Source organism: Streptomyces griseoviridis (genome assembly GCF_005222485.1).
GTDB lineage: Bacteria > Actinomycetota > Actinomycetes > Streptomycetales > Streptomycetaceae > Streptomyces > Streptomyces hintoniae.
Genome location: NZ_CP029078.1, coordinates 7,417,817 through 7,475,487 on the forward strand (window position 1 = coordinate 7,417,817; position 57,671 = coordinate 7,475,487).

The following is a 57,671-nucleotide window of genomic DNA, read 5'->3' on the forward strand; positions in this document are numbered from 1 at the left end:
TGTCCTGCGTCCGCATCAGCAGCGCCGCCTCCACGAGCGACGCGTCCGGGCGGACGGCGACCACCCCCGCCGTCATGACCTGCCTGACGAAATCCGCCATCACCGTCGTCCCTCCAGTAGTCGGGGCAGACGACCGCGTACCCGAGGACGGCGGACCGAACCGGAGCCCGCTCGATGGGACGCGGCCGAAAGCCGACCGAAGCAGGCCGGTTGCCGGTGTTTGTGGCGGGAAGCCCGGGGCAGGCGGACGGTCAGTGCTTCGGACAGGAGGCACGTCCGTGGGACCGGCGTGAGCCGTCACGGTCGCGCCTGTCCTGGCGCCTCCACACTCCCACGGTGCCCGTCCAACCCAGGTCATCATCAAGGGAGTTGCGAAGCATCATGCCTACTGGAGTCAGCCCGAAGCGCCATTCGCACCACGACGCGCCCGACACCGCGGACGCCTTCCTGAAGCTCGCGGGACTGCCCGCGGGACATGAACGCGACACCCTGCGCGCGGAGATCGTCGAGGCCTGGCTGCCCATGGCCGACCGCCTCGCGGGCCGCTTCCGCAGCCGCGGCGAGAGCTTCGACGACCTGCGCCAGGTCGCCGCCCTCGGCCTCGTCAAGGCCGTCGACCGCTACGACCCGGCGCTTGGCAACGCCTTCGAGAGCTACGCCGTGCCGACCGTCACCGGCGAGATCAAGCGGCACTTCCGCGACCACATGTGGACGTTGCACGTGCCGCGCCGGGTGCAGGACCTGCGCAACCGGGTGCGGATCGCGCACCAGGACCTCTCTCAGACCATCGCGGGACGGCGCCCCACCGTCGCGGAGATCGCCGAGCGGGCCGGCATGAGCGAGGAGGACGCGAAGGCCGGCCTTGAGGCCCTGGAGAGCTTCAGCGCGCTCTCCCTCGACGCGGAGATGCCCGGCAGCGACGACGGCTACTCCCTCAGCGACGCCCTCGGCTTCGCCGACCCCGCCCTCGACACCGTCGTCGACCGCGAATCGGTCGCGCCCCGGCTCGCTGCGCTGCCCGAGCGCGAGCGGACCATCCTCTACATGCGCTTCTTCGCCGACATGACCCAGAGCCGGATCGCCGAACAGCTCGGCATCTCCCAGATGCACGTCTCCCGCCTGATCAACCGCAGCTGCACCAGGGTCCGCAACCAGGTGCTCCGCGAGGCCGCCTGACTCAGGGCACGGGGGCAGCCCGGTACACGGGGGACCGGGCACTGGAACAGGAGCGGGAACGGGGGAACCGGGGGTCCAAGGGGCCGAGGTCCGGGGGCCGGAGAGGTTCGGGGTCGGCGGGGGTCAGCGAGTAGGGGGCGGTTCAGGGGCCGGGGGTGGTTCGGGGAGCCGGGGGCGTTCGAGGTCACCCGGTCGGCGGTGCGTGTCCCGCGAATGGTGTCCGGCCGCGCGCGCCGGGCCGTCCGGCGGGCTGTGATGGCAGCGGGGCCACGGTCCGCGCCCCCGCCGTCCGCCGAAGGAGCCCGCCCCATGCGCCGCACCGCCCGCGTTCTCGCCTCCGCCGCGCTGGCAGGCGCCGCGTTCTGCGCGGCCTCGCAGGCCGCCTTCGCGGGACCGGCCGCGGAGGTCAGCCCGCACACCGTCGCACCGGGCGGCAACGTCACCGTCTCGGTCACCTGCGAACCCGGCGGCCCGCCCGCGCCCGCCACCCTCGACGCCACCTCCCAGGGCTTCGACGAGCGCACCGTCCGGCTCCAACGGGCCCCGGGCAAGGACGACAAGGGCGCACCGGCCGTCTACCGCGGCACCGCCCGCGTCAAGAGCGCCGACGCCTTCGAGGGCGGCGGCCCCGACCCCGTCACCCGCGACTCCGCCTGGAGCGTCGACGGCACCTGCCCGGGGGCACCGGGCCGTCCGGGCAAGCCGTGGAGCACCACCTTCAGCGTGGACCGGGGTGACGCCAAGCCCTGCGCCGACCCGCGGGGCGAGTCCTGCGAGGGCCGGCCCGACCACGGCGGCGGCAAGCCGTGCCCCGGACCCCGGGGCGAGCACTGCGAGGGCCGCCCCGACCACGAGGCGGGCAAGCCCTGCCTCGGACCCCCCGGCGACTCCTGCGGGATCGGCCAGGGACACGACGGCGGCAGGCCCTGCGCCGGGACGTGGGGCGAGCGCTGCGAGGGCGGCCCCGACCACGAGGGCGGCAGGCCGTGCGCCGAACCCCGCGGCGAGCACTGCGAGGGCGACGCCGTCCACCACGGTGTGCAGGCCGGTACGGGCGGCACGTTCACCGACTCGGTGCCCGCGCTGGCCGCCGGCGGAGTCCTGATCGCGGGCGCGTTCGGCGCCGCCGCCCACCGGCTGCTGCGACGGAACGGCTCCGTCGGCCACTGACCCGCCCCGCGCCCCCGCCGACGGGTGCGCCCACCGGCCGCCCGGCGAGCGGGACTCCAGGACACCCGGGCACGCTGGAGACCGAAGGTTCCCGTACGTCACACGTGCCCCGTGGGGCGTACCGGACGGACAACCGGGGCAGACGGGCCGACGGCGCCCGGCAGCCGGCCGGCGGTCCGCGGGCCGGCTCACAGGACGCCGGTGGCGGCGGTGGCACCAGGAACGCGCGGAGGCACATATGCGGCGGACGGACCCCTCGGGGCACGGACCCGTACGGTTCGGGCCCGGCGGCGCGGGCGACGGGCTCCCCGTCCTCGACGCGCTGCGGGACGTCGTCGCGCGCGCCGCCGGCGCCGGCGACGAGCAACCGGTCGGCGGCGGCGCCGCGATACGCGAGGCGGCCTGCGGCTACTGGACGCGGCGCGGGCTGCCCGCCGACGCCGACCGGGTCGCCGCCGCCCCCGGAGCCCCCGCGCTGCTCCTCGCCCTGACCGCCGCGCTCGGCGGCGACGTCCTGGTGCCAAGACCCTGCGCGGCCTGGTGGGCGCCGTACGCGCGACTGCTGGGCCGGCCGGTGTTCCACGTCGCGACCCCCGCCGAGTGCGGGGGCGTTCCCGACCCGTACGCCCTCCTGGAGACCGTCCGCCGGATACGCGCCGAGGGCGGCGACCCGAAGCTGCTCGTACTGTCCGTCGCCGACGACCCCACCGGCACCGTCGCACCCCCCGAACTCCTGCACGCGTGCGTGGAGGCAGCCGCCGCCGAGGGACTCCACCTGGTCAGCGACGAGACCTGGCGGGACACCCTGTTCCCGCCCCGGGACACCGTGCCGCTCAGCCCCGCCGAGATGCTTCCCGACCGGGTCACCGTCGTCACCGACCTGTCCGGCGCGCTGCTGCCGGCCGGCTGGCCCGCCGCCGTCGCCCGGTTCGAGCGGGGGGAAGGCGGCGCCCGCCTGCACGCGCGCGTGCTCGACGTGCTCACCGCGCTCGGCGCCCGCGTCGCCACACCGGTCGCCGCGGCCGCCGGATACGCCCTCGCCGAACCCGGGCCCGTCACCGACCGCGTCGCCGCCGCCACCGCCCTGCACGCGCGCGTGGCCACCGCCCTGCACACCACCGTCGTCGCCGCCGGTGCCGTGGCCCGCCCGCCGCGCGCGGGGCGCCACCTCTACGCCGACCTGGACCCGCTGCGGCCCGCGCTCACCGCCCACGGCGTCGGCGACGCCCAGGAGTTGGAGGACTTCCTCACCGCCAGGCTCGGCAGCCCGGTACCCGGCGGCCACCGCTTCGGCGACGGAGTCGGCGCCCTGCGCGTCCGGCTGTCCACCCGGCCGCTGCTCGGCGCGACGGACGCGGAGCGCACGGAATGTCTCACCTCACCCACGCCGCTGGAACTGCCGCACGTGCAACGCGCGTTGACGCGGGTGAAGTCGGTCTTCGAAGACCTTCGTGACGACGCTCAGCGACGGGAGCACACGCGATGACGCACCAGTCCGAGTCGACCAGCACCACGACGAGCACCGACCCCGACACCCACCCGGGTGCCGATCCGGGCACCGACACCGGTACCCGCGCGACCACCGCCACCAGCCGAACCGTCGGGACGGCGACCGCCAGCCCGGGGTCCGAGGTGCTCGCGCCCCCTTTCCCGCCGCTCGCCGAACCCCGCCCGCTGGGCGAACGGAGATACTGGCCACGGGCGTTCCACGACCGGCTCACCGCCCCGCTGCCCGGCCTCAAGGCAATGGCCAGGTTCGCCCGCGAGGGCGCCGTCAGGCCAGGACGCGAGGGCCTCGCCGACGTCCCGCTGATCCCATTCGAGCCCGGACCGCTGCCCCGCGTGGACAGCGACACGATCGCCGTCTCCTGGGCCGGGCACGCCAGTTGGGTGATCCGCGTCGGCGGCCTGACCGTCCTCACCGACCCGGTCTGGTCCCGCCGCATCCTCGGCACGCCCACCCGGGTCACCCCGGTCGGCGTCGCCTGGAGCGCGCTGCCGCGCGTCGACGCGGTCGTCATCAGCCACAACCACTACGACCACCTGGACGCCCCCACCCTGCGCCGACTCCCTCGCGACACACCGGTGTTCGCACCGGCAGGGCTCGCCTCCTGGTTCCGGCGCCGCCACTTCACCTCGGTCACCGAGCTCGACTGGTGGGAGGGGGCCGAACTACGCGGCGTCCGCTTCGACTTCGTCCCCGCCCACCACTGGTCCAAGCGCAGCCTCGTCGACACCTGCCGCACCCTGTGGGGCGGTTGGGTGCTCACCGCCGCCGACGGACAGCGCGTCTACTTCGCCGGGGACACCGGCTACGGCCACTGGTTCGAGCGGATCGGCCGCCGCTACCCGGGCATCGACCTCGCCCTGCTGCCCATCGGCGCCTACGACCCGCGCTGGTGGCTCAGCGACGTGCACTGCGACCCCGAGGAGGCGGTGCGCGCCACCCAGGACCTCGGGGCCCGCCGGATGGCGCCGATGCACTGGGGCACCTTCGTGCTCTCCGCCGAACCGGTCCTGGAACCCCTCACCCGGGTCCGCGCCGCCTGGACCCGCGCGGGCCTGCCCCGCGAGGACCTCTGGGACCTGCCGGTGGGCGGCTCCCGGGTACTGGACCGGACGGACTAGCGGACGCACCGGAAGGGGCGGGAAGGGGAAGGGATGCGAGGCGAGGCGAGGGGACGGGAAGACCGGCCCGCCGAGCCTTGCCGAGCCCCCTCCGAGCCCCGTCAGGCGTCGATGGCCCCGTCGAGTCCCGACAGGCCCCGGCCACCCGTCCCGCGCTACGCGGGGCGGGTCCCCCTGGCCCGGCGCCACACCAGCGGAGCCGCGCTGACCAGCACGGTCAGCGCGACCGCCGCGACCACGCCCTCCCACGGCTCGGGGAACAGCGAACCGCCCAGCACCCCGATCAGCTGGTACGTCGCCGCCCAGGCCAGACAGGCCGGCAGATTGCCGCGGGCGAAGCGCCGCAGCGGCCACTCGGCCAGCAGACAGGCCAGCATCACCGGTATCCGCCCGGCCGGCACCAGCCGGGACAGCACCAGGACCGTCACCCCGTGATCGGCGAGCTTGCCCTGCGCCTGCGCCAGCCGCTCCTCGGGCGCCCGCGACCTGATCGCCTCCAGCCACCGCGAGCCGCCCCGCGAGCGCAGCCCGCGCCGGCCCAGCCAGTACAGGGCCGCGTCACCGAGGAACGCGGCGAGCGACGCCGTCACGAACACCAGCGCCATCGCGAACGGCGCCGTCTGATGGAACGCCACCACCGCCGCCGAACTGACCAGCGCGCCGGTGGGTATCACCGGCAGCAGCGCGCCGACCAGCACCAGCAGGAACAGCGTCGGATAGCCGATCGCCTGCTGCGCCGACTCCGTCGACGTCGACGTGACGGCCAGAGCTATCACCGGGTGGCCTCCGGCCGGACGCTCTCGCCGTGCCCCAGCCGGTGCACCGCCACACCGGGCGCACTGCGGGCCGCGAGGCGCACGAACTCCTCGCCCGGCGCGTGGAACTCATGGGGGCGCACGGCGTCCATCCCGATCGGCCAGTACGTGCCGTAGTGCACCGGTACCGCGCTGGCGGGCGCGAGCCGCGCCAGCGCCTCGGCGGCCCGGCCGGCGTCCAGATGCCCCTCCCCGAGGTACGGCCCCCACCCCCCGACCGGCAGCAACGCCGTGTCGACGGGCCCGACTTCGTCCGGCATCGCGTCGAAGAGACCGGTGTCGCCCGCGAAGTACGTGCGCCCCTCGCCCTCCACGACATACCCGAGCGCGGGGGAGCGGTGCGGCCCGACCGGCAGCCGCCGGCCGTCGTGCCGCGCCGACACCACCCGGACGGCCAGGTCACCGACCCGCACCAGATCGCCTGGCGCCACCTCGGTCAGCGTGAGCCGGGTCAGCCTGCGCAGCCCGGGGACCGTCCGGGACGCACCGCGCGGCACCAGCAGCCGGGTACCGGGCGCGAGCCGTTCGAGTGACGGAACGTGCAGGTGGTCGGCGTGCAGATGGGAGACGAGCGCCAGGTCGGCACGCCAGGCGTCCGGGGGTGGCACGGCCCCGCGCCGACGGCGCAGATGCGCGAGCCGGCGGGCGAACAGCGGATCGGTGAGGACGCGTACGCCGGAGTCCTCCACCGTGCACGTGGCGTGACCCCACCAGGTGATCTCCACCGGCACCTCTTTGCCTCCTTCGTGCGACTCCCCCGAAGCGTACGGGCAGGAGTAGGGTCGGCGGCGAAACCCGGAGGTGAGGGGGCGCCATGGGACCGTTGCGGATCACGGCCATCGCGAGTCTGACGCCGCTCGAAGAACTGGACGCGGACCCCTTTCTGGTGGACTCCCGCAGCCAGCACGCGATGTGCGCCCGCTGGGCGGCCGAGCGCGGCCACCGGGTCAGCAGGGAACTGCTGGTGTCAGGACTCCGCGCCGACCACTGCGTCCTGTGGGACGGCGTCCGGGCCGGCGTCGACCTCTTCGTGGCGCCCAGCCACCGGGTGCTGGAGAGCGCCCTGTCGTCGGTCGAGGAGTTCACCGCCGAGTGCGCCAGGCGCGGCGTCCGCGTCGAGACCGTCGGCAGCGCCGAACCCGCGTACGACGCCCAGATGAAGGCCCGCGTCCACCGCAGACTCTCCATGCCGACCGCCGGGTACGACGGCCGTTAGCTCCCCCTCCACCACCGCCCAGGGGCCCTGTCGGTGCCGTGTGGCAGGGTTGAGGCGGGTCCGTCGAGGTGACGGACCGGGACGTGAGGTGGGCGGGCGTGGGCGGCGGGCGTTGGCGGCGGGTCGTCAGTCAGGTGGGGCGGAGCGTCACCGTGTGGGCGGCCTCCACGGTCACCATGCTGGTGCTCGCGGGGCTCCTGCCCGACTTCAGCATCCAGTCGCCCGACGGCGACAGCGCCACCCGCATCGCGGTCACCGCCGCGCTCGGCGCCGGCGCGTTCGGCCTGCTCTCCGCCCTGGTCTGGCCGCTGCTCGTGCGGATGCTGCTGCTGGTGCCCGCCCTCGTCCTCGGCCTGCTGGTCTTCTTCCTCAACGGCGCGCTGCTGCTGCTCGCGCTGCGCCTGAACCCGGCCTCGCGCGGCGGCGCCGCCCCGGAGACGGCCGTCGTGGTCGCCGCCGTGATGTCCGCCGTCGCCTCCGCCACCGGCGGCGCGCTCGCCGTCCGCGACGACGACGCCTACCGGCGCCGCCTCTACCGCCTCGCCGACCGCCGAAGACGCCGTCACCCGCCCTCCCCGCTCGTCCCCGGCACCGTCTTCCTGCAACTCGACGGCGTCGGCCACGACGTGCTGCTCGCCGCCGCGGACCGGGGCGTCATGCCCACCGTGGCCCGGCTCCTCGCCGACGGCACCCACCGGCTCACCCCGTGGCGCACCGACTGGTCAAGCCAGACCGGCGCCAGCCAGCTCGGCATCCTGCACGGCAGCAACGACGACATCCCCGCCTTCCGCTGGTACGAGAAGGACACCCGCGAGGTGATGGTCTGCAACCGTCCCACCAGCGCCGCCGAACTCCAGCGCAGGGCCGTCGAGCGGACCGGCGACGGCGGCCTCCTCACCCGGGACGGCGCGAGCCGCGGCAACCTCTTCGGCGGCGGCGCCGACGAACAGGCCCTGGTGCTGTCCATCGCCGCCCGCCGCCGCGGCCGCAGCACCCGCTCCCGGGCCGGCTACTTCGCCTACTTCTCCGACCCGGCCAACGCCGTGCGCACCGCGCTGTCCTTCTTCGCCGAGATCGCCCGCGAGATCGCCCAGTCCACCCGCGCCCGCGCCCGCAAGCAGCGCCCGCGGGTCGGCAGGGGCGGCCTCTACCCCGTCGTGCGCGCCTTCGCGACCGTCGTCGAACGCGATGTCGTCGTGGCCGCCGTCATGGGCGACATGCTCGGCGGACGCACCGCCGTCTACGCCGACCTCGTCGCCTACGACGAGGTCGCCCACCACTCCGGACCGCACAGCGCCGACGCCGAGAAGGTCCTCGCCCGCCTCGACCGCTCGCTCGCGCTCATCGAGAAGGTCGCCGAGCACGCCCCGCGCCCGTACCGGATCGTGCTGCTCTCCGACCACGGCCAGAGCCCGGGGGAGACGTTCAGGGCCCGCTACGGCCTCGGCCTCGCCGACCTGGTGCGGGCGGGCTGCGGACTGCCGGTGCCGCGCCGGGCCCGCCGCACCCGCAGCGGCACCGAGGCCCGCGCCGCCGTGCGCGCCGCGCTGCGCAGGCCGGTGGAGGAGGGCGTCGAGGAGCACCGGCACGGCGGCCGCCGCTCCGAGCCGATCGTGCTGGCCTCGGGCAACCTCGGCCTGGTCTCCTTCCCCGACGTGCCGCACCGCATGACCAAGGAGGAGATCGACGCCCGCCACCCCGCCCTCCTCACCACGCTCGCCCACCACCCCGGCATCGGCTTCCTGCTGGTGCGCAGCGAGAGGCACGGCGGGGTCGTCCTCGGCGCGCACGGCGCCGAGATCCCGCTCGACCGGCTCGACGAGGACCCCGGACCGCTCGCCGCGTTCGGACCAGGCGCCGCCGACGCCGTCCGCCGCACCCACTCCTTCCCGCACACCGCCGACATCATGGTCAACTCCTTCCACGACCCGGACGAGGGCGAGGTCCTCGCCTTCGAGGAGCAGATCGGCTCGCACGGCGGCCTCGGCGGCGCCCAGGGCCGCCCCTTCCTGCTCTCCCCGCTCGACCTGTCCGCGCCCGTCGAGGACGGGCGGGAACTGGTCGGCGCCGAGCGGGTGCACCAGGTACTGCGCCGCTGGCTGCGCGAGTCGGACGGGCCGCAGGTGCCGCTGACGGTGGGGCGGGAGGAGCAGGAGCGCAGGGTGGCCTGAGACAGGGCGCCGCCGAGTGTGATCGGATGGGTTCCGTACTCGCAGGCAACAGCCTTGATCCGAAAGGATTTACCGTGGCCACCACGCGCTCCGCACACACCGTCTGGGAAGGCGACCTCCTCAGGGGGAACGGCGTCGTCACCTTCGACTCGTCCGGTATCGGCGGGCAGCCGGTGTCGTGGCCCTCGCGCGCCGAGCAGGCGAACGGCAAGACCAGCCCCGAGGAGCTGATCGCCGCCGCCCACTCAAGCTGCTTCTCGATGGCCCTCTCGCACGGCCTGGCCGGCGCGGGCACCCCGCCCACCAGGCTCGTCACCTCGGCGGACGTCACCTTCCAGCCCGGTGAGGGCATCACCGGCATCCACCTGACGGTCGAGGGCACCGTCCCCGGCATCGACGCCGAGGCGTTCGCCGCCGCCGCTGCCGACGCCAAGGCGAACTGCCCGGTCAGCCAGGCCCTCGCCGGCACCACCATCACCCTGTCGGCCCAGCTCACCTGAGGTCACCACCGCTCAACCCTCGGTGCCGCGCCCGGTCCCCGGTGCGCGGCATCGCCGTTCGCGGGTACCCGGCACGCTGAACCGTCCAGCCACGTCCTGTGCTGGATCGACGAGAGTGCCCGGCGGAAGGGGACAGCCATGTCACGCGCGGTCGGGATCGACCTCGGCACCACGAACTCCGTGGTCGCCGTGTTGGAGGGCGGCGACCCCACGGTCGTCGCCAACGCGGAGGGCGCCAGGACCACCCCGTCCGTGGTGGCCTTCGCGAAGAACGGTGAGGTGCTGGTCGGCGAGGTCGCCAAACGGCAGGCCGTGACGAACGTCGACCGCACCGCACGTTCCATGAAGCGGCACATGGGGGACGCCGGCTGGCGCTTCCCAGAGGAGGGCTCCGTCGACGGGACCCGCTACCGGGCGCAGGAGCTGTCCGCGCGCGTCCTGCAGAAACTGAAGCGGGACGCCGAGGCGTACCTCGGCGAGGACGTCACCGACGCCGTGATCACCGTGCCCGCCTACTTCGACGACTCCCAGCGGCAGGCCACCAAGGAGGCCGGTGAGGTCGCCGGCCTCAAGGTGCTGCGGATCATCAACGAGCCGACGGCCGCCGCACTCGCCTACGGCCTCGACCGCGGCGAGGAGCAGACGGTGCTCGTCTTCGACCTCGGCGGCGGCACCTTCGACGTGTCCCTCCTCGACATCGGCGACGGCGTCATCGAGGTCAAGGCCACCAACGGCGACACCCGCCTCGGCGGCGACGACTGGGACCAGCGGATCGTGGACTGGCTGGTCAAGACGTTCAAGGGGCAGTACGGCATCGACCTCGGCGCCGACCGGATGGCGGTGCAACGGCTGCGCGAGGGCGCCGAGAAGGCCAAGATCGAGCTGTCCAGCTCCACCGAGACGACGATCAACCTGCCGTACATCACCGCGTCCGCCGAAGGCCCCCTGCACCTCGACGAGAAGCTGACCAGGGCGCAGTTCCAGGAGCTGACCGCCGATCTCCTCGACCGCTGCACGGCACCGTTCCACCAGGCGGTCAAGGACGCGGGCGTGCCGCTCTCCGCGATCGACCACGTCATCCTGGTCGGCGGCTCCACCCGGATGCCCGCCGTCACCGAACTGGTCAAGGAACTCACCGGCAAGGACCCGCACAAGGGCGTCAACCCCGACGAGGTGGTGGCCGTCGGCGCGGCCCTCCAGGCCGGTGTCATCCGCGGCGACGTCAAGGACGTGCTGCTGCTCGACGTCACCCCGCTCTCCCTCGGCATCGAGACCAAGGGCGGCATCATGACGAAGCTGATCGAGCGCAACACCACGATCCCCACCCGGCGTTCGGAGATCTTCACCACCGCCGCCGACAACCAGCCCTCGGTCGGCATCCAGGTCTACCAGGGCGAACGCGAGATCGCCGCCTACAACAAGAAGCTCGGTGTCTTCGACCTCACCGGGCTGCCGCCCGCCCCGCGCGGCATCCCGCAGATCGAGGTCGCGTTCGACATCGACGCCAACGGGATCATGCACGTCTCCGCGAAGGACCTCGCCACCGGGCGCGAGCAGAAGATGACGGTGACCGGCGGCTCCGCCCTGCCCAAGGACGACATCGACCGCATGATGCGGGAGGCCGACCAGTACGCCGACGACGACCGCAGGCGCCGGGAGTCCGCCGAGACCCGCAACCAGGCCGAGCAACTCGTCTACCAGACCGAGAAGTTCGTCCAGGACAACGAGGACCGGGTCCCGGCCGACACCAGGGCGGAGGTCCAGGGCGCGGTCGACGAGGTCAAGACGCTTCTCGGCCAGACCGACACCGACACCGGCACGCTCCGCACGGCCGTCGACAGGCTCGCCGCCGTCAGCCAGCGGATGGGCCAGGCGATGTACGCCCAGACCCCGGGCGCCCCGGGCGGCGAGGAGGCCGGGGAACGGACGGCACCGCCCGCGGCGGACGACGACGAGGTCGTCGAGGCGGAGATCGTGGACGACGAACGCGACGGCGGCAAGGGCGGCACCGCGACCTGACCAGCCCGCCGAGACCGCCCCCTGACCCGCCCGGTTGACCCGCCCGCCGGGCCCTACTCCCGTGCTCCCGGCGACCGCCGGGGACCGGGGGGCCCTTCCTCGCTTGGAGGGCGGAGGGGGCCGACGGGGCCGGTGGGGCCGGTCGGGCCGACGGGCAGCGCCGCGCACACCGCGTCCAGCACGGACGCGTACGGGGTGCCGAACGCGGTGAGCCGGGCCCGCAGCCGCTCCAGGCCCGCGCGATGGTCGGTGAGCAGCCCGGTCTCACCGGTGCGGGCCGCCAACTCCAGTACAGCGGGCAGGAAGTCGGGCGGCTCCGCACCGGCGAACTCCAGCCCGTGCGCCCGATAGCGCGCCGCGTAGCGCGTCAGCGAAGGACCGTCCGTGCCGTCTGGGTCGTCCGTGCCGTCTGGGTCGTGCGTGGCGTCCGGCACCTCGTCGGTCCGCCACCGGCTCAGATACAGACTGTGCCGGGAGTCGAAGACCCGCGCGTAGTGCGCCGCCAGCTCCGCGGCCGGGGTGAGCGCCGCGTGGTCGGCGAACTCCCGCAACTGCGGCGCCGCCTCCCGCAGCAGCGGCAGCCTGGCCCGCAGATCGTCGTCGGGGCGGGTCAGACAGAGCGCGGCGGCCTGGTACAGCACGGCGTCCGACGGCATCAGCCCTCCTCGGGGTCGTCCGGCGCCCGGCGCCCGCCCGCTCTGTGTGTCCCGCTCACCCGCGCTCCCTCGCTCGGCCCGGCCCGGCCCGTGCCTCGACGCTAGGGCCGGGCCGGGGAGCGCACCTGTTCACGGCACCCGTACGGGTCAGGGCTTGCGGGCCACCCCCGCGTACACCGGCACCACGCCCTCCGCCTGCGCGGCCACGTCCTCCGGCTCGGGACGCCAGCCCGAGACCGGGATCACCCCGGGTCCCAGCAGGTCGAGGCCGGTGAAGAAGCGGTAGAACTCGGGCAGCGGGCGGGGATGGAAGGGGGTGCCGCCGCGCCGGAACAGCTCGGTCGCCCTGGCGATGGCCTCGGGGTTCAGGTCGGGGGTGACCTGGGAGAGGATCAGGAAGCTGCCCGGCGCGAGCGTCGACACGTACCGCGCGACCAGGCCGTGCGCGTCGTCGGTGTCGTCGTCCAGATAGTGGGTGAGCGCGACCAGGGACAGCGCGATCGGGCGGTCGAAGTCGAGGGACTCGGCGGCCAGCCGCAGGATGGTGTCCGGGTCGCGGACGTCGGCGTGCACGTAGTCGGTACCGCCCTCGGGGGTGCTCTGCAGGAGCGCCTCCGCGTGCCGCAGCACGATCGGGTCGTTGTCGACGTACACCACCCGGCACTCCGCCGCCGCGGTCTGCGCCACCTGGTGCAGGTTCGGCTCGGTCGGGATGCCGGTGCCGATGTCGAGGAACTGGCGGACGCCGGCCTCGGCGGCGGTCCGCACGGCGCGCCGCATGAACCGGCGGTTGGCGCGTGCCCCGCGCACCGCCGTGGGGTCGGCGGCCAGGATGCGGCGGGCCAGCTCCTCGTCGACCGGGTAGTTGTCCTTGCCGCCCAGCCACCAGTCGTAGACCCTGGCCGGGTGCGGGCGCCTGGTGTCGATGGGGGCGGGCCCCGCCGGGGCGGTGTCGGGTGCGGTCATGCGCTGACGTCTCCTCGGTGCTCGAACAGATGCCGACAGATGCCGATCGGAGGTCTTCGGAGGTCTTCGGAGGTCTTCGGAGGTCTTCGGATGTCTTCGGGAGCCGAGGGGGCCCGGTCTCAGAAGTTCTCGCGGTACTCGCGCAGGATCTTCCGGGTGCGCTGGGCCGAGGCGGCCCGAGCCGTCATGTGGTCGAGCACCTCCAGGTGCGCGGAGACCTCGTCCCGCGAGTCGAGGTAGAGGGCGCCGGTCAGGTACTCGGTGAACACCATGTCGGGCAGTTCGGGCTCGGCGAACCGGAACAGGGTGAACGGCGCGTACGTGCCCGGGTGCGGGCCGTCCGCGAACTCGGCGACCTGGATCGTTATCCGGTCCCGCTCGGCCAGGTCGAGCAGCTTGTCCAACTGGTCGCGCATCACCTCGCCGCGGATGCTCACCGGCCGCTTCAGCACCGTCTCGTCCATGATCACCCACAGGTGGGGCGGGTCCGCGCGGTCCAGCAGCCGCTGCCGGGTCATGCGCAGCGTCACATGGCGTTCCAGGGCCTCGGCGCCGGTCTGGCCGACCGTGCCGGTCTCCATCACGGCGCGCGCGTACTCCTCGGTCTGGAGCAGTCCCGGCACGAAGTGCGGCTCGTAGGAGCGGATGATCCGGGCGGCGCCCTCCAGGCTGACGTACAGGCTGAACCAGTCAGGCAGCACGTCGTGGAACCGCTGCCACCAGCCCGGCTGGTTCGCGTCCTCGGCCAGCGCGACGAAGTCGGCCGCCTCGTCGTCGGGGACGCCGTACGTGGTCAGCAGCACCTGCACGTACGGGATCTTCAGCGCGACCTCGGCCATCTCCATCCGCCGTACGGTCGCCGGAGCCACCCGCAGGACCTTGGCCGCCTCCTCACGCTTGAGGCCGGCCGCCTCCCGCAGCTCCTGAAGCCGCTTGCCGAGCACCACCTGCCCAACGGTGGGCGCGGGACGCCGCTCACTCACGTCACGCCTCCCCTACGCGCCGAAGTATGCGCGAAGCAGTGTGTCATGTTCCGCCGCCGGTCTCACCGTGGCCCCGGTGAGGCGAACGCCACGTCCGCGCGCGCATCCGCCCCGATCCCGGTCACCACGGCAGTCCCTGGAGGAAGGCGGCGGTCTCCCGGTCGGCGGGCAGCAGCGTCTCGACGGCGAGTTCGGCGACCGTCACGTCCATCGGGGTGTTGAAGGTCGAGATCGACGACACGAACGACAGCACCCGGCCCGCGTGCTCGATCCGCATCGGCAGCGCGAACCGCGCCGCGGGCGACGGCGGTTCGGGCGCGGGACCGGCCGGCTCGGACGGGGGAGCGGGGTAGGCGCGGACCTCGTCGTACAGCGCGCGCAGCGGCTCGGAGCGGGACAGCGCGATCTGGCGGCGCATCTGGTCGAGGAGATGCCCGCGCCACTCGTCGAGGTTGCGGATGCGCGGCGCGAGGCCCTCCGGGTGCAGGGTCAACCGCATGGTGTTCAGAGGCGGTTGGAGGAGGTGCTCGGCAACTCCGGTGAGCAGCGCGGCGATGGCCCCGTTGGCGGCGACCACGTCGTAGGAGGCGTCGACCACCAGCGCCGGGTAGGGCTCGTAGCACCGGATCAACCGCTCCAGCCCGTCGCGCAGCGCGCCGAGCGCCGGGTCGTCGAGCGGGGTCTGCGGGTAGCGCGGGGCGTAACCGGCGGCGAGGAGAAGGGCGTTGCGCTCACGGACCGGCACGTCGAGGTGGTCGGCGAGCCGCAGCACCATCTCCGCGCTCGGCCGGGAGCGGCCCGTCTCGACGAAGCTGATGTGCCGCGCGGACGACTCCGCGCGCAGCGCCAACTCCAGCTGGCTGACCCGCCGAAGCCGCCGCCAGCCCCGCAGCAGCGGCCCCACACCCGGCCCCGGTTCCGACGGCACGACGGCGAGGGGAGCGGGGGAGGCGTCTTTCGGCACGACTGCGGTCATGGGCTCGACGGTAACGGACGGGCCTGCGAGGGGAACGGGTGCGGCCGTTCGGCGTGACGGCGCGGGGTGGCGACCCGTTCCGCGTGACCGCGTGACCGCGTGACCGCGTGACCGCGTGACCGCGTGACCGCGTGACCGCGTGACCGCGTGACCGCGTGATCGCGTGATCGCGAGCAGCGGGCGCGGCCGTTCGGCGGTGCGCGGGATGTGGCAGGGGGCCCGGCCGTGCCCCGGGCGGTCTGGGCCGGGTGTCTGCTCCTGTGGCACGCTGGGAGGAGGCACCCCGTCGCTCGGGAAGGAGCGAGGCTCATGCCCCTCAAGGCCCTGTCGCGGCAGGAGGTCGACGCCCGGCTGGCCGAGCTGCCCGGCTGGTCCGTCGAAGGGGACCGGCTGACCCGCGCCTACGACCTGGGCAGCCACCTCGCGGCGGCCGCGCTGGTCGGCGACATCGCCCGCGTCCAGGACGAGCTTGACCACCACTCCGACCTCACCCTCGGCTACCGGACCGTCACCCTCGCGGTGAACACGCACAGCGCGGGCGACGCCGTCACCGAGGCGGACATCGCGCTCGCCCGCCGCGTGGAGGCGCTCGCGTCCGGCCACGGGGCGACGTGACCGGGTGCTCGACTACGACGAGGAAGCCATCGCGTACGACACCCTCCGGGGTGGTGAACCCCGGGCCTCCGCCGCCGCCGACGCCGTGCTGAGCCTGGTCCCCGAGCGGGCCGGGCGCCTCCTCGACGTGGCGTGCGGCACCGGCATCGTCACCCGGCGGCTCGCCGCGGCCAGGCCCGCGCTGCGGGTGACCGGCGTGGACCTGACGGACGGCATGGCCCGCAGGGCGGCCGCCCGGCTGCCCGGCGCCGTCGTCCGCGGCGACAGCAGGGCGCTGCCCTTTCCCGACGCCGTCTTCGACGCGGTCACCAGCGTCTGGCTGCTGCACCTGCTCGCGGGGCCCGCCGAGATGTCGGCGGTGATCGCCGAGTGCGCCCGGGTGCTGCGGCCCGGCGGGGTGTACGTCACCACCGTCGACAAGGCCGCCTCGCACGACGTCGGCAGCGACATCGACGCCGTCCTCGCGTCCCGGCCGCGCAGGCCGGCCACGGACGCGGCGGCGCTCGTCGAGGAGCACGCGCTCGCCCATCTGCTCCAGCCGGCCGGGCAGACGCGTTTCACCGGCCGAGGACAGGGCCGCAGCCCCCGCCGCACGGTCGCCGACCTGCGGCGCGGCTGGTTCACCACGCTCCCGCCCGGCGACCCGGCGGCGGAGCCGTTCGCGGCCCGGCTCGCCGCCCTCCCCGACCAGGAACGGCCGCGCCCCGACCCGGAGTTCATTCTGCGGGCGTTCCGGAAGCAGCCCCGGACCGAGCGGCGGCCCTGACCCCGGCGCGCCCCCGGGACCGTCGCCGCGACGTGGCTGGAAATCGCGGCAACGCACCCGGCCACGGCGGCGACCGAGAGGCGGAATCCGTCCGTCCTCTCTGGAGGTCCGTCCCGTGCAGCACCCGCATCCGCACGCGTACCCGCACGCCCGTCCGCCCCGCAGGCGCCGCGCCGCCCTGTCCGCCCTGACCGCGGCGACGGCCCTGGTGGCCGCCGGGCTCACCGCCCTCGGCACCGGCACCGCCGAGGCCGCCACCGCACGGCAGGTCGAGGCCCTCGACCGGGGTGTCGTCAGCGTCCACACCGACAGCGGCAACCTGATCAGCTGGCGCTGGCTCGGCACCGACCCCGACGCCGTCTCCTTCAACGTCTACCGGGCCGGCACGAAGGTCAACGCGACCCCGATCACCGGCTCGACCAACTACTTCCACTCCGGAGCGCCCAACTCGGCCGACTACACGGTCCGCGCCGTCGTGGGCGGCGTCGAACAGGGCGACTCCGTACACGCGATCCAGTTCCGCACCGGCTACAAGGACGTGCCGATCAGCCCGCCGGCCGGCGGCACCACGCCCGACGGGGTGGCCTACACCTACGAGGCGAACGACGCCTCGGTGGGCGACCTCGACGGGGACGGCCAACTGGAGTTCGTCCTCAAGTGGCAGCCCACCAACGCCAAGGACAACTCCCAGTCCGGCTACACCGGCAACACCGTCGTCGACGGCGTCAAGCTCGACGGCACCCGGCTCTGGCGGATCGACCTGGGCCGCAACATCCGCTCGGGCGCCCACTACACGCAGTTCCAGGTGTACGACTACGACGGCGACGGCAAGGCCGAGGTCGCCATGAAGACCGCCGACGCGAGCGTCGACGGCACCGGCGCGGTGATCGGCAACGCCTCCGCCGACTACCGCAACTCCAGCGGCTACGTGCTGTCCGGACCCGAGTACCTGACCATGTTCAACGGGCAGACGGGCAAGGCGATGGGCACCGTCGACTACGTCCCCGCGCGCGGCACGGTGTCGTCGTGGGGCGACTCCTACGGCAACCGCGTGGACCGCTTCCTGGCCGGCACCGCCTACCTCGACGGCGCCCGCCCGTCGCTCGTCATGGCGCGCGGCTACTACACCAGGACCGTCATCGCGGCCTGGGACTGGCGCGGCGGCGCCTTCACCCGCCGCTGGACCTTCGACACCAACTCCTCGACCAACACCGGCAAGGGGTACGACGGCCAGGGCAACCACCAACTGGCCGTCGCGGACGTCGACGCCGACGGCAAGGACGAGATCGTGTACGGCGCGATGGCCGTCGACGACAACGGCAACGCGCTGTGGACCACCAAGAACGGCCACGGCGACGCGATGCACGTCGGCGACCTCGACCCGGCACGGGCCGGGCTCGAGGTGTTCAAGGTCGACGAGGACAGCTCCAAGCCCGCGTCCTACCTGGCCGACGCCCGCACCGGCGCGGTCGTCTGGTCCACGCCCGCCAATGGCGACAACGGCCGGGGCGTCGCCGGGGACATCTGGGCGGGCAGCGCCGGCGCCGAGTCGTGGTCGTCGGCCGACAGCGGGGTCCGCAACCCCAAGGGCACGGTGGTCGCCTCCCGCAAGCCGTCCAGCACCAACTTCCTCTCCTGGTGGGACGGTGACACCGTCCGCGAACTCCTGGACGCCACCCACATCGACAAGTACGGCACCTCGGCCGACACCCGGCTGCTGACCGGCTCGGGCGTCCACTCCAACAACGGCACCAAGGCGACGCCGTCGCTCTCCGGGGACATCCTCGGCGACTGGCGCGAGGAGGTCGTCTGGCCGACGACCGACAACACGGCCCTGCGGATCTACTCCACGCCGTACGAGACCGGCACCCGCATCACCACGCTCCTGCACGACACGACCTACCGCACGGCCCTGGCGTGGCAGAACACCGCCTACAACCAGCCGCCGCACCCGAGTTTCTTCATCGGGGACGGGATGGCCACCGCCCCGCGGCCCACGGTGTACACGCCGTAGCACCCGCGCGGACGACGAGGGCGCGTACCGGACTCCGGTACGCGCCCTCCCCGTTCAGCCGACCGCGCAGGTCTGGCCGCCGAGTGTGAACGACGCCGGTCTCGCGTTGGTGCCCGACCAACTGCCCGTGAACCCGAAGGCCACCGAGGAGCCCGCGGCCACGTTCGCGTTCCACGCCACGTTCTTCGCCGTCACCGCCGTGCCCGACTGGGTGAAGTCGGCGTTCCACAGGCTGCTGATCCGCTGGCCGTTCGTGAAGGACCAGCCGAGCGACCACGAACTCCACGCCGAGGTACCGGTGTTGGAGAGCTGCACATCGGCCTGGAAGCCGTCCGCCCACTGGTTGGTGATCTTGTAGGTCACCGCGCAGGCGCCGGTCGGCGTCGGGTCGGTGCCTCCGCCGCCGTCGCCCCCGCCGCCTCCGCCGCCGGTGTCCGACGTGTCGCCGTAGACCACGCCCCGGCCGTTGGTCGACACGTACACCCGGCCGTAGACCCGCGGGTCCCCGGTGATCGCGCCGCCGGTCCACCCCCACTGGTGGGCGTCGTCGTTGATCCGGGTCCAGGTCGCGCCCTTGTCGGTGGACCGGAAGATGCCCCGGACCCCGCCGATCTTCGCGCTGGTGAACAGCGTCTGGTAGGAGGCGCCGGTGGCCGCCTTGCCGAAGCCGATGGTGTCGGCCTGCTCGACGCCCGACAGCTTGGTGAAGCTCGCGCCGCCGTCGGTCGAGTGCCAGAGGCCGTACGCGCCGTCGCTCGCCCCGCCGGCCAGCCAGACGTCGCCCTTGGTGCCGGGCAGCGCCTTGAAGCGCACGCTGTCCCCGGCGGGCAGCCCGGTCGCGGCGGAGGCGGTGAAGGTCGCGCCGCCGTCCGAACTGACGTAGAACTTGCCCGACTTGAAGCCGTAGAAGGTCTTCGCGTCGACCCGGTCGGCCTCCACGACCGCGCCCGCCGGAATACCGGAGGACGCCGACCAGGAGGAGCCGAAGCCGGTCGTGTACTGCACCCCGGTGCCGGCCGGGCTCCAGACGAACCGGCCGCCGTCCGCCGCGGCGGCCACCGTGCCGCCGCCGCTGACGCCCGAAGGGTCGCTGCCCGCGAACCAGTTGGCGCCGTTGTCCGTCGAGAAGGCGATGTGCGGACCGGAGTCGAGGTCACCGGTCCGCACGACGGTGCTGGGGTTGGACTCGGCGAAGTCCAGGCTGGTCGTCGAGGTGAAGGTGGGGGAGGTGAACATCATCGAGGGGACCTTGGTGAGGTCCGTGTGCCGGAAGCCGCCGATGTCCCCGAGGGCGCTGAGCAGTGGGGCGCCGGACGGCGGCGACGCCAGGTCGTTGACCGCCGTCTCCTCCAGGCCCTGCACCATCGGCTTCACCGTGAAGGTGCCCCCGCTGTCCCACTTGGTGAGGTTCTCGGTGCCGTACAGCGTGGCGCCCGTGCCGTACATCATGCGGTCCGAGTTGAACGGGTCGATCTCCAGGGACTCCGTCATCCACCCCAGTTTCGGGGTCTGTTCGGGCGGCTGCGGGTTCGCGCCGAAGGTCAGCCACGGGGACGACGACACGTCCATCGTGTAGCGGTTGGACCGGTTCGGGTACGACGTGTAGTCCCACGCCTTCGTCCAGGTGGAACCGCTGTCCGTGGAGCGGAAGATCTGGGTCTCCGGCCACCAGGAGCTGTACGCCGTCGCCATCACCGTGCCCGGATGCTGCCGGTCCACGGTCAGGCCGCTGAAGCCGTAGTAGGTGTCCGCCTCCGCGACCGGGCTGATGTTCGTCCAGCTCCCGCTCGCCGTCGCGTACCGCCAGACCTGGCCCTTGCCGCCGTCGTACGGGCCGCCCTTGTCGCTGTAGGCGAGGTACAGGTAGCCGTTTTTCGCGTCGAGGACGCCCTTGTGGGCGAGGTATCCGGTGGGCTGTCCCGCCACCCGGCTCCAGGTCGCGCCCGCGTCCGTCGAGCGGTACACGGAGTTCGCGGTGTCGGCGACCCCGACGTACACCGTCCTCGTGGCGTTGCCCGAGGTGCCGGTGGACTCGTCGAAGGTGACCCAGACGATGCCCTGGTTGTCGGAGGCGTAGCCGCTGGTGTCGCTCGGATCCTGCACGTAGGTACCGACGTTGGGGAAGTTCGTCACCTGCGACCAGGTGACCCCGGAGTCCGTCGAACGCCACAGGCCCTTGCCGCTGGGCGCCCCCAGGTACAGCACGCTGTCCTTGTTCGGGTCGACGGCCAGCCGCTCGCCCATGCCCCGGCCCGGCATGTTGCCGCCCAGCTTGAACGGCAGGTCCGTCTTCTGCCAGCTCGCGCCCCGGTTCGAGGAGCGCAGCACGGCCCCGTTGGTGGGGTCCCAGCTGTTGGTGTACGTGCCGACCGCCGCGTACACCTTGTCGGGCGCCACCGGGTCGGAGGCCAGACTCACCACCCCGGTGTGCCCCCAGTCGGCCCACCCCACCGAGTCGAGCAGCGGCGTCCAGGTCTTCGTCGCCTCCTGCCACCGGTAGGCGCCGCCGATGTCGGTGCGCGCGTAGGCGAGGTTCTTCTCCGTGCGGTTGAAGACGATCCCGGGGACGAATCCGCCCCCGTCGATCCGGGCGTTCTTCCAGGTGTACGTGTCGGCCGCGAGCGCCGTGGGGGCGGGGCTCTCGGCCGCGAGCGCGGGCGGGGTACCGGCCAGCAGACCGGCCGCGAGCGCCAGCACCGCCGTGAGAATGCGGGTTCTTCGCACGGTACGGGTCCTTCCTCGTTCGAGGGGGGAAACGCGATGCCGGGCGGCCCCCAGTGCGGGTGGGGACCGCCCGGCGGATGGCCCCGTCGTCCGGTGACGGGGCCGCGCACGCGGAGCTTTCGAGCGGGCCACGGGGACCGCGGGCACGGTCCCCGTGACGCGCCCGGCGGGGTTTATTCGAGAAGCTCCGCGTACGAGCCCATGGCCAGGGCGATGTCCGCCTGGGCCCAGAAGCGGTGGTACGTGAAGACGGGCGCCGCTCCGCCCGCGAGGTAACTCTGGATCTTCGACCAGGCCGGGTCGTTCTTGTAGAAGGAGCGGAGCGAGGAGAACGTCGACGACGAGTTGATCGCCTCGCCGTTCGGCATGGTGCCGGTCCAGCCGCTCGGGACGTACACGCTGTCGTTGAAGCGGCTGTAGTCGGTGCGGGTCTCCGGGACAGCGATGCCGAGGCTGTCCTGGTCGTGGTTCCACATGCCGTCGAGCAGCGCCTTGGCGGTCGTCTTCGCCTGTGCGTTGCCGGACTTGGCCGCGTAGTAGGTCAGGGTCTTGGCGTACGCGGCGGCCACCCCGACGTCGTCGGTGTAGTCGGCGACGGTCACGTGCAGCCCGCTGTTGGCGCCGGGGCTCGACGCGTTCCAGGTGTCGGGCTGGCCCGACCACTGGAGGGTGGAGGGGATCCTGAAGGTGCCGTCCGGGTTGATCGTGGTCTTGGACAGCGCCCAGGAGACCCACTTGTCGAGCACCGTCTTGGCGGCGGCGTTCCCGGTCTGCTGGTAGTACTCGGCGACCCGCTCCATCGACCACGCCTGGAAGCCGAACCACTGGTTGGACGGCGGGTCGTGGTAGACGGGCTGCTGGTCGTAGTACATGCCGTAGAACGTCGACGTCCCGGCCGGCGGGGTCGCGTAGCGGCCCGCCCAGCTGTTGGTCGCGCCGCCGGCGATGGCGCCCTCGTTCGACTGGAGCCAGCGGTAGAACTCCAGTTGGCGGGTCAGCGAGGTGCCCCAGTCGGCCGCGCCCGTCGTCGACTTGGGCTTGAGGTCGGCGTACGAGCTGAGGGCGTAGGCGGCCAGCGGGTTCTGGTAGCCGCCGTGCACATGGCTGGAGCCGATCCGCCAGGCCCAGCCCGCGCTGGTGTCGGTCGCGCCGCCCCAGGCGTAGTACCAGGACAGCAGATAGTCCGAGGCGTCCTTGCCGGTGCCGGCCGGGCAGGTCGTCGGACCGACGCAATTGCCTATCTTCTTGAAGTACTTGTCGTACATCGCGTAGCGCAGGTAGTCGCCCATCTTCGCGGCCTTGCCGACGGTCGCGGAGACGTCGCTCCCCTTGCCCTGGGCCTTCGCCCACACGTCCGCCCAGTAGGCGGCCTGCACCGCGCGGGCGTCGGCGTCCGGCGCGTTGGTGTACTTCCACTGCTTGGCGTACGACGAGTCGCCCGTGAACAGGTCCAAGTACCCGTTCTTGCCGCCGTACTTGAAGGAGTCACAGGTCGGCTGCGGCACCGTCTCCCACACCGACTCCTGCGCGCCGCGCTGGAAGGTGTTGATGTACGAGGGTCCGGTGGCGGTGGGTCCGGCCTCGCACTTGCCGGGCTCGTCGCCGTAGCCGTAGGTGTTGTCGACGTCCTGGAGCCAGTGCATCCCGTAGATGTCGTCCGTGCCGTACGCCGACTTCAGCTCGCCCGCGATCGGGTCGGTGCCGACCGAGACCGACGGGTCGAGCTTGGCCGGGTACTCGTTCGGGGTGTCGAGCTCGGGCGCGTAGGTGGCCGGTTTCGACGCGGTGTAGAAGGAGTTCGTCGGCTGGTCGGCGTGGGTGGGGATCATGTACTTCTCCATCAGGCCCCACGCCCCGTTGAACTTGCTCCAGTCGCCGGTGACCTTGCCGTACATGGCCTGGAGCCACAGCAGGTAGCTGTACGCCTCCGACGTCGTCTCATGGCCCTGGTCGGGCGCCTCGACGATCAGCGTCTCCACCGAGTGGTAGGGGATGCCCTCGGGTGAGAAGTAGCCGTTCGCCGGGTTGGTGATCTTGCCGTACAGGTCGAGGAACCGGGCGTCGTACGTCTTCGACGCGGCCAGCTCGGTGACCGTGACCGCGGCCGCCGAGTAGCCGGTCGCCGTCGCCGTGAAGGTGGCGGTGCCGGTGCCCGCGGCGTCGGCCGTGACCGTCACGTTCTGCGGGGTGCTCCAGTTCGCCGGGGTGAAGGTGAGCGAGCCGCCGCCGGTCACGGAGAGGCCCGTGTTGCCGGCCGTGCGGGCGGTGCTCACCGTGACGTTGGCGCTCGGCTGCGAGGACAGCGTCAGCCCGAAGGTGCCCGTCTTCCCCTGCTGGACGCCGAGTTGGGTCGGTGAGGCGACCAGCGCGGGCCCGGAGGCCACGGTGATGCCGACCGGCGTGGAGGAGGCGGACGCGCCCAGGCTGTCGTACGCCTTCGCCACCAGAGAATGACTGCCCACGGTCAAGCCAGTGGCGGAGAACGTGTAGGGCGAGGTGGTGTCGGTGCCGAGCAGCGTCGTGTCGTCGTAGAACTCGACCTTGCTGATGGTGGCGTTGTCGGCCGCTGCCGCGGTGGCCGCGAGCGGGACCGCCTGGCCCTGCGAGTAGGTCGCGCCGGCCGTCGGGCTGGTCAGCACCGTCAGCGGCGGCTGGTGGGCGCCCGCGCAGGTGGTGCCGTTGACCGCGAACGAGGCCGGCGCGGCGTTGCTGCCGCTGTAGGTGAACTGCGCACCCGTCGAGACGGCGGCGCCGGCCGCGACCGTCGCGTTGTAGGAGGCGTTCTGCACGGTGACCGACTGGCCGGACTGGGACCAGGTCCCGTTCCAGCCGCTGGTCAGCTTCTGGTTGCCCGCGTAGGAGTACGTGAGCGTCCAGCCGTTGATGGCGTCGGTGCCGCGGTTGGTGAGCGTCAGATCCGCGGTGAAACCGGAGCCCCAGTCGTTCGTCTTGTAGTCGACGCTGCACTGAAGTGCCGCCGCCTGCGCGGGAGTCGTACCGGTGCCGAGCATGGTGAGGGGAAGGGCCAGAGCGGCGACGACTGCTGTCCACAGTCGCCGGCGGGTGCGGCGTCTCCTGCTGGGGTGCATGTGCTGGTTCCTCCTTGCGGCTCCGAAAGGGGGGTGGGGGTCGAGCAGCAACAAGCCTTGAACCAGTGGGAGCGCTCCCATAGTGAAGACGGGGCCCGAAGCGGTCAAGGTGCTTGAAGAGTCGAAAAGATTCGACGGGTTCCGTTGAGCAAAAGTCAGCACCTCCCCTGTCCTTTGCCGTCACTTGGCGCTAACTTCATGGAACCAGTGGGAGCGGTTCCATCAGTCGACGCGTCCGTCACGACGCGCCTGAGCTGCAAGGAGTCGCTCATGCGACACCCCCCGCGTTCAGTACTTTTAGCCGTCGGGGCGGCCGTGGGCCTGGTGGCCACCGCGGTCGTCCCGGCGGTCACGGCGCAGGGAGCCACCCCCGCGTGCACGGTGGAGTACTCCGTCACCAGCCAGTGGGACACCGGCTTCCAGGGCGCCGTGAGGATCACGAACAACAGCGCGGCCGTCAGCAGTTGGAGACTCTCCTTCGACTTCGCCGGCGGTCAGAAGGTCAGTCAGGGCTGGAACGCGACCTGGTCCCAGTCCGGCACGGCGGTCACCGCGGCCAGTGAGAGCTGGAACGGCTCACTGGGCACCGGGGCGAGCGTCAGCGCCGGGTTCCTCGCCACCTCCTCGGGGAGCAACGCGGTACCGGCCGCCTTCAAGCTCAACGGCACCACCTGCAACGTCGACACGGACCCGACGACCCCGCCGACCGACCCGACGACACCCCCGACCGACCCGGGGACGGCGCCCGCCCTGCACGTGTCAGGCAACAGAATCGTGGACGCGGGCGGAGCCGACCGGCGGCTGCTCGGCGTGAACCGCTCCGGCGGCGAGTTCATGTGCGTGCAGGGGTACGGCATCTGGGACGGCCCGGTGGACGACGCGGCCGTCAAGGCGATCGCCGACTGGAAGGTCAACACCGTCCGGATCCCGCTCAACGAGGAGTGCTGGCTGGGCCTTTCCAACATCAAGCCGGAGTACGCCGGCGCCAACTACATCAACGCGGTCAAGGCCCTGGTGGCCCGCGTCGAGGCGCACGGCATGACGCCGGTCGTCGAACTGCACTGGACCTACGGCCAGTACACCGGCAACTCGGCGGGCTGCTCCGACGTGCACGCCACCTGCCAGAAGCCGATGCCCGACCGGCAGTACGCGCCGTCCTTCTGGACGTCGGTCGCCAACACCTTCAAAGCCGACCAGGCCGTCGCCTTCGACCTGTTCAACGAGCCCTACCCGGACCGCGCGACCAGCACGACCGCCCAGGCGTGGCAGTGCTGGCTAGACGGCGGCACCTGCCCCGGCATCTCCTACCCGGTGGCCGGCATGCAGGAGCTGGTGAACGCGGTGCGCGGCACCGGCGCCAAGAACCTCGTCCTGGCCGGCGGCCTCGCCTACTCCAACGACCTCAGCCAGTGGCTGGCCCACAAGCCCACCGACCCGACCGGCAATCTCGCCGCCGCGTTCCACGTGTACAACTTCAACACCTGCGCGAGCGCAAGCTGTTGGACCAGCACGCTGGCCCCGGTCGCGGCCCAGGTGCCGCTGGTGGCCGGTGAGATCGGTGAGAACACCTGCACGCACGCCTTCGTCGACCAGGTCATGAAGTGGTTCGACGACCGGGGCCTGTCCTATCTGGGCTGGACCTGGAACACCTGGGACTGCTCCTCGGGTCCCTCGCTCATCTCCGCCTACGACGGGACTCCCACGTCGTACGGCGTGGGGCTGCGTGACCATCTGCGCGCCCTGAACGGATAACCGACCGCAACGGACAACCACCCGCAACGGATTAGGGAACCCGCACTCATGAGCCGTACGAGAACAGCGATACTCGCCGCCCTGGCGCTGGTCGCCGGGGCCACCGGGACGGCAGCCGCCGTCGTCCCCGGTGACGCCGGGATCACCGCCGCCGCCTGCACCGTGGACTACAAGGTGCAGAACCAGTGGGACAGCGGCTTCACCGCCAGTGTGACCATCACCAACAACAGTGCCGCCAAGAGCAGTTGGTCGGCGTCCTGGGCGTACGCAGGCAACCAGAAGGTCACCAGCTTCTGGAGCTCCAAGATCACCCAGAGCGGGACGGCCGTCACCGCCGCCAACGAGAGCTACAACGGCACGCTGGCGACCGGCGGTTCGGTCAGCTTCGGCTTCAACGCCTCGTACAGCGGCACCAACGCGACGCCGACCACATTCAAGCTGGACGGCGTCACCTGCAACGTCGACGGCGGCGGTGGTCCCACCGACCCGACGGACCCGACCGACCCGGGCACCCCGTCCGGGAAGGTCGACAACCCCTACGCCGGCGCCAAGGTCTACGTGAACCCCGAGTGGTCGGCGAAGGCCGCCGCCGAACCGGGCGGCACCCGCGTCTCCAACCAGCCCACCGGCGTCTGGCTCGACCGCATCGCCGCGATCAACGGCGTCAACGGCGGCATGGGCCTGCGCCAGCACCTCGACGCGGCCCTGGCCCAGAAGGGCACCGGTGAGGAGGTCGTCCAGCTGGTCGTCTACGACCTCCCCGGACGCGACTGCTCGGCCCTCGCCTCCAACGGCGAGCTGGGCCCGAGGGAGATCGACAAGTACAAGACGCAGTTCATCGACCCGATCGCGGCGATCCTCGCCGACAGCAAGTACAGCTCGCTGCGGATCGTCACCACCATCGAGATCGACTCGCTGCCCAACCTGGTGACCAACACCGGCAGCCGCGCCACCGCCACGCCCGCCTGCGACACCATGCTGGCCAACGGCAACTACGTGAAGGGCGTCGGCTACGCGCTCAACAAGCTCGGCGCGATCCCGAACGTCTACAACTACATCGACGCCGGACACCACGGCTGGATCGGCTGGGACGACAACTTCGGCCCCTCCGCGACCCTGTTCAAGCAGGCCGCGACCAGTGAGGGCGCGACCGTCGACGACGTGGCCGGCTTCATCACCAACACGGCGAACTACAGCGCGCTGAAGGAGAACAACTTCACCATCAACGACACCGTCAACGGCACCACCGTGCGCCAGTCCAAGTGGGTGGACTGGAACCGGTACGTGGACGAGCAGTCGTACGCGCAGGCGTTCCGCACCCAGCTGATCTCGGTCGGCTTCAGGTCCGACATCGGCATGCTGATCGACACCTCCCGCAACGGCTGGGGCGGCTCCGCACGGCCCGCCGGACCCGGCGCCTCGACCAGCGTGGACACCTACGTCGACGGCGGCCGCTACGACCGCCGCATCCACATCGGCAACTGGTGCAACCAGTCGGGTGCCGGCCTCGGTGAGCGTCCGAAGGCCAGCCCCGCCACCGGGATCGACGCCTACGTCTGGATGAAGCCGCCGGGTGAGTCCGACGGCTCCAGCACCGCCATCTCGAACGACGAGGGCAAGGGCTTCGACCGGATGTGCGACCCGACGTACACGGGCAACGCCCGCAACGGCAACAGCCTGTCGGGCGCCCTGCCCAACGCGCCGCTGTCAGGACACTGGTTCTCGGCCCAGTTCCAGCAGCTGATGGCGAACGCCTACCCGGCGCTGTAGTCGCGATGACCCGGTCCGCCGGGACCGGCCAGCCAGGCCGGTCCCGGCGGACCGTCGCCGTACTTCTGCGGCGCCGGTTGTGCCGCTGCTTTTGCCGTCGCTTCCGCCGTCGTTTTTGCCGCAGGTTTTGCCGTACCGGCAACGTGGCTGGCACGGAAACGGTGTGCCGGTGCAGGCTGGCCCTCATCCCCGAGGAGAGGCCGGCCCATGGCACACGGACCTGACGCACACCAGCCGCACGAGCCGCACGGCGCGCACGAGGGCCACCGGCCCCGGAGCGCACCCGCGGGGCATCACCACGACCACACCGACGTCGACTGGGCCGAGATGGCCACCATGCTGGAGACCCAGGCTGAGCTGTTCGCGCCCCTTTACGAGCGGGCGCTCGGATGGCTCACCGAGCAGCAGAGCGCGCCGGGCCTCGTGGTGGACGCGGGCAGCGGTCCCGGTGTGCTGTCCGGGATGCTCGCCGAGGTGTTCCCCGGCGCCCGGATCGTCGCGGCCGACGGCTCCGCGCCGCTCCTCGACCGGGCCCGCGCCCGCGCCGACCGGCTCGGCCACGGCGACCGCTTCGACACGATCGTCGGTGAACTCCCGGATTCCCTCGACCGGTTGGAGTACCCGGCCGATCTGATCTGGGCCAGCCGCAGCGTGCACCACCTCGCCGACCAGCGGGCCGCGCTCGCCGCCTTCGCCGACCGGCTCGCCCCCGGCGGCACCCTCGCGGTGATGGAGGGCGGCCTCCCGGCCCGGTTCCTGCCCCGCGACCTCGGCTTCGGCCGGGCCGGTCTCGAGGCCCGGATGGACGCCATCGAGCAGACCTGGTTCGGGCGGATGCGCGACGACCTGCCCGGCAGCGTCGCCGAGGCCGAGGACTGGCCGGCCATGATGGCCGCCGCCGGGCTGCGGCCCGCGGGCTCCCGCACCTTCCTGCTCGACCTGCCCGCGCCGGTCTCCGACGCGGCCCGCGCCCATGTCGCCGCGTCCCTCTCCAGGGCCCGCGACATCTTCGGCGCCGACCTCGACGCCACCGACACCGCGACCCTCGACCGGCTCCTCGACCCGGACGACAAGGCGAGCGTGCACCACCGCCAGGACCTGTACGTCCTGGCGGCGCACACCGTGCACACCGCGGTCCGCGCGCTCTGACCGCGGTGGGCGCGGTGCGCCGTCCCGCGGGTACCGCCGTCAGTTGTTCTGCAGGAACTGCTTGGCGAGCTTGTCGCCGAGGGTGACGGCGGCGCTGTGGCTCTCGATCGGGGAGACCTGGTTGTTCTTGAAGACGATGTACGTCACGCCCGAGTCGGTGCCGCCGGTCTCCGGGTCGGGGTCGATGCCGAGCGCCTGGGCGGTGGCGTAGGAGGCCTCGCCGATGATCTGGTCGGGTCCGGTGTCGCCGACGACGGCGTACTCGACCTTGTTGTTGTAGATCACGGCGACCACGCCGCCGCCCTTGACGCCGGCGCTCGCGTAGTTCCAGATGCCGCTGGAACTGGGCACGACGACGTACGGCAGGGTGTCGGCCCGCAGCGGCTTGCCGTCGGACTGGTGGAACGCGGTGTCGTCCTGGTACCAGGGGTCGGTGCTCTCGCTGCACTTCGCGGTGCGCTGGCCGTCGCAGTCGATGTCCATGTCGGCCTTCCAGAACACGGCGCCGTTCTTGCCGCAGACCGGGACGGTGGCCGACGTCTCCTCGTCGGTGCGGTACTTGCCGTTCGAGATCTGCTGGCAGGACGTCACCTTGGCGAGCAGGTCGGCCGCGGAGACGGTGCCTTCCTGGACGGCCGCCGGGCGGCCGGCGCCGGTGGCGTGGGCCGGGAGCACTCCGGCGGCGAGCAGCGCGGCCCCGGAGGCCGCGGCGAGGGTCAGTGTCCGTATGCGCACTGTGGGGGGACCCTTCCGTGAGGACTTCTGTTAGGAAACTTTCCTTACCTGCGGTCTCCACGGTGGCCCTGTCGACGTGTCCGCGTCAACCCTGTGGGCGGTTCTTCCCCGCGCGCGCCGAAGGGCCGCCCGTTCCGCGAGGAACGGCCGGCCCTTCGGTGAACGCGGCCTGCGGCGCGGTCAGTTGACCGTCGACGGGTGCGAGCCGACGCGACGGCCCTCGTCCAGGGCGCTGATCGCCGCGAGGTCCTCGGAGTCCAGGCTGAAGTCGAAGACGTCGATGTTCTCCTTGATCCGCGACGGCGTCACGGACTTCGGGATCACGATGTTCCCGACCTGGAGGTGCCAGCGCACCACCACCTGGGCCGGCGTCCGCTCGTGCTTCTGGGCGATGGCCACCAGCGCCGGGACCTCCAGGAGGCCCTTGCCCGAACCGAGCGGCGACCAGTCCTCGGTCGCGATGCCGTGCTCGGCGTGCAGTTCCCGCAACTCCCGCTGCTGGAGCTGCGGGTGCAGCTCGATCTGGTTGACGGCGGGCACCACCGACGTCTCGTCGAGCAGCCGCTTCAGGTGCTCCGGAAGGAAGTTGGAGACACCGATCGCCCGGACGCGGCCGTCGGCGTGCAGCCGCTCGAACGCCTTGTACGTGTCGACGTAGCTGTCCCGGTCCGGAGCCGGCCAGTGGATCAGGTACAGATCCACGTACTCGAGACCGAGCTTGGCCAGGGAGGTGTCGAACGCGCGCAGGGTCGAGTCGTACCCCTGGTCGCTGTTCCAGAGCTTGGTGGTGACGAAGACGTCCTCGCGGGGCAGGCCCGAGGCGGCGATGGCCCGGCCGGTGCCCTCCTCGTTGCCGTAGATCGCCGCGGTGTCGATGCTGCGGTACCCGGACTCCAGCGCGGTGGCCACGGCCCGCTCCGCCTCGTCGTCCGGAACCTGCCAGACGCCGAAGCCCAACTGGGGCATCTCGACGCCGTTGTTCAGGGTGATCGGGGGGACCTTGCTGCTCACGGGCTCTTGATCCTTCGGTTGTCGACGGATGTCACTCCCATCGTCAACGATCACGAGCCGTTATGCATTCCTGACCGCGGAATCGCCTGGGCCGATGTGACACTCCGCACGGCGGGACCCGACCCCGTCAGGCCCGGTAGAGGGCGTCCACCTCGGCGGCGTAGGCGGTCTCGATCGCCTTCCGCTTCAGCTTCAACGACGGGGTGAGCAGGCCGTGTTCCTCGGTGAACGGCTGCGCGAGGATGCGGAAGGTGCGGATCGACTCGGCCTGCGACACCAGGGTGTTCGCCGCGACCACCGCCCGCCGCACCTCCGCCTCCAGATCGGCGTCCCGCACCAGCTCGGCCGGTGACAGCCGGGGTTTCACCCGCATCGCCAGCCAGTGGTCGATCGCCTCGTGGTCCAGGGTGATGAGCGCGGCGATGTAGGGGCGGTCGTTGCCGACCACGATGCACTGGTTGACCAGCGGATGGTCCCTGACCCGCTCCTCCAGGACACCGGGCGACACGCTCTTGCCGCCCGACGTCACCAGGATCTCCTTCTTGCGCCCGGTGATGGTCAGATAGCCGTCCTCGTCGAGGGAGCCGAGGTCGCCGGTGGCCAGCCAGCCGTCGTGCAGGGTGCCGTCCGTGGCCTTCTGGTTGTTGAGGTAGCCCTGGAAGACGTTCGGGCCGTTCAGCCAGATCTCCCCGTCGTCCGCGATGTGCACCGTCACGCCCGGGATGGGCTGGCCGACCGTGCCGTAGCGGGTGCGCTCGGGCGGGTTGGCGGTGGCCGCCGCCGTCGACTCGGTGAGGCCGTAGCCCTCGTAGATCTGGACGCCCGCGCCCGCGAAGAACAGCCCCAGCCTGCGGTCCATCGCGGAGCCGCCCGACATCGCGTTGCGGATCCGGCCGCCCATCGCCGCCCGCACCTTGGCGTAGACGAGCTTGTCGAACAGCTGGTGCTGCACGCGCAGTCCGGCCGAGGGCCCCGGACCGAGCCCCCACGCCCTGGCCTCCATCGCGTCCGCGTACTTCACCGCGATGTCGACGGCCCTCTCGAAAGGACCGGCCTTGCCGTCCTTCTCGGCCTTCCTGCGCGCCGAGTTGTAGACCTTCTCGAAGATGTACGGCACGGCGAGGATGAACGTCGGCCGGAACGCGGCCAGATCGGGCAGCAGGGCCGCCGCGTTGAGCTGCGGCTGATGCCCGAAACGCACCCCGCCGCGGATCGCCGCGACCTGAACCATCCGCCCGAAGACATGGGCCAGCGGCAGGAACAGCAGCGTCGACGCCTCGTCGCCCTTGCGGGAGTGGAACACCGTCTCCCACCCCTCGATGACGGTGTCCGCCTCCCACATGAAGCTGCCGTGGGTGATGACACAGCCCTTGGGGCGTCCCGTGGTGCCGGACGTGTAGATGACCGTCGCCGTGGAGTCGGGGGTGACCGCCTGCCGGTGCCGGTGCACCACCTCGTCGTCCAGGGACGCGCCGGCGTCGTACAGCTCCTGCACCGCGCCGGTGTCCAACTGCCAGAGCCTGCGCAGCCGGGGGAGCCGGTCGATGACGGTGGCGATCGTCATCGCGTGGTCCTCGTGCTCGACGATCGCCGCCGTGCACTCCGCGTCGTACAGCATCCAGAAGCACTGCTCGGCCGACGAGGTCGGGTAGACCGGCACCACCTGGGCGCCGATCGTCCACAGCGCGTAGTCGAAGAGGGTCCACTCGTAGCGGGTGCGGGACATGATGGCGACCCGGTCGCCGAACCTGACGCCCTGGGCCAGCATGCCCTTGGCGAGGGCGAGGACCTCGTCGCGGAACTCCGCCGCGGTGACCTCCCGCCAACGGCCGCGCTCGTCCTTGCGGCCGAGCGAGATGTGCCGCGGATCGTCCTGGGCGCGCTCGAAGACGACGTCGGCCAGGCCGCCCACCGGCGGTGCCGAAGCCAACGGAGGGTTGGTGAACTCGAGCAAACCCGCTCCCCGCCTTTTGGTGACGCTCCGCACAGCGCCGTGAAAGCTACCCCACCCGAGGAGGGCGCGGGAGGGGGTGCGACGGCGGACGGTGCCCGCTCCGCCGCCCGCCGGCGGCGGAAAATACCCTCACAAGGGGAAGGGTCGGACAGAAAACTGACGGAGGAGTAAGTTTCGGTACCGTAATCTCCACCGAATCTGTACGACCCGGCGAACCCCCTCGGAACGGTCATCCCCGGGGCGCCGCGACCCCCTCCCCGACCGGCCCCGCGACCGGCTCCGACACCGTCGCGCGAGCCGCCGCGGATGGCCTGACCAGGGCGATCACCAGCACCCCCGCGACCGTCGCCGTCACCCCCGCGACCACCGCCGCGGTGTCCAGACCGGCGGCGAACGCCGACCGCAGCGCCTGCTCGGGGAAGGCCCCGCGCAGCGCCCCCGCCGCCCCGCCCGCGAGCGCGTGCGCCGCGTCGCGCGGCAACGTCTCGCCCATACGGTGCGTGACGACGGTGCCGTAGCCGGCGATGCCCAGCGCGTACCCCAGCTGCCGGAACGTGTTCACCGCGCCGCCCGCCATACCGGCCCGCTGCGGCTCCACCGACGCCAGCGCGGCGCCCGCGATGCCCGGCGTCACCAGACCGGTGCCGACACCGACCAGGATCAGCCCGGGGGCCAGCGCCGACGCCGTCGAACCGGCGTCGAGGCCCGTCATGCCGAACTGCCCCGCGCCGATCAGCAGCAGCCCGCCGCCCACCGTGATCCCGGCGGGCACCCCGTGCAGCAGCCGGCCGCCCACCGCCGCGACCACGAACGCCGAGAGCGACATCCACACGAACGCGAGGCCGCCGCGCACCGGGCTCATCCCGAGCACCGTCTGGAGCCAGATCGAGTCGTACGCCATCAGGCTGAACGCCGCCGCGTTGAAGGCGAGCGCGCCCACCATCACACCCGAGAACGCCGGCTTCAGGAACAGCCGGGGGTCGAGCAGCGGGTCACGCACCCGCCGTTCGACGGCCACGAACGCGGCCAGCGCGGCGAGGGCCACCGCGAAGGTGGCGAGGGTGCCGACCGCGCCCCAGCCGTGCGCCCCGGCCCGCACCGCGCCATAGGTCAGCGCGGCGGCGAAGGCCGCGAACGTCACCGTGCCCGTCCAGTCCAGGCGCCGCTCCCGCGCGCCGTGCGACTCCGGCACCACCCGCACCGTCAGCCACACCGCCACCACGCTCACCGGTAGATTCACATAGAAGATCCACCGCCACCCCGGTCCCTCCGTCAACAGCCCGCCCAGCACGGGACCGACCGCCGCGGCGGCGCCGCTCACCGCACCCCACACCCCGAGCGCCACCGACCGCTGCCGCCCCCGGTACAGCGAGCCGAGCAGCGGCAGCGTCGTCGCGAACATCGCCGCGGCCCCGAGCCCCTGGAGCCCGCGCGCCGCGACCAGCATCCCCGGCCCGCTCGCCGCCCCGCACAGCAGCGACGCCGTCGCGAACACCGCGATCCCCACCAGGTGCACCCGCCGCCGCCCCAGCACATCGGCCGCCGCGCCCACCCCGAGCAGCAGCGCGGCCAGCGCCAGCGCGTACCCGTCCATCACCCACTGGAGGTCGCTGAGCGACGCGTGCAGCGACCTCGCCATGTCCGGCAACGCCACCACCGCGATCGTCACGTCGAGCAGCAGCATGAACGTGCCGAGACAGACCGCGGTGAGCGGCCCCCATGTACGCATTCCTTCGTTCCCCTCACTCGTCCGGACGATTCCGGCCGGCTCCGTACGATGGGCGGGACACGGCCGATCACAGGGGAGACCGGCGGCCGGTCGACGGAATCCGACGGGAGCTGCCGGTATGGGGATGGAATCCACCACGTTCGACGAGCTCGACCGCCGGCTGCTCGCCGGGCTCGAGACCAACGGGCGGGCCTCCTTCAGCCGGCTCGGCGCGGTGCTCGGCGTCTCCGACCAGACCGTCGCCCGCCGCTACCGCAGGCTCAGCGCCGAGGGCGGCCTGCGCATCGTCGCCCTCCGCGACGCCGAGGCGCTCGGCCAGGACGAGTGGACCCTGCGCCTGCGCTGCGTCCCCGACAGCGCCGTCACCATCGCCGAAGCCCTCGCCAAACGGCCCGACACCAGCTGGATCGGCATCGCCTCCGGCGGCACCGAGATCATCTGCGGCACCCGGCCGCGCACCCCGGGCGACCGCGACGACCTGCTCCTCGGCAAACTGCCGCGCACCCCGCGCCTGATGGAGATCCGCGCCCACCAACTCCTGCACCGCTTCTACGGCGGCCCGGCCGGCTGGCTGCGCAAGCTCCACGCGCTCACCCCCGACGAGACGGCCGCGCTCCGCCCCGACCCGGTGCCCGACCCGGGACCCGCCCGCCTCACCCCCGAGGACGAGCCGCTGCTCGCCGTCCTGCAACGCGACGGCCGCGCCACCTACCCCGAGCTGCAACGCGCCACCGGCCGCTCCGAGTCCGCCGTCAAACGCCGCCTCGCCACCCTGCTCGCCTCCGGCGCGATCTACCTCGACGCCGAGTGGGACCCGGAGATCGTCGGCCGCCCGATCTCCGCCGTCCTGTGGCTGACGACGACACCGGCGGCCCTGCACGAGGTCGGCGAGGCCATGGCCGGGCACAGCCCGATCGCCCACGTCTCCGCCACCGCGGGCCCCACCAACCTGATCGCCACGGCCCTCGTCGCCAGCACCGCCGACCTGTACGCCTACCTCAGCGGCCCCCTGGGCGCCCTCCCCGGCATCCAGCACGTGGAGGCGACCCCGTTCCTGCGCCGCGTCAAACAGATCACCTACCGCACGACCCGGCAGGGCGCGTCCGCGAACTAGGGCTTCGAGCCCGATTCCTCTCAGTCGCCGCGTCTGCGCTGGAGGCGGTCGCCGCCGCCCAGGATCGCCTCCGCGAGGGCGTCGGCCGCGCCCTGGGCGGCGGCGCGGCGACGGCCGTGCACCAGGACGAAGTCGACGCGGCCGAGCTCCGGCAGGCCGAACCGGTCCGGGACCCGGACCAGCCCCGGCGGGACGAGACCGCGGGAGTGCGCCATCACGCCGAGCCCGGCCCGCGCCGCCGCGATCAGGCCGTTGAGGCTGCCGCTCGTGCAGGCGATCCGCCACGCGCGGCCCTGCCGTTCCAGGGCTTCGAGGGCGAGGGCGCGGGTGATGCCGGGCGGCGGGTAGACGATCAGCGGAACCGGTCTCTCCGGATCGAGCCGCAGCCGCTCCGCGCCGATCCACACCAGGTCGTCGTGCCAGACCAGCTCACCGCGCGGGTCCTCGGCCCGCCACTTGGCCAGCACCAGATCCAGTTTGCCCGCCGCCAACTGCTCGTGCAGCGTCCCCGACAGCTCGACCGTCAGCTCCAGGTCGACCTCCGGATGGTCGTGCCTGAACCCCTCCAGGATCTCCGGCAGCCGGGTCAGCACGAAGTCCTCCGAGGCGCCGAACCGCAGCCTGCCGCGCAGCCGCGTCCCGGTGAAGAACGCCGTCGCCTGCTCGTGCACCTCAAGGAGCCGGCGCGCGAACCCGAGCATCGCCTCGCCGTCCTCGGTCAGCTCCACGGAGTGCGTGTCCCGGGTGAACAGCTGCCGCCCGGTGGCGTCCTCCAGCCGTCGCACATGCTGGCTCACCGTCGACTGCCGCAGCCCGAGCCGCCGCGCGGCCTGCGTGAAGCTCAACGTCTGCGCCACCGCGAGGAACGTCCGCAGGTGAGAGGGGTCGTACATGGGGACACCGTAACCGGTCATCACGAACACCGATGACAGTCAGAGCGGTATGACGGATTCCCGATCAACGACCGGAGGAGGACGATGGCCGGGGGGCCTCGGCCCCCGCACCGCACATGATCACCCGGGCCCCGGCCCTCGCACCGCCCCTGATCACCGACAGCACACAGCAAGTGGAGCACCGTGAAACGCCTGCGCCGGCCGAGTGGGATGCCGATCGACCCGTACGTCCTGCTGCTGCTCGCGACCGTGGGGCTCGCGGCCCTCCTCCCGGCGCGCGGCGCAGCGGCCGACGTCGCCTCGGGCGCCTCCACCGCCGCGATCGCCTTCCTCTTCTTCCTCTACGGAGCCCGCCTCTCCACCCGCGAGGCGGTCGAGGGACTGCGCCACTGGCGGCTCCACCTCACCGTCCTGGCCTGCACGTTCGTCGTCTTCCCAGTGCTCGGCCTGGCCGCCCGCGGGCTCGTCCCCGTCCTTCTGACCCACCCGCTCTACCAGGGCCTGCTCTTCCTCACCCTGGTGCCGTCCACGGTCCAGTCGTCGATCGCCTTCACCTCGATGGCCCGCGGCAACGTCCCCGCCGCGATCTGCGCGGGCTCCTTCTCCTCCCTCGTCGGCATCGTCGCCACCCCGCTGCTCGCGGCGGCCCTGCTCGGCTCGGGCACCGGCGGCTTCTCCGCCGACTCGCTGGTCGAGATCGTGCTGCAACTGCTGGTGCCGTTCCTCGCCGGGCAGCTGCTGCGGCGCTGGATCGGCGGCTTCGTCACCCGGCACAAGAAGGTCCTCGGCCTGGTCGACCGCGGCTCGATCCTGCTGGTCGTCTACACCGCGTTCAGCGAGGGCATGGTCCAGGGCATCTGGCACCAGGTCAGCCCCGTGCGGCTGGGCGGGCTGCTGGCCGTCGAGGCCGTCCTGCTCGCCGTGATGCTGGCCCTGACCTGGTACGGCGGGAAGGCGATGGGCTTCGGCCGGGAGGACCGGATCGCCCTCCAGTTCGCCGGCTCCAAGAAGTCCCTCGCCTCCGGGCTGCCCATGGCCAGCGTCCTGTTCGGCGCGCACGCGTCGCTCGCGGTCCTGCCGCTAATGCTGTTCCACCAGATGCAGCTGATGGTCTGCGCGGTGATCGCCAAACGCCGCTCCCGCGACCCGCTGGACGGCGAGACGTCCGACAGCCCGCTCCCGACGGAGCCGGCCCACGCCACGGCGGCCACCGGCCCGACGGGACGGTGACGGCGGCGGGCGGACGCTGACCGGCGGGACGGTGACGGCGGCGGGCGGACGTTGACCGGCGGCGGGCGCGGGCGCGGGCGCGGACAGAGACGGAACCGGAGACGGAGGGCTCCGCTGCTCCGCTACTCCGCCGAGGCGGGGCCCCGTCGGCGCAGGGGGCGCTCCCCGCCGGTCGGGGCCCCGCCGCCGTGTCGCGGTGGGGCCGTCACGCCTGGGCCGCGGTCCGCAGGACGACGCGCTCCTCGCCCGCGTACACGTTCATGGAGCTGCCCCGCAGGAAACCCACCAGGGTCAGCCCGGTCTCCGTCGCCAGGTCCACCGCGAGCGACGACGGCGCGGAGACCGCCGCGAGGACCGGGATACCGGCCATCACGGCCTTCTGCGCCAGCTCGAACGAGGCCCGCCCCGAGACCAGCAGCAGCGCTCGGGACAGCGGCAGCCCGCCGCTCTGCAGCGCCCGCCCGATCAGCTTGTCGACCGCGTTGTGCCGGCCCACGTCCTCCCGGACGTCGAGCAGCTCGCCCGTCTCGGAGAACAGGGCCGCCGCGTGCAGGCCCCCGGTCCGGTCGAAGACCCGCTGCGCGGCCCGCAGCCGGTCGGGGAGGCGGGCCAGCAGCTCGGGGTCGACCAGGACCGGGGGAGTGTCGGCGATCGGCCAGCGGGCCGTCGTGCGCACCGCGTCCAGGCTCGCCTTGCCGCACAGGCCGCAGGACGAGGTGGTGTAGACGTTCCGCTCCAGCGTGATGTCGGGGATCACCACGCCAGGCGCGGTCCGCACGTCCACCACGTTGTACGAGTTCGATCCGTCGACCGTCGCGCCCGCGCAGTAGACGATGCTCTGGAGGTCGTCGCCCTCCGCGAGCACGCCCTCGCTCACCAGGAAGCCCGCGGCCAGCGCGAAGTCGTCGCCCGGTGTGCGCATGGTGATGGCGAGCGGCTTGCCGTTCAGCCTGATCTCCAGCGGCTCCTCGGCGACCAGGGTGTCCGGGCGGGCCGAGACGGCTCCGTCCCGGATCCGGATCACCTTGCGTCGTTCCGTGACTCGTCCCATGTCGCGCCCCAGTCCCGGTCCTGTACGTGTCGGTGCGGCCCCGTGCGGGCCCCGGCCCGCCGGGCGGCGGGGTGACCCTCACGACGTCATTGTCCCGCACGCGGCGGGCGCGGCGGCGGCCCGCTCCCGGCGGACGCCTCTCGCGCGGCTGCGGGCGCGGGCGCGGGGCCCAGGGCGCCGTGCCGGGCGAGCAGGTCGGTGAGGCCGTGCACGGTGCGCAGGGTCGGCACCGGGACGCCGGTGAGCTCGGCCAGTTCGACGACGGCGGCGAGCAGCACGTCGAGTTCGAGCGGCCGGCCGCGCTCCAGGTCCTGGAGGGTGGAGGTGCGGTGGTCGCCGACCCGCTCGGCACCGGCGATCCGGCGCTCGATCGAGACGCGGACCTCGCAGCCGAGGGCCGCGGCGACGGCGAGCGTCTCCGCCATCATCGTCTCGATGACCGCGCGGGTGCCGCCGTGCAGGCACATCTGCCGCAGGGTGGCGCGGGTCAGCGCGCTGATCGGGTTGAAGGAGATGTTGCCGAGCAGCTTGAGCCAGATGTCGTCGCGCAGGTCCGGTTCGACCGGGCACTTCAGACCGCCGGCCCGCATCGCCTCGCCGAACCGCAGGCAGCGCGCCGAGACGCTCCGGTCGGGCTCACCGACCGAGAACCGGGTGCCTTCCACGTGCCGTACCACGCCCGGCGCTTCGAGTTCGGTGGCCGCGTACACCACGCAGCCGACGGCCCGTTCGGGCGCGAGCACCGCGCTGACCGCGCCGTCCGGGTCCACGCTCCGTATCCGGTGGCCGTCGTGCGGGCCGCCGTGCCGGTGGAAGTACCACCAGGGGATGCCGTTCTGCGCGGCCACCACCGCCGTGCCGTCCCGCAGCAGCGGCTCGATCAACGGCCCGCACGCCGCGTACGCGTGGGCCTTGAGCCCGAGGAAGACGTAGTCGACCGGGCCGATCTCGGCCGGGTCGTCGGTGGCGTGGACGGCGGCGGTGTGGTCGCCGCGCGGGCTGAGGACCTGGACCCCGTGCTGCCTCATGGCCGCCAAGTGCGGTCCACGGGCGATCAGATGGACATCGGCGCCGGCGCGGTGGAGCGCGGCACCGACATAGGCGCCGATCGCACCGGCGCCGAGGACTGCGACTCGCATACGGGGAAGCTCCGTTCGGTCGAGGGTACCGAGGAACTGTCGAACGTCGACGAAATACTGTCTACAGTAGGCGAGTTGAGGCGACAAGGCCGCTGACCGGAAACCGGTCGGTACGACCGTTCGTCGCGCCCCGCGTACCGTTCGGCGCACCCGGGTGACGAGCGGGTTCTCAACTCCCCCCGCGCTGCCTACCGTCCGGGATCATGAGTCCTCCCGTCGCCCCCACCGGCTGGAGCCGGTGGCTCGTCCCGCCCGCCGCCCTCTCCGTCCACCTCTCCATCGGGCAGGCCTACGCCTGGAGCGTCTTCAAGCCGCCCCTGGAGTCCGCCCTCGGTCTCAGCGGCACGCAGAGCGCGCTGCCCTTCCAGCTCGCCATCGTGATGCTCGGCCTGTCGGCCGCGTTCGGCGGCACCCTCGTGGAGCGCAACGGGCCGCGCTGGGCGATGACCGTCTCCCTGGTCTGCTTCTCCTCCGGGTTCCTGATCTCCGCCCTCGGCGCCGCCACCGAGCAGTACTGGCTGATCGTCCTCGGCTACGGCTTCGTCGGCGGGGTCGGCCTCGGCATCGGCTACATCTCGCCGGTCTCCACCCTGATCAAGTGGTTCCCCGACCGCCCCGGCATGGCCACCGGCATCGCGATCATGGGGTTCGGCGGCGGCGCGCTCATCGCCTCGCCCTGGTCCACGCAGATGCTGGAGTCCTTCGGCGCCGACAGCTCGGGGATCGCGCTCGCCTTCCTCGTGCACGGCCTCGCGTACGCCGCGTTCATGTCCCTCGGGGTGTTCCTGATCCGGGTCCCGCGCGGCGAGCGTCCGGTGGCCGGCGCCCCGAGCGCCCTCGCGGGACCGCAGGTCTCCGCGCGCGCCGCCGTCCGCACCCCGCAGTTCTGGTGCCTGTGGGTGGTGCTCTGCATGAACGTGACGGCGGGCATCGGCATCCTGGAGAAGGCCGCCCCGATGATCACGGACTTCTTCGCGGACACCGCCACCCCGGTCTCGGTGTCGGCCGCCGCCGGCTTCGTCGCCCTGCTGTCCGCCGCGAACATGGCGGGCCGCATCGGCTGGTCGTCCACCTCCGACCTCATCGGACGCAAGAACATCTACCGCGTCTACCTGGGCTTCGGCGCCGTGATGTACGCCCTGATCGCCCTGTTCGGCGACGCCTCGAAGCCGCTGTTCGTGCTCTGCGCGCTGGTGATCCTCTCCTTCTACGGCGGCGGCTTCGCGACGATCCCCGCCTATCTGAAGGACCTCTTCGGCGCCTACCAGGTCGGCGCGATCCACGGGCGGCTGCTCACCGCCTGGTCCACGGCGGGCGTCCTCGGACCGCTGATCGTGAACTGGATCGCCGACCGCCAGGAGGCCGCGGGCCGGCACGGCGCCTCCCTCTACGGCCTCTCCCTGCTCATCATGATCGGCCTGCTCATCGTCGGTTTCGTCGCCAACGAACTGGTCAGGCCGGTCGACCCCCGCCACCACGTGCCCGCCCCGAGGGAGGCCGCCGATGTCGAACGACCGCAGCCAGAGTCCGCCTGACCGGCGGTGGCTGATCACCCTCGCGTGGGTGTGGGTCGGGGTGCCCCTCGCCTACGGCCTCTACGAGCTGGTGCGGAAGGCCACACAGTTGTTCACCGGGTGAACCGGACCCTCCGAGGCGGTCGTCCGCGGCCCAGGACACCGCGGGTGACCGCCCAGGAGCGGCCGGGAGGCCCCGGGCGACCGGCGCCGGACACACCGGGTGACTGTTCGGACGTGATTCAGGCGTCCGAGGGTCTGACAGAAGCCGACAACAAGGACCTCCGTTTCCTGTCGGCTCACCCGCCGCCGTACCCGTGAGTCACTGATCAGACTGGTGGATCCCGCTACCCAGGCAGTGAAGGGGATCCCCCAATGAACGGCTCGCGCATCGCCGCCGTCGGCCACTACCAGCCCGCCAAGGTGCTCACCAACAAGGATCTGGCGGGCCTGGTCGACACCAGCGACGAGTGGATCACCACCCGGGTGGGCATCCGCACGCGGCACGTCGCGGGACCCGACGAGCCGGTCGACGAGCTGGCCGCGCACGCCGGAGCGAAGGCCCTCGCGGCCGCGGGCATCGAGCCCGCCGACATCGACCTGGTGCTCGTCGCCACCTCCACGGCCGTGGACCGCTCACCCAACATGGCCGCCCGGGTCGCCCACCGGCTCGGCATCCCGTCGCCCGCCGCCATGGACGTCAACGTGGTGTGCGCCGGGTTCACCCACGCCCTGGCCACCGCCGACCACACGATCCGCGCGGGCGCCGCCACCCGCGCCCTGGTCATCGGCGCCGACAAGATGACCGACATCACCGACTGGACCGACCGCACCACCTGCGTGCTCGTCGGGGACGGCGCGGGCGCCGCCGTCGTCGAGGCGACGGACGAGCCCGGCATCGGTCCCGTGCTCTGGGGTTCCGTGCCCGAGATGGGGCACGCCGTGCGGATCGAGGGCACGCCGTCCCGGTTCGCGCAGGAGGGGCAGAGCGTCTACCGCTGGGCCACCACCCAGCTGCCCGCCCTCGCCCGCAAGGCCGTCGCGCGCGCCGGACTCACCCCCGAGGAACTCGCCGGGGTCGTCCTGCACCAGGCCAACCTGCGGATCATCGAGCCGCTCGCCGAGAAGATCGGCGCCGTCAACGCGGTCGTCGCGCGGGACGTCGTCGACTCGGGGAACACCTCGGCCGCCAGCATCCCGCTCGCCTTCTCGAAACTCGTCGAACAGGGTGCGCTCGCCACCGGCGACCCGGTCCTGCTGTTCGGATTCGGCGGCAACCTGTCGTACGCGGGTCAGGTCATCCGCTGCCCCTGACCTGCGGTTTCAGCCAGATGTGGCGGAGTCGTCCGACGGCAGGGGTGGCCATGGCGGGCCGTAGACTGTAGACGAAAGACAATTCATACTGGCTTTCGGGCCGCAGTTGCCCCCGCACCGCCCAGGAGGGGACCGACCGATGTTGTCGACAGGACTGCCGCAGGGCGCGGTACCCAGGCTCGAACGACCCGGCCCGCTGCGCGACCGCGTCTACGAGGCGCTGCTCGAACTGATCACCACCCGGGCCCTGCGGCCCGGCCAGCATCTGGTCGAGAGCGAACTCGCGGGCCATCTCGGGGTCTCCCGCCAGCCCGTGCGCGAGGCGCTCCAGCGCCTCAACACCGAGGGATGGGTCGATCTGCGGCCCGCCCAGGGCGCCTTCGTCCATGAACCGACGGAGGCGGAGGCCGACCAACTCCTCACCGTGCGCACCCTGTTGGAGGCGGAGGCGGCCCGCCTCGCCGCCGCCAACGCGGGCAGCGCGGGCATCGCCGCGCTGACGGCGCTCTGCGTCGAGGGCGAAGCGGCGGTCGCCGCGGACGACGTGGACGGCGCCGTCGCCGTCAACGCCCGCTTCCACGCCGCGATCATGGAGCTGGCCGGCAACACGGTCCTCGCGGAGCTGGCCGCGCAGGTCGACCGGCGGGTGCGCTGGTACTACACCCCGGTCGCCCGGCAGCGCGGCGAGCAGTCCTGGATCGAGCACCGCGCCCTGATCGCGGCCATCGCCGACCGCGACGAACGCCGGGCCACCGAGCTGATGCGCGACCACACCGAACACACCCGCCGCTCCTACCACGAACGCCCCACGGCGTAGCCGGCCCACAGCCCGGACGCCCTGCGGCCCGGACGCCTCACGGCCCAGACGCCCCGCGGCCTGGTGGGTCCGCGGCCCGGACGCCCCACGCTCCGGACGGCCCCGGCTTCCGGACCGGCCCGTCGCTCTTTGTCCTGTGAGAGGAGAAAGTCGACGGCAATTCGTGCACAGCTTCTTCCCAGGTTCGGCGGTCGCTGCTACGTTCCCCTCGAAAGCCCGAACGCAGTAGGCCGGTTGAGGCGGGGAGGGGTCAGTGAGACGCATGACGGCACGACCCGCGAACGCCCATCAGGCCCGTCTGCTCAAGCTGTTGCGCGACGGCGGCCCCAACTCCCGTGCGCAACTGGGCGATCAGGTCGACCTCTCGCGGTCCAAGCTGGCCGTGGAGGTGGACCGGCTGCTGGAGACGGGCCTGGTCGTGGCCGACGGACTCGCCGCCTCGCGCGGTGGCCGCCGCTCCCACAACATCCGGCTCGCCCCCGGCCTGCGGTTCCTCGGTGTCGACATCGGCGCGACCTCGGTCGACGTCGCCGTCACCAACGCGGAACTGGAGATCCTCGGCCACCTCAACCAGCCGATGGACGTCCGTGAGGGCCCGGTCGCCGTCTTCGAGCAAGTCCTCTCCATGGCGGCCAAGTTGCGGGCCTCCGGGCTCGCGGAGGGGTACGACGGCGCCGGCATCGGCGTCCCCGGCCCGGTCCGCTTCCCCGAGGGCGTCCCGGTCGCCCCGCCGATCATGCCCGGCTGGGACGGCTTCCCGGTACGCGAGGCACTCAGCCAGGAACTGGGCTGCCCGGTCATGGTCGACAACGACGTGAACCTCATGGCGATGGGGGAGCAGCACGCGGGCGTCGCCCGCACCGTGGACGACTTCCTCTGCGTCAAGATCGGCACCGGTATCGGCTGCGGCATCGTCGTCGGCGGTGAGGTCCACCGCGGGGCGACCGGCAGCGCGGGCGACATCGGACACATCCAGGCCGTGCCCGACGGGCGCCCGTGCGCCTGCGGCAACCGGGGCTGCCTGGAAGCCCACTTCAGCGGCGCCGCCCTGGCCCGCGACGCCCAGGAGGCGGCCCAGCAGGGGCAGTCGGAGGAACTGGCGGGCCGGCTCGCGGCCCACGGCACCCTGACCGCGTCCGACGTGGCCGCCGCCGCCGTCGCCGGCGACGCCACCGCCCTCGCCCTGATCCGCGAGGGCGGCAACCACACCGGCCAGGTCATCGCGGGCCTGGTCTCCTTCTTCAACCCCGGCCTGGTGGTGATCGGCGGTGGGGTGACCGGCCTCGGCCACACCCTGCTTGCCGCGATCCGCACCCAGGTGTACCGCCAGTCACTTCCCCTCGCGACGGGCAACCTGCCCATCGTGCTGGGGGAGTTGGGGCCCTCCGCCGGAGTCATCGGCGCGGCCCGACTGATCAGCGACCACCTCTTCTCCCCGGCGTAGCCGACCGGCCGCGTCGCGGCCCGCCGTGCCCACCGCTCTGTACAGCGCCTCGCTCTGCCCTGCCCTGCTCTGCCCTGACACCGGCCCGCACGCCAGCCGAGGGGAACCACTCATGGCACCAGAACCACCGCTGCTCAGCATGTCCGGCATCACCAAGTCGTTCCCCGGAGTCCGGGCCCTCGACGGCGTCGACCTCGACGTCCAGGCGGGGGAAGTGCACTGCCTGCTCGGCCAGAACGGGGCCGGAAAGTCCACCCTCATCAAGGTCCTGGCCGGCGCCCACCAGCCAGGCACCGGCACCATCCGGTGGCGCGGCGAGCAGGTCACCCTCCGCTCGCCCAGCGCCGCCATGCGCCTCGGCATCGCCACCATCTACCAGGAACTCGACCTCGTCGAGCACCTGTCGGTGGCCGAGAACGTCCACCTCGGCCACGAGCCGACCACGGCGGGCTTCGTCGTCCGCGCCAAGGCGGCCAGGGCGTCCACCGCCCTGCTGCTGAAACGGCTCGGCCATCCGGAGATCGAACCCGGCCGGCTGGTGGCCGAACTGTCCGCCGCCCAGCGGCAGATCGTGTCGATGGCCCGCGCCCTCTCCCACGACGTCCGGCTCATCGTGATGGACGAACCCTCCGCCGCCCTCGACCCCGACGAGGTCGACAACCTGTTCCGCATCGTCACCGACCTGACCGCCGACGGCGTCGCCGTCGTCTACATCTCCCACCGTCTGGAGGAGATCCGCCGCATCGGCGACCGGGTGACCGTCCTCAAGGACGGCCGCGCCGTGGCGGGCGGCCTCCCCGCGAAATCCACCCCGACCCGCGACGTGGTGGCCCTGATGACCGGCCGCCCGGTCGAGTACGTCTTCCCCGAACGGCCCGCCTCCCCGCCCGACCTACCACCCGTCCTCGACGTGCGACAGCTCGCCAGGGACGGTGAGTTCGCCGCCCTCGACCTGCGGGTGCGACCCGGCGAGATCGTCGGCCTCGCCGGACTCGTCGGCTCGGGACGCTCCGAGATCCTGGAGACGATCTACGGCGCCCGCAGGCCCACCTCCGGACACGTCCTCGTCGACGGACAGGAGTTGCGGCCCGGCAGCGTGCGGGCCGCCGTCCGCGCCGGACTCGGCCTCGCCCCCGAGGAACGCAAGGCACAGGCCCTGCTGATGCTGGAGTCCGTCACCCGCAACGTCTCCGTCTCCTCCCTGTCCCGCTTCGCCCGCGCCGGCTGGATCGACCGCGGCGCCGAACACCGCGCCGCACGGGCCGCCACCCGCGAACTGTCGCTGCGCCCCGACACCCCGTCCGCGCCGGTGCGCACCCTCTCGGGCGGCAACCAGCAGAAGGCGGTCCTGGCCCGCTGGCTGCTGCGCGGCTGCCGGGTCCTGCTCCTCGACGAACCCACCCGGGGCGTCGACGTCGGCGCCCGCGCCGAGCTGTACGCGGTGATCCGGCGCCTCGCCGACCAGGGCCTGGCCGTCCTGCTGGTCTCCAGCGAGGTCCCCGAGGTGCTCGGCCTCGCCGACCGCGTCCTGGTGCTCCGCGAAGGACACGTCGTCCACACGGCACCCGCCCGCGAACTCGACGAACACCGCGTACTCGACCTGGTCATGGAAGGAAGCCCGGCGACATGACGCAGCCCGTCTCCCCGCCCCGGGACAGCACCCACAAACTGCCCCCGGTCGACCGACTCCCCGCGTTCCGCGGCCTGTTGGGCCACGCGGACGTCCGCACCCTCTCCCTGCTCGGCGTGCTCGCCGCGCTCGTCCTGATCGGCGGGATCACCAGACCCGACGAGTTCCTCGACACCCGCAACCTCCAACTCGTCCTCACCCAGGCGTCGGTGATCGGCGTCGTCACCGTCGGCATGACCTTCGTCATCACCTCGGGCGGCATCGACCTCTCGGTCGGCGCCATCGTCGCCCTCTCCTCGGTGTGGGCGACGACCGTCGCCACCCAGGAGTTCGGCTTCGCCGGCATCCTCTTCACCGCCGTCCTGGTCGGCGTCGGCTGCGGACTCGTCAACGGACTTCTCATCGCCTACGGCGGGATGGTCCCGTTCATCGCCACCCTCGCGATGCTCGCCTCGGCCCGCGGGCTCGCCCTCCAGATCACCGACGGCAAGACCCAGATCGTCGGCGTGACCAGCCTCCTCGACCTCGGCGAACGCGACGCCTACGTGCTGGGCGTGCCGCCCCTCGTCATGGTCTTCGCCGTCGTCACCGTCTGCGGCTGGCTGATCCTCAACCGCACCACCTTCGGCCGCCGCACGGTCGCCGTCGGCGGCAACGCGGAGGCCGCCAGGCTGGCCGGCATCGACGTCCGCCGCCAGCGCCTCTACCTCTACCTGCTGTCCGGACTGTGCTGCGGCATCGCCGCGTTCCTGCTGATCGTCCTCTCCGGGTCAGGCCAGAACACCAACGGCAACCTCTACGAACTCGACGCCATCGCCGCCGCGATCATCGGCGGCACCCTGCTCACCGGCGGACGCGGCACCATCACGGGCTCGGTGCTCGGCGTCCTGATCTTCACCACGATCACCAACATCTTCGCCCTCAACAACCTGCAGAGCGACGTCCAGCAGATCGCCAAGGGCGCGATCATCGTCGCCGCCGTGCTGGTCCAGCGCCGTACCGCGAGCACGACATGAGGAAAGGGTTCACCGCCATGCCAGAGCCGATGTCCCGCACCAGCCGCAGAGGGCTCCTCCTCGGCGCGGCCGCCGTCTCCACCGGCGCCCTCCTCGCCGGCTGCACCAGCAACGACTCCCAGGACGAGGAGCCCGCGGCCGGCGGCCAGTCCGCCACCGACGACCAGCCGGGCAAGCAGGTCACCATCGGCTTCGCGGGACCGCAGGCCGACCACGGCTGGCTCAACGCGATCAACGACAACGCCAAGCGCCGCGCCAAGAAGTACTCCGACGTCACCCTGGAGATCACCGAGGGCTCCAACGACACCGCCGCCCAGATCGGCCAGATCGAGACCCTGATCAACAAGAAGGTCGACGTCCTGGTGGTGCTGCCCGCCGACGGCAAGGCCCTCACCCAGGTCGGCCTGAAGGCGATGCGGGCCGGCATCCCCGTCGTCAACCTCGACCGGATCTTCAACTCCCCGCAGGCGTACCGCTGCTGGATCGGCGGCGACAACTACGGCATGGGCCTCAACGCCGGCACGTACATCGGCGAGAAACTCAAGGGCAAGAGCGACGCCCGGGTCGTCGAACTCGCCGGCCTCGACAACCTGGAGCTGACCAAACAGCGCACCCAGGGCTTCGACGACGCCCTCAAGAACTACCCCAACATCAAGAAGGTGGCCCGCCAGGCAGCCGACTTCACGGTCGAGTCGGGACAGGCCAAGATGGCCCAACTCCTCCAGGCGCAGTCGAAGTTCGACGCCCTGTGGAACCACGACGACGACCAGGGCGTGGGCGCGCTGCGCGCCGTCGAACAGGCGGGCCGCGACGACTTCCTGATGGTCGGCGGCGCCGGCGCGCTCTCCGCGTTCCAGGCCATCAAACAGGACAACGGCGTCCTCAAGGCCACCGTCCTCTACCCGCCGACCATGGCCGCCTCCGCCATCGACCTGGCCCGCGCGCTCGGCCAGGGCAAGGGCGTCGGCGGGCTCGCCGAGTACGAGATCCCGACCTCGGTGACGCTCTACTCCGCCGTCGTCGACAAGGACAACATCGAGCGCTACCTGCCCACCGGCTTCCGCTGACAGGCCCCGCCCGCACCCGCCGCCCCGCACCCCGCACGGCGCACCGACGACGTGGACCACCAGCGCCACAGGGACCCCGAGGACCAGGAGGACTTCCGTATGGGACAGCCGCAGCAGCCGGACGGGCCACCCGGAGAGCGGACGCCGCTGCGCGTCGGCATGGTCGGCTACGCCTTCATGGGCGCCGCCCACTCCCAGGGCTGGCGCACCGCGGGCCGGGTCTTCGACCTGCCGCGCCGGCCCGTCCTGGCCGCGATCTGCGGACGGGACGAGGCGGCGGTCCGCGCCGCGGCCGACCGGCACGGCTGGGACAGCGCCGAGACCGACTGGCGACGGCTGATCGCACGGGACGACATCGACCTCGTCGACATCTGCACCCCGGGCGACAGCCACGCCGAGATCGCCCTCGCCGCGCTGGCCGCAGGCAAGCACGTGCTGTGCGAGAAACCCCTCGCCAACACCGTCGCGGAGGCCGAGGCGATGACGGCCGCCGCCGAAGCGGCCTACGCACGCGGCCAGTTGGCGATGGTCGGCTTCAACTACCGCCGGGTGCCCGCCACCGCGCTCGCCCGCACCATGGTCGAGGAGGGCAGGCTCGGCACCCTGCGCCACCTGCGGGTGACCTACCTCCAGGACTGGCTGGTCGACCCCGGCTTCCCGCTGACCTGGCGGCTGCGCAGGGAACACGCCGGCTCCGGCTCCCTCGGCGACCTGGGCGCCCACATCGTCGACCTCGCCCAGTTCCTCGCGGGCGAACCGCTCGCCGGGGTGTCCGCGCTGACCGAGACCTTCGTACGGGAACGCCCGCTGCCCCTCGGCACCACCAGCGGCCTGAGCGCCGGGGCGTCCGCCGGGACCGGCGCGGTCACCGTCGACGACGCCGCCCTGTTCACCGGCCGCTTCGCCTCCGGCGCCCTCGCCTCATTCGAGGCCACCCGGTACGCGACCGGCCGCAAGAACTCCCTGCGCATCGAACTCAACGGCGAGCGCGGCTCGTTGGCCTTCGACCTGGAACGCCTCAACGAACTCTCCTACCACGACGGCACCGAACCCGGCACGCACGCCGGGTTCCGCCGCATCCTCGTCACCGAACCCGACCACCCCTACCTCGACGCCTGGTGGCCGCCAGGACACGGCCTCGGCTACGAGCACACCTTCGTCCACCAGGTCCGCGACCTCGTCCACGCGGTCGCCGAGGGCACCAGGCCCCGCCCCTCCTTCGCCGACGGACTCCAGGTGCAGCGCGTGCTCGCGGCCGTCGAGGAGAGCGCCGAGAAGAACTCCGTCTACACGCCCGTCGCAGGCTGAGGAGGCCGCGCCATGCCGCGCAGATTCACGCTGTTCACCGGTCAGTGGGCCGACCTGCCCCTGGAGGAGGTCTGCCGCCACGCCCGCGACTTCGGCTACGACGGACTCGAACTCGCCTGCTGGGGCGACCACTTCGAGGTCGACAAGGCGCTCGCCGACCCGTCGTACATCGACTCCCGCCACCAACTCCTCGACAAGTACGGCCTGAAGTGCTGGGCCGTCTCCAACCACCTCGTCGGACAGGCCGTCTGCGACGCCATCATCGACCAACGCCACCAGGCCATCCTGCCCGCCAGGATCTGGGGCGACGGCGAACCCGAGGGCGTAAGGCGACGGGCCGCCGCCGAGATCGCCGACACCGCGCGCGCCGCGGCGGCCCTCGGCGTCGACACTGTCGTCGGCTTCACCGGCTCCGCGATCTGGCACCTCGTCGCGATGTTCCCGCCCGCCCCCGAGTCGATGATCACCCGCGGCTACGAGGACTTCGCGGAGCGCTGGAACCCCGTCCTCGACGTCTTCGACCAGGAGGGCGTCCGCTTCGCCCACGAGGTCCACCCCAGCGAGATCGCCTACGACTACTGGACAACCCAGCAGGCGCTGGCGGCCGTTGACCACCGGCCCGCCTTCGGACTCAACTTCGACCCCTCGCACTTCGTCTGGCAGGACCTCGACCCGGTCGGCTTCCTCTGGGACTTCCGCGACCGGATCTACCACGTCGACTGCAAAGAGGCCCGCAAGCGCCTCGACGGCCGCAACGGCCGCCTCGGCTCCCACCTCCCCTGGGGCGATCCCCGACGCGGCTGGGACTTCGTCTCCGCCGGCCACGGCGACGTCCCCTGGGAGGACGTCTTCCGGATGCTGCGCTCCATCGACTACCGCGGCCCGGTCTCCGTCGAGTGGGAGGACGCCGGCATGGACCGGCTCCAGGGCGCCCCCGAGGCGCTCACCCGCCTGAAGGCGTTCGACTACGAGGCCCCGACGGCGTCCTTCGACGCCGCGTTCGGCAACTGACACCCCCCACACGACACCTCTCGCCTCTCCGGGATGACGGCGCATCCCGGCGTACGCACCCGCCCGTACAACCAGCCCCATCCTGGAGGCACCCGTGCACGGGAACGACCCCACGACCACCCGCCCCGGCAGAACCGAACCGCACCGACGACGCCCGCCCCTGCGCAAGTCCGTCGCCCTCCTGGGCGCCGCGCTGCTCGCGGGCGCCACCCTCTCCCTGACCAGCCCGCAGGCCGGCGCAGCCGTCGCCGACCCGGGCCCGGCCACCACCGTGACCGGGGGCGCGACGGCCGCCGCGGCCGAGGACTTCCAGCAAGTCACCCTCGCCAAGGGCGAGGCGGAGGTCGGAGAGCCCATGTCGCTCGCCGTCCTCCCGGACCGCTCGGTCCTGCACACCTCCCGCGACGGCGAACTCCGCATCACCGACGCCGCCGGCGACACCACCCTGGCCGGAAAGCTCGCCGTGTACGGACACGACGAGGAGGGCCTCCAAGGCGTCGGCGTCGACCCGGACTTCACCACCAACCGCTTCATCTACCTCTACTACGCACCCCCGTTGGACACCCCCGCGGGCGACGCCCCCGAGACCGGCACCGCCGCCGACTTCGCCCCCTTCGACGGCGTCAACCGCCTCTCGCGGTTCGTCCTGAAGACCGACGGCACCCTCGACAACGCCAGCGAGAAGAAGATCCTCGACATCCCCGCCTCCCGCGGCCTGTGCTGCCACGTCGGCGGCGACATCGACTTCGACGCGGCGGGCAACCTGTACCTGTCGACGGGCGACGACACCAACCCGTTCCAGTCCGACGGCTTCACCCCGATCGACGAACGCGACGGCCGCAACCCCGCCTTCGACGCCCAGCGTTCGGCCGGCAACACCAACGACCTGCGCGGCAAGATCCTCCGCGTCCACGTCGAGGCCGACGGCTCGTACACCATCCCCGAAGGCAACCTCTTCGCCCCCGGCACCGACCGCACCAGGCCCGAGATCTACGCCATGGGCTTCCGCAACCCGTTCCGCTTCAGCGTCGACCGGCAGACCGGCATCCTCTACGTCGGCGACTACGGCCCCGACGCCGGCACCGCCGACCCGGCCCGCGGCCCGGCGGGACAGGTCGAGTTCGCCCGCGTCACCGGCCCCGGCAACTTCGGCTGGCCCTACTGCACCGGCGCCAACGACGCATACCGCGACTACGACTTCGCGACGAAGACGTCCGGCGCCGCCTTCGACTGCGCCGCCCCCAAGAACAACTCCCCGCACAACACGGGACTCACCGACCTGCCCCCGGCCCAGCCCGCCTGGATCCCCTACGACGGCCCGTCCGTACCGGAGTTCGGCGACGGCTCCGAGTCCCCGATGGGCGGCCCGGTCTACCACTACGACGCCGACCTCGACTCGCCCGTGAAGTTCCCCGAGGCGTACGACGGCGACTTCTTCGCCGGCGAGTTCGGCCGCCGCTGGATCAAGCGCATCGTCAGCGACGCCGACGGCACCGTGCAGTCCATCAACCCCGTGCCCTGGACCGGCACCCAGGTGATGGACATGGCGTTCGGCCCCGACGGCGCCCTGTACGTCCTCGACTACGGCACCGCCTGGTTCGGCGGCGACGACAACTCCGGCCTCTACCGCATCGAGAACGCCACCGACGGCCACTCACCGGTCGCCCAGGCCGCGGCCGACCGCACCTCGGGACAGGCACCGCTGAAGGTCCGCTTCTCCTCCGCCGGCACGACCGACCAGGACGGCGACACCCTCACCCACCACTGGGACTTCGGCGACGGCGCCACCTCCACGGCCGCCGACCCCACCCACACGTACCGCAAGAACGGCACCTACACCGCCACCCTCACCGCCGAGGACCCCACCGGACGCACCGGCAGCGCCAGCGTCCGCGTCGTCGTCGGCAACACGGCACCCACCGTCACCCTGCAACTCCCCAAGGACGGCCAGCTGTTCAGCTTCGGTGACGCCATCCCGTTCAAGGTGAAGGTCACCGATCCCGAGGACCGCCGCACCATCGACTGCGCCAAGGTCAAGGTCAGCTTCGTCCTCGGCCACGACACCCACGGCCACCCGATCACCTCGGCCACCGGCTGCACCGGCACCCTCCAGACCACCGCCGACGGCGGCCACGACGAGAACGCCAACATCTTCGGCGTCCTGGACGCCGAGTACACCGACAACGGAGGCGGCGGACAGGACCCGCTCACCTCCCACGACCAGCACGTCCTCCAGCCCAGGCACCGGCAGGCCGAGCACTTCGGCGACTCCTCCGGCGTCTCCGTGATCACCAAGGACGCCGCGCACGGCGGCAGGACCGTCGGCGACATCCACCACGGCGACTGGATCGCGTTCACCCCGTACGTCCTCGCCGACGCCAAGAAGATCACCGCACGCGTCTCGTCCGGCGGCGCCGGCGGCACCCTGGAGATCCGCGCGGGCTCACCCAAGGGCACCCTGCTCGGCAAGGCCACCGTCCCGGTGACCGGCGGCTGGGAGACCTTCCAGGACGTCACCGCCACCCTGCGGCACGCCCCGAAGGGCACCACCACGCTCTACCTCGTCTTCAAGGGCGGCACCGGCGCGCTCTTCGACGTCGACGACTTCACCTTCACCACCGGCTGACAGGAGGCACCGCGATGCGTACAACCGGCCTGCTGACAACCGCCGTTGTCGGCGCGACCCTGCTCATCACCGGACTCTCGGCACCCGCGTCCTCGCACCCGAAGGAGACCGGGAAACGGGTCCTCGTCTTCTCCAAGACCGCCGGCTTCCGCCACGACTCCATCCCCGACGGCATCGACACCCTGCGCCAACTGGGAGCCACCGGAGGCTTCGCCGTCGACGCCACCGAGGACGCGGCCACCTTCACCGCCCGCACCCTGCGCCGCTACGACGCGGTGGTCTTCCTCTCCACCACGGGCGACGTCCTCACCACACCCCAACAGAAGGCGTTCGAGGGCTACATCCGCGACGGCGGCGGCTACGTCGGCATCCACGCCGCCGCCGACACCGAGTACGACTGGGAGTTCTACGGCGGCCTCGCCGGCGCCTACTTCCAGTCGCACCCGGCGATCCAGCCCGCGACCGTCCACGTCGAGGACCGCGCACACCCGGCCACCGCCGACCTGGCCCCCGTCTGGGAACGCACCGACGAGTGGTACAACTACCGCTCCAACCCGCGCGAACAGGCCCACGTCCTGGCCACCCTCGACGAGACGTCCTACTCCGGCGGCACCATGAACGGCGACCATCCGATCGCCTGGTGCCAGAACTACCGGGGCGGACGTGCCTTCTACACCGGAGGCGGCCACACCAAGGAGTCCTACACCGAACCCGCCTTCCGCTCCCACCTGTTGGGCGGGCTGCGCTGGGCCATCGGCGACGCCCAGGCCGACTGCCGCCCGGAGAACGGCTACCGGCCCCTCTTCGACGGCACGTCCCTCGACGGCTGGCAGCAGGCGGGCCCCGGCTCGTTCACCCTGGCCGACGACGGCACCCTCACCTCGTCGGGCGGGATGGGCCTGCTCTGGTACCGGGCGGCGGCCTTCTCCTCGTACTCCCTCAAGCTCGACTGGAAGATGGCCTCCCCGTCGGGCGACGACAACTCCGGTGTGTTCGTGGGCTTCCCGCCCTCCGACGACCCCTGGTCCGCCGTGGACCAGGGCTACGAGATCCAGATCGACGCCACCGACGTACCCGAGAGGACCACGGGCTCCGTCTACGGCTTCCGCTCCGCCGACCTGAAGAAGCGCGACCGCGCGCTCAACCCGCCGGGGCAGTGGAACACGTACGAGATCCGCGTGACGGGCGAACGCCTGCGCGTCTGGCTCAACGGCGTCCGCATCAACGATTTCACCAACACCGACCCGGCCCGCAGCCTCCGCGACGGCCACATCGGCATCCAGAACCACGGAGCCGACGACCAGGTGTCCTTCCGCGACATCCGGATCAAGGAGCTCCGGTGACGGGGGAGCCGGGGGAGGGGACGGCGCCGCCCCCGGAACCGTCCATCGCCACGACGCCCCCGGGTTTCCCGGGGGCGTGGGGTCCCCCCGAGGGCGTGGGAGGGCTTCGCGACTGTGGGGCAGAACTGCTCGTTGCCGGGGCCGGGTTCACCGGCTGCGCGGCCGGATTCCCTGGTGGCGCGGCCTGATGTCCCGACCGCAGGACCGAACTCCCCGTCAGTGTCCTGGGGTTCACCGACCGTGAGGCCGGGTTCCCCGGTGGCGCCGCCGGGCGACTGATCGGCGGTGGGCGGGAGACGCCGGACTCCCGCCCACCGTCCCCACCACCTCGCCTGTCCGTCTCCGCTGCTTGCCCAGCTCCGTCCAGCCCCGTTCCCCCTGTCCAGCCCCGCTCAACTCAGCACCCGACGCGTCCGACTGGGAGCCCGCCATGACCCTCCCCGTAACCGCCCCCGCCTCCCCCTCCGCCTCCGCTTCCCCCTCCGCTCCCGTTGTCCCGCCTCGCGTCGGTGTCTGGCTGATCGGTGCCCGTGGTTCCGTGGCCGTGACGGCGGTCGCGGGCTGCGCCGCCGTCACGGCGGGCCTGCGTCCGCCCACCGGACTGGTCACCGAATCGGCCGAGTTCGCCGGGGCTGACCTGCCGCCGCTGTCCACCCTGGTCTTCGGCGGCCACGACACACTCGACTGCCCGCTGCCCAAACGCGCCGAGGCGCTCGCGGCGGCGGGTGTGCTCCCGCCCGGCCTGCCCGCGGCCGTCGACGCCGAACTCGTCGCGGCCGAGCGGGAGATCAGACCTGGCGGCCCGGCCCCCGGCGACACCCGCAGCCCCCGGCAACTGATCGCCGACTTCGCCGCCGACATCACCGACTTCACCCGACGGCTCGGCCTGCGACGGACGGTCGTGATCAACGTCGCCTCCACCGAACCCACGGCGACGGGCGACGTCCTCCCGCCCAGCTCCCTGTACGCGGCGGCGGCCCTGGAGGCGGGCTGCCCCTACGTCAACTTCACCCCCTCAACGGGCCTGCACCACCCGGCACTTGCGGAGCGGCTGGCCGCCAGTGGCCTGCCGTACGCGGGCCGGGACGGCAAGACCGGCCAGACGCTCCTGCGCTCGGTCCTCGGCCCGATGTTCCGCCAGCGGGCGCTGACTGTCCGCGCCTGGTCAGGCACCAACCTGCTCGGCGGCGGCGACGGCGCCGCCCTCGCCGACCCGGCCGCCGCAGCGGCGAAGAACGCCGGCAAGGAACGCGTCCTCGCGGACACCCTGGGCACCACCCCCGAGGGCGAGGTCCACATCGACGACGTCCCCGCGCTCGGCGACTGGAAGACCGCCTGGGACCACATCGCCTTCGACGGCTTCCTCGGCACCCGCATGATCCTCCAGACCATCTGGCAGGGCTGTGACTCGGCCCTCGCCGCCCCCCTCGTCCTGGACCTCGCCCGCCTGACCTCCCGAGCCCACGAGGCGGGCATCTCCGGCCCGTTGAGCGAACTGGGCTTCTACTTCAAGGACCCGGTCGGCGACGCCCCGTCGTCCTTGGCCGACCAGTACACAGACCTCCTGGCTTTCGCGACCCGCCTGGGGAAAGCCGCGGGGGAGCACGGGGAGCGCGGGGATCAGGGCACGGGGGAGAGCGGAGGGAGCGGCGAGGGAGAGGCGGGTGACCGTCAGGCCGGGCATGACGGGCAAGGCGGGCATGACAAGTACGTCGACCGCGATCGACCCGACGGGAGCGTCGGCTCTCCCGAGCCCGGCGGCAGCCGTCCGGTGGGCGACCGAGCCGGGGAGCCCCGGTGACCCGGCGTCACGGTGCCGTGCCCGGAGAGGCCCGCGATGGTGACGTCTCCGGACCCGACGCCGCGGTGCTCGGCGCGGCGGGAGGTTCCGGATCGGATGCCGCGGGGCCCGGAGCCGCGGCAGTGTCAGGACCCGATGTTGCGGTGTCCGGCGCGGCGGGAGGTTCCGGATCGGATTGCGCGAGGCCCGGAGCCGCGGCAGCCTCGGGACCCGATGTTGCAGGGCTCGGCGCGGCGGGAGTTCCCGGAGCTGATGCCGTAGTCCTCAGCGCGGCGACAGCTTCCGGACCCGACGCGGCAGGGCTCGGCGTGGCGACAGTTTCCGGAGCTGATGCCGCAGGGCTCAGCGTCGCGGCAGGCTCCGGAGCCGACACCGCAGCACCCGGCGTCGCGTCTGTCTCCGGCCTCGCCTCCCCAGCACCCGGCGTCGCGTCTGTCTCCCGCCCCGCCTCCCCAGCACCCGGCGCCGTGTCTTTCTCCCGCCCCGCCTTCCCAGCACCCGGCGTCGCGACGCCAGTGGCCCCCGACCTCCGTGCCTGGGCCGAACTCCTGCGCCTCCCCGCGCTGTTCACCGTCCCCGGCGACGCCCTGGCCGGCGCCGCCGCGGCCTCGGCCACCGTCAACTCCCGCACGCTCCTCGCCATCGGTTCCTCCCTCTGCCTCTACGAGGCCGGCATGGCCCTCAACGACTGGGCCGACCGCGACGAGGACACCCGCGACCGCCCCCATCGTCCCCTCCCTTCTGGTCGCGTCCGCCCAGCCTCCGCCAT

The 57,671-nt window shown here is 72.4% G+C and carries 45 protein-coding genes and 1 pseudogene (2 of these 46 running past the window's edge); 30 read left to right on the forward strand and 16 right to left on the reverse strand.

Going from position 1 to position 57,671, the window contains the following annotated elements; genetic code table 11:
- Positions 1-100 carry the beginning of a CBS domain-containing protein gene (locus tag DDJ31_RS32155; RefSeq protein ID WP_127176906.1) on the reverse strand. The gene continues 329 nt to the left of window position 1, outside the view, so only the first 100 of its 429 coding nucleotides appear in the window; the start codon lies at positions 98-100; its stop codon lies beyond the left edge, outside the window.
- Positions 101-381: 281 nt separating this feature from the next.
- Here DDJ31_RS32155 and DDJ31_RS32160 point away from each other — a divergent pair, with 281 nt between their 5' ends.
- The 4 genes from DDJ31_RS32160 to DDJ31_RS32175 all read left to right on the forward strand — a co-directional run bounded on the left by DDJ31_RS32160 (position 382) and on the right by DDJ31_RS32175 (position 4,974).
- The gene (locus tag DDJ31_RS32160; protein ID WP_127176905.1) at positions 382-1,176 is read left to right on the forward strand and encodes an RNA polymerase sigma factor SigF; all 795 of its coding nucleotides are present in this window, start codon (positions 382-384) and stop codon (positions 1,174-1,176) included.
- A 309-nt stretch (positions 1,177-1,485) separates the two neighbouring features.
- Complete coding sequence (locus DDJ31_RS32165) at positions 1,486-2,346, forward strand: hypothetical protein (protein WP_127176904.1); 861 nt, start codon at positions 1,486-1,488, stop codon at positions 2,344-2,346.
- 238 nt (positions 2,347-2,584) lie between these two features.
- Positions 2,585-3,832, forward strand: a complete 1,248-nt coding sequence (locus tag DDJ31_RS32170; protein WP_127176903.1) for an aminotransferase class I/II-fold pyridoxal phosphate-dependent enzyme — start codon at positions 2,585-2,587, stop codon at positions 3,830-3,832.
- Entirely contained in the window at positions 3,829-4,974 is a 1,146-nt protein-coding gene (locus tag DDJ31_RS32175) for an MBL fold metallo-hydrolase (protein WP_127176902.1), read from the forward strand. The genes DDJ31_RS32170 and DDJ31_RS32175 overlap by 4 nt, the downstream gene beginning before the upstream one ends.
- 155 nt (positions 4,975-5,129) lie before the next feature.
- Here the strand turns inward: DDJ31_RS32175 and DDJ31_RS32180 are convergent, their stop codons facing one another.
- Together DDJ31_RS32180 and DDJ31_RS32185 are read right to left on the reverse strand one after the other, a co-directional pair.
- The gene (locus DDJ31_RS32180; protein WP_127176901.1) at positions 5,130-5,750 is read right to left on the reverse strand and encodes a DedA family protein; all 621 of its coding nucleotides are present in this window, start codon (positions 5,748-5,750) and stop codon (positions 5,130-5,132) included.
- Positions 5,747-6,520 (reverse strand): MBL fold metallo-hydrolase, encoded by a 774-nt coding sequence (locus tag DDJ31_RS32185; protein WP_164784853.1) that lies wholly within the window; start codon positions 6,518-6,520, stop codon positions 5,747-5,749. Before DDJ31_RS32185 ends, DDJ31_RS32180 begins: the two co-directional genes overlap by 4 nt.
- Before the next feature lie 83 nt (positions 6,521-6,603).
- On the opposite strand from DDJ31_RS32185, the gene DDJ31_RS32190 reads away from it, so the two are divergent.
- The 4 genes from DDJ31_RS32190 (at position 6,604) to dnaK (ending at position 11,695) form a co-directional block, all read left to right on the forward strand.
- Entirely contained in the window at positions 6,604-7,005 is a 402-nt protein-coding gene (locus DDJ31_RS32190) for a hypothetical protein (RefSeq protein ID WP_127176900.1), read from the forward strand.
- Between the two features lie 98 nt (positions 7,006-7,103).
- Complete coding sequence (locus DDJ31_RS32195) at positions 7,104-9,176, forward strand: phage holin family protein (protein ID WP_127176899.1); 2,073 nt, start codon at positions 7,104-7,106, stop codon at positions 9,174-9,176.
- A 74-nt stretch (positions 9,177-9,250) separates the two neighbouring features.
- A complete protein-coding gene (locus DDJ31_RS32200; RefSeq protein WP_127176898.1) occupies positions 9,251-9,676 on the forward strand; it encodes an OsmC family peroxiredoxin in 426 nt (141 codons plus the stop codon).
- 138 nt (positions 9,677-9,814) lie between these two features.
- Entirely contained in the window at positions 9,815-11,695 is a 1,881-nt protein-coding gene (gene dnaK / locus DDJ31_RS32205) for a molecular chaperone DnaK (protein WP_127176897.1), read from the forward strand.
- 53 nt (positions 11,696-11,748) lie between these two features.
- Here the strand turns inward: dnaK and DDJ31_RS32210 are convergent, their stop codons facing one another.
- The 4 genes from DDJ31_RS32210 to DDJ31_RS32225 form a co-directional block, all read right to left on the reverse strand.
- Positions 11,749-12,351, reverse strand: coding sequence for a nitrate reductase molybdenum cofactor assembly chaperone (locus DDJ31_RS32210; RefSeq protein ID WP_127176896.1), 603 nt, complete (start codon positions 12,349-12,351; stop codon positions 11,749-11,751).
- Between the two features lie 147 nt (positions 12,352-12,498).
- The gene (locus tag DDJ31_RS32215; protein ID WP_127176895.1) at positions 12,499-13,317 is read right to left on the reverse strand and encodes an SAM-dependent methyltransferase; all 819 of its coding nucleotides are present in this window, start codon (positions 13,315-13,317) and stop codon (positions 12,499-12,501) included.
- Positions 13,318-13,436: 119 nt separating this feature from the next.
- Positions 13,437-14,300 (reverse strand): helix-turn-helix domain-containing protein, encoded by an 864-nt coding sequence (locus DDJ31_RS32220; protein ID WP_127176894.1) that lies wholly within the window; start codon positions 14,298-14,300, stop codon positions 13,437-13,439.
- Between the two features lie 121 nt (positions 14,301-14,421).
- Entirely contained in the window at positions 14,422-15,276 is an 855-nt protein-coding gene (locus DDJ31_RS32225; protein WP_127176893.1) for a helix-turn-helix domain-containing protein, read from the reverse strand.
- Positions 15,277-15,585: 309 nt separating this feature from the next.
- Between DDJ31_RS32225 and DDJ31_RS32230 the strand changes: the two genes are divergently transcribed.
- From DDJ31_RS32230 to DDJ31_RS32240, 3 genes are all read left to right on the forward strand, one after another.
- On the forward strand, positions 15,586-15,891 hold the full coding sequence (locus DDJ31_RS32230) for a 4a-hydroxytetrahydrobiopterin dehydratase (protein ID WP_127176891.1): 306 nt from the start codon (positions 15,586-15,588) through the stop codon (positions 15,889-15,891).
- 4 nt (positions 15,892-15,895) lie between these two features.
- Positions 15,896-16,657 carry a class I SAM-dependent methyltransferase gene (locus tag DDJ31_RS32235; RefSeq protein ID WP_127176890.1) on the forward strand — a complete coding sequence of 254 codons (762 nt, stop codon included), beginning with the start codon at positions 15,896-15,898 and terminating at the stop codon, positions 16,655-16,657.
- A gap of 115 nt (positions 16,658-16,772) precedes the next feature.
- Positions 16,773-18,671: a rhamnogalacturonan lyase gene (locus tag DDJ31_RS32240; protein WP_127176889.1), complete on the forward strand. Its 1,899-nt coding sequence runs from the start codon at positions 16,773-16,775 to the stop codon at positions 18,669-18,671.
- A gap of 54 nt (positions 18,672-18,725) precedes the next feature.
- On the opposite strand, the gene DDJ31_RS32245 is transcribed toward DDJ31_RS32240, so the two are convergent.
- Entirely contained in the window at positions 18,726-21,395 is a 2,670-nt protein-coding gene (locus tag DDJ31_RS32245) for a cellulose binding domain-containing protein (RefSeq protein ID WP_127176888.1), read from the reverse strand.
- 173 nt (positions 21,396-21,568) lie between these two features.
- Positions 21,569-24,484, reverse strand: coding sequence for a glycoside hydrolase family 48 protein (locus tag DDJ31_RS32250; protein WP_127176887.1), 2,916 nt, complete (start codon positions 24,482-24,484; stop codon positions 21,569-21,571).
- A 270-nt stretch (positions 24,485-24,754) separates the two neighbouring features.
- On the opposite strand from DDJ31_RS32250, the gene DDJ31_RS32255 reads away from it, so the two are divergent.
- The 3 genes from DDJ31_RS32255 (at position 24,755) to DDJ31_RS32265 (ending at position 29,155) form a co-directional block, all read left to right on the forward strand.
- The gene (locus DDJ31_RS32255) at positions 24,755-26,236 is read left to right on the forward strand and encodes a cellulase family glycosylhydrolase (RefSeq protein WP_127176886.1); all 1,482 of its coding nucleotides are present in this window, start codon (positions 24,755-24,757) and stop codon (positions 26,234-26,236) included.
- A gap of 48 nt (positions 26,237-26,284) precedes the next feature.
- On the forward strand, positions 26,285-28,006 hold the full coding sequence (locus DDJ31_RS32260) for a glycoside hydrolase family 6 protein (RefSeq protein WP_127176885.1): 1,722 nt from the start codon (positions 26,285-26,287) through the stop codon (positions 28,004-28,006).
- A 207-nt stretch (positions 28,007-28,213) separates the two neighbouring features.
- Positions 28,214-29,155: a class I SAM-dependent methyltransferase gene (locus tag DDJ31_RS32265; RefSeq protein ID WP_127176884.1), complete on the forward strand. Its 942-nt coding sequence runs from the start codon at positions 28,214-28,216 to the stop codon at positions 29,153-29,155.
- 39 nt (positions 29,156-29,194) lie between these two features.
- Here the strand turns inward: DDJ31_RS32265 and DDJ31_RS32270 are convergent, their stop codons facing one another.
- The 4 genes from DDJ31_RS32270 to DDJ31_RS32285 all read right to left on the reverse strand — a co-directional run bounded on the left by DDJ31_RS32270 (position 29,195) and on the right by DDJ31_RS32285 (position 34,584).
- Entirely contained in the window at positions 29,195-29,890 is a 696-nt protein-coding gene (locus DDJ31_RS32270) for a glycoside hydrolase family 75 protein (protein WP_127176883.1), read from the reverse strand.
- Positions 29,891-30,070: 180 nt separating this feature from the next.
- Positions 30,071-30,901, reverse strand: coding sequence for an aldo/keto reductase (locus tag DDJ31_RS32275; protein WP_127176882.1), 831 nt, complete (start codon positions 30,899-30,901; stop codon positions 30,071-30,073).
- Between the two features lie 127 nt (positions 30,902-31,028).
- Positions 31,029-32,855 carry an AMP-dependent synthetase/ligase gene (locus DDJ31_RS32280; RefSeq protein WP_127176881.1) on the reverse strand — a complete coding sequence of 609 codons (1,827 nt, stop codon included), beginning with the start codon at positions 32,853-32,855 and terminating at the stop codon, positions 31,029-31,031.
- A gap of 229 nt (positions 32,856-33,084) precedes the next feature.
- Positions 33,085-34,584, reverse strand: a complete 1,500-nt coding sequence (locus tag DDJ31_RS32285; RefSeq protein ID WP_127176880.1) for an MFS transporter — start codon at positions 34,582-34,584, stop codon at positions 33,085-33,087.
- 118 nt (positions 34,585-34,702) lie between these two features.
- Here DDJ31_RS32285 and DDJ31_RS32290 point away from each other — a divergent pair, with 118 nt between their 5' ends.
- On the forward strand, positions 34,703-35,698 hold the full coding sequence (locus DDJ31_RS32290) for an Lrp/AsnC family transcriptional regulator (RefSeq protein ID WP_127176879.1): 996 nt from the start codon (positions 34,703-34,705) through the stop codon (positions 35,696-35,698).
- A gap of 20 nt (positions 35,699-35,718) precedes the next feature.
- Here DDJ31_RS32290 and DDJ31_RS32295 read toward each other — a convergent pair whose 3' ends face one another.
- The gene (locus DDJ31_RS32295) at positions 35,719-36,591 is read right to left on the reverse strand and encodes a LysR substrate-binding domain-containing protein (protein ID WP_127176878.1); all 873 of its coding nucleotides are present in this window, start codon (positions 36,589-36,591) and stop codon (positions 35,719-35,721) included.
- Positions 36,592-36,801: 210 nt separating this feature from the next.
- Between DDJ31_RS32295 and DDJ31_RS32300 the strand changes: the two genes are divergently transcribed.
- Positions 36,802-37,821, forward strand: coding sequence for a bile acid:sodium symporter family protein (locus tag DDJ31_RS32300; protein ID WP_240678374.1), 1,020 nt, complete (start codon positions 36,802-36,804; stop codon positions 37,819-37,821).
- Between the two features lie 205 nt (positions 37,822-38,026).
- Here the strand turns inward: DDJ31_RS32300 and fdhD are convergent, their stop codons facing one another.
- On the reverse strand, positions 38,027-38,872 hold the full coding sequence (gene fdhD, locus DDJ31_RS32305) for a formate dehydrogenase accessory sulfurtransferase FdhD (RefSeq protein ID WP_127176877.1): 846 nt from the start codon (positions 38,870-38,872) through the stop codon (positions 38,027-38,029).
- A 173-nt stretch (positions 38,873-39,045) separates the two neighbouring features.
- A pseudogene (locus tag DDJ31_RS32310) lies at positions 39,046-40,011 on the reverse strand (2-dehydropantoate 2-reductase); the annotation flags it as partial.
- A gap of 203 nt (positions 40,012-40,214) precedes the next feature.
- Between DDJ31_RS32310 and DDJ31_RS32315 the strand changes: the two are divergent.
- The 14 genes from DDJ31_RS32315 to DDJ31_RS32375 form a co-directional block, all read left to right on the forward strand.
- Entirely contained in the window at positions 40,215-41,546 is a 1,332-nt protein-coding gene (locus tag DDJ31_RS32315; protein ID WP_127176875.1) for an OFA family MFS transporter, read from the forward strand.
- Positions 41,515-41,649, forward strand: coding sequence for an MFS transporter small subunit (locus DDJ31_RS39740; protein ID WP_276319299.1), 135 nt, complete (start codon positions 41,515-41,517; stop codon positions 41,647-41,649). The genes DDJ31_RS32315 and DDJ31_RS39740 overlap by 32 nt, the downstream gene beginning before the upstream one ends.
- A 251-nt stretch (positions 41,650-41,900) precedes the next feature.
- Positions 41,901-42,839, forward strand: a complete 939-nt coding sequence (locus tag DDJ31_RS32320; protein ID WP_127176874.1) for a beta-ketoacyl-ACP synthase III — start codon at positions 41,901-41,903, stop codon at positions 42,837-42,839.
- 139 nt (positions 42,840-42,978) lie between these two features.
- Positions 42,979-43,656, forward strand: coding sequence for a GntR family transcriptional regulator (locus DDJ31_RS32325; protein WP_127176873.1), 678 nt, complete (start codon positions 42,979-42,981; stop codon positions 43,654-43,656).
- A gap of 262 nt (positions 43,657-43,918) precedes the next feature.
- Complete coding sequence (locus DDJ31_RS32330; protein ID WP_127176872.1) at positions 43,919-45,100, forward strand: ROK family transcriptional regulator; 1,182 nt, start codon at positions 43,919-43,921, stop codon at positions 45,098-45,100.
- 112 nt (positions 45,101-45,212) lie between these two features.
- Entirely contained in the window at positions 45,213-46,730 is a 1,518-nt protein-coding gene (locus tag DDJ31_RS32335; protein ID WP_127176871.1) for a sugar ABC transporter ATP-binding protein, read from the forward strand.
- A complete protein-coding gene (locus tag DDJ31_RS32340; protein ID WP_127176870.1) occupies positions 46,727-47,746 on the forward strand; it encodes an ABC transporter permease in 1,020 nt (339 codons plus the stop codon). The genes DDJ31_RS32335 and DDJ31_RS32340 overlap by 4 nt, the downstream gene beginning before the upstream one ends.
- Positions 47,747-47,763: 17 nt before the next feature.
- A complete protein-coding gene (locus tag DDJ31_RS32345) occupies positions 47,764-48,813 on the forward strand; it encodes a substrate-binding domain-containing protein (RefSeq protein ID WP_171480932.1) in 1,050 nt (349 codons plus the stop codon).
- Between the two features lie 99 nt (positions 48,814-48,912).
- Positions 48,913-50,121: a Gfo/Idh/MocA family protein gene (locus DDJ31_RS32350; protein WP_127176869.1), complete on the forward strand. Its 1,209-nt coding sequence runs from the start codon at positions 48,913-48,915 to the stop codon at positions 50,119-50,121.
- 12 nt (positions 50,122-50,133) lie between these two features.
- Positions 50,134-51,132, forward strand: a complete 999-nt coding sequence (locus tag DDJ31_RS32355; RefSeq protein ID WP_127176868.1) for a sugar phosphate isomerase/epimerase family protein — start codon at positions 50,134-50,136, stop codon at positions 51,130-51,132.
- A 94-nt stretch (positions 51,133-51,226) separates the two neighbouring features.
- Complete coding sequence (locus DDJ31_RS32360; RefSeq protein ID WP_127176867.1) at positions 51,227-53,758, forward strand: carbohydrate-binding protein; 2,532 nt, start codon at positions 51,227-51,229, stop codon at positions 53,756-53,758.
- Between the two features lie 14 nt (positions 53,759-53,772).
- Entirely contained in the window at positions 53,773-55,101 is a 1,329-nt protein-coding gene (locus DDJ31_RS32365; RefSeq protein ID WP_127176866.1) for a ThuA domain-containing protein, read from the forward strand.
- 430 nt (positions 55,102-55,531) lie between these two features.
- Entirely contained in the window at positions 55,532-56,902 is a 1,371-nt protein-coding gene (locus DDJ31_RS32370; RefSeq protein WP_127176865.1) for an inositol-3-phosphate synthase, read from the forward strand.
- Between the two features lie 515 nt (positions 56,903-57,417).
- Positions 57,418-57,671, forward strand: partial view of an SCO3242 family prenyltransferase gene (locus DDJ31_RS32375; RefSeq protein WP_253302960.1) — the start only. 892 nt of this gene lie beyond the right edge of the window; 254 of the gene's 1,146 nt are visible here — the first part of the coding sequence; it begins with the start codon at positions 57,418-57,420; its stop codon lies off the right edge, out of view.

Bases quoted from the DNA above. Each gene is read 5' to 3' on its own strand.
- DDJ31_RS32160 (WP_127176905.1), top strand. From the start codon at position 382: ATGCCTACTGGAGTCAGCCCGAAGCGCCATTCGCACCACGACGCGCCC.
- DDJ31_RS32165 (WP_127176904.1), top strand. From the start codon at position 1,486: ATGCGCCGCACCGCCCGCGTTCTCGCCTCCGCCGCGCTGGCAGGCGCC.
- DDJ31_RS32170 (WP_127176903.1), top strand. From the start codon at position 2,585: ATGCGGCGGACGGACCCCTCGGGGCACGGACCCGTACGGTTCGGGCCC.
- DDJ31_RS32175 (WP_127176902.1), top strand. From the start codon at position 3,829: ATGACGCACCAGTCCGAGTCGACCAGCACCACGACGAGCACCGACCCC.
- DDJ31_RS32190 (WP_127176900.1), top strand. From the start codon at position 6,604: ATGGGACCGTTGCGGATCACGGCCATCGCGAGTCTGACGCCGCTCGAA.
- dnaK (WP_127176897.1), top strand. From the start codon at position 9,815: ATGTCACGCGCGGTCGGGATCGACCTCGGCACCACGAACTCCGTGGTC.
- DDJ31_RS32210 (WP_127176896.1), bottom strand. From the start codon at position 12,351: ATGCCGTCGGACGCCGTGCTGTACCAGGCCGCCGCGCTCTGTCTGACC.
- DDJ31_RS32215 (WP_127176895.1), bottom strand. From the start codon at position 13,317: ATGACCGCACCCGACACCGCCCCGGCGGGGCCCGCCCCCATCGACACC.
- DDJ31_RS32225 (WP_127176893.1), bottom strand. From the start codon at position 15,276: ATGACCGCAGTCGTGCCGAAAGACGCCTCCCCCGCTCCCCTCGCCGTC.
- DDJ31_RS32230 (WP_127176891.1), top strand. From the start codon at position 15,586: ATGCCCCTCAAGGCCCTGTCGCGGCAGGAGGTCGACGCCCGGCTGGCC.
- DDJ31_RS32250 (WP_127176887.1), bottom strand. From the start codon at position 24,484: ATGCACCCCAGCAGGAGACGCCGCACCCGCCGGCGACTGTGGACAGCA.
- DDJ31_RS32255 (WP_127176886.1), top strand. From the start codon at position 24,755: ATGCGACACCCCCCGCGTTCAGTACTTTTAGCCGTCGGGGCGGCCGTG.
- DDJ31_RS32260 (WP_127176885.1), top strand. From the start codon at position 26,285: ATGAGCCGTACGAGAACAGCGATACTCGCCGCCCTGGCGCTGGTCGCC.
- DDJ31_RS32265 (WP_127176884.1), top strand. From the start codon at position 28,214: ATGGCACACGGACCTGACGCACACCAGCCGCACGAGCCGCACGGCGCG.
- DDJ31_RS32285 (WP_127176880.1), bottom strand. From the start codon at position 34,584: ATGCGTACATGGGGGCCGCTCACCGCGGTCTGTCTCGGCACGTTCATG.
- DDJ31_RS32290 (WP_127176879.1), top strand. From the start codon at position 34,703: ATGGGGATGGAATCCACCACGTTCGACGAGCTCGACCGCCGGCTGCTC.
- DDJ31_RS32295 (WP_127176878.1), bottom strand. From the start codon at position 36,591: ATGTACGACCCCTCTCACCTGCGGACGTTCCTCGCGGTGGCGCAGACG.
- DDJ31_RS32300 (WP_240678374.1), top strand. From the start codon at position 36,802: ATGCCGATCGACCCGTACGTCCTGCTGCTGCTCGCGACCGTGGGGCTC.
- fdhD (WP_127176877.1), bottom strand. From the start codon at position 38,872: ATGGGACGAGTCACGGAACGACGCAAGGTGATCCGGATCCGGGACGGA.
- DDJ31_RS32315 (WP_127176875.1), top strand. From the start codon at position 40,215: ATGAGTCCTCCCGTCGCCCCCACCGGCTGGAGCCGGTGGCTCGTCCCG.
- DDJ31_RS39740 (WP_276319299.1), top strand. From the start codon at position 41,515: ATGTCGAACGACCGCAGCCAGAGTCCGCCTGACCGGCGGTGGCTGATC.
- DDJ31_RS32320 (WP_127176874.1), top strand. From the start codon at position 41,901: ATGAACGGCTCGCGCATCGCCGCCGTCGGCCACTACCAGCCCGCCAAG.
- DDJ31_RS32325 (WP_127176873.1), top strand. From the start codon at position 42,979: ATGTTGTCGACAGGACTGCCGCAGGGCGCGGTACCCAGGCTCGAACGA.
- DDJ31_RS32330 (WP_127176872.1), top strand. From the start codon at position 43,919: ATGACGGCACGACCCGCGAACGCCCATCAGGCCCGTCTGCTCAAGCTG.
- DDJ31_RS32335 (WP_127176871.1), top strand. From the start codon at position 45,213: ATGGCACCAGAACCACCGCTGCTCAGCATGTCCGGCATCACCAAGTCG.
- DDJ31_RS32340 (WP_127176870.1), top strand. From the start codon at position 46,727: ATGACGCAGCCCGTCTCCCCGCCCCGGGACAGCACCCACAAACTGCCC.
- DDJ31_RS32345 (WP_171480932.1), top strand. From the start codon at position 47,764: ATGCCAGAGCCGATGTCCCGCACCAGCCGCAGAGGGCTCCTCCTCGGC.
- DDJ31_RS32350 (WP_127176869.1), top strand. From the start codon at position 48,913: ATGGGACAGCCGCAGCAGCCGGACGGGCCACCCGGAGAGCGGACGCCG.
- DDJ31_RS32355 (WP_127176868.1), top strand. From the start codon at position 50,134: ATGCCGCGCAGATTCACGCTGTTCACCGGTCAGTGGGCCGACCTGCCC.
- DDJ31_RS32365 (WP_127176866.1), top strand. From the start codon at position 53,773: ATGCGTACAACCGGCCTGCTGACAACCGCCGTTGTCGGCGCGACCCTG.
- DDJ31_RS32370 (WP_127176865.1), top strand. From the start codon at position 55,532: ATGACCCTCCCCGTAACCGCCCCCGCCTCCCCCTCCGCCTCCGCTTCC.